Consider the following 56855-nt stretch of genomic DNA (forward strand, 5'->3'; position numbering starts at 1 on the left):
GCTGAACGAGCTGCACGAGGTCGTCACTGAAGAGCCCGAGGCGTATGGCATCGCGGTGGTCGACCTGAACCTGCCGGATGCGCCCGACGGCGAAGCGATCGACTTCACGGTCCAACGCGGCATCCCGACCATCGTCTTCACGGGGAGCTTCGACCTGCAGACGCGCAGCCGGATCATGGAGCGCGACGTCATCGACTATGTCCTGAAGAACAACGAGTTCGCGCTGGACACGCTGGTCACCGCGGTCAAGCGCGCCTTGTCCAACCGCGAGATGCGCATCCTCGTCGTCGACGACCTGACGACTGCGCGCAAGCACCTCGCCAGGATGCTGGCGGTGCAGCAGTATTCGGTCATCGAGGCAGGATCCGGCGCGGAGGCCTTGTCGCTGATCGAGGCCAATCCCGACATCCAGATCGTCGTTTCCGACTATAATATGCCGGATATCAACGGATACGAGCTGACGCGCAAAATCCGCCGCATGGTCGGACCGGACAAGCTGCGCGTGATCGGGGTTTCGTCCACGACCGACATCGCCGTCTCCGCCGGTTTCCTGAAAGCCGGAGCCAACGACTTCATTTCGCGGCCGTTCATGCCTGAAGAGCTGCAATGCCGGATCGCAAACAATGCGGACACGCTCCTGCAGCTGAAACAGCTGCAGGAGCTGGCGTCCCGCGACTATCTCACCGGGCTCTTCAACCGCCGGCATTTCTTCGAGAACGGCCCGAAGCTCATCAAGACCGTGCAGGCACGTCCCTCGAGCGCGGTCGCGGTTCTCGATATCGACCACTTCAAGCAGCTCAACGACACACAGGGCCATGACGTCGGTGATCGGATGCTCGAACTGGTCGCCCGTTACCTGAAGGATGCAGTCGAAGGCACCGGCAACCTGCTTGCCCGCCTCGGCGGCGAGGAGTTCGTCATCCTGTTTCCCGGAATGAGTGCAGCCGCCGCGATGCGCTTCAGCGATCATCTCCGGCTGGATATCTCGCACGCAACCTTGCAGATCGGGGCCGAGACGATCTCCGTCACGGCCTCGATCGGCGTTGCGGAGGCCGATCCGGCGGAGAGCTTCGATCATTGCCTGCGCAGCGCAGACCAGGCGCTCTACGCGGCAAAACAGCAAGGCCGGAACCGGGTCTGCCTTGCCGCCAGCTGACGCCTCCGCCCGGGGAAAACGCGACTCTAGAGCGGTTTCCGATCCAATTGGATCGTTCAACAGCTCCTGCTTTTTGTTTTAGCGCGTTTTCTTCACGCGAACCGGTGTCCACTTCGCTCGAAAACGCTTCATCCCTCGACCAACGCGGGCCGCGGTGCCGCCGCGGCGGGTTGTTCGCCCATCAACAGGGCGCGGCTCGCCTTCGCCTCGCGCACGACGAAATCGACGATGGCGCGCACGCGGGCGACATCCTTCAGATCGGCATGGACCAGCAGCCAGAAGGAGCGCGTGATCGAGACGGTTTCGGGCAGGACCGGCACGAGGCGCGGCTCGCCCTCGGCCATGAAATGGTGGATCACGCCGATGCCGGCTCCGGCGACGACCGCGTTCATCTGCGCCAGCACGCTCGAACTCTGGACCTGGGCGCGCAGGCCCTTGGCGACTTCGTCGAGATAATCGAGCTCGGGCGTGAAGATGAGGTCATCGATATAGCCGACGATGCGGTGATCGAAGAGGTCTTCCGGCTTCTCGACCTTCGGCATCGCGTCGAGATACTCCCGCGCGGCATAAAGCCCGAGCCGGTAGTCGGAGAGCTTGCGCGCAACGACCTTGCCCTCCTTGGGCGGGGCGAGCGTGATCGCGACGTCAGCCTCGCGCTTCGACAGCGAAAGCAGGCGCGGCATGGCGATGAGCTGGATCTCGAGGCCAGGATAGGCGCCCGCCAGCTTGGCCAGGCGTGGCGCCAGAAAGGTGGTGCCGAAGCCGTCGGGCGCGCCGATCCGGACCGTGCCGGCGAGCGCCATGTCGGCGCCGCCGATATCGCTCTGGATCGCCAGCGCCTCGGTCTCCATGCTCTCGGCCTTGGCCAGGAGCCGCTCGCCATGGGCCGTGAGCGTATAGCCCTGCGGCCGGCGCTCGAAGAGCTTGGCCTTGAGCGCTTCCTCCAGCGAGGTGATGCGGCGCGAGACCGTGGCGTGGTCGGCCCCGAGCCGGCGCGCCGCCGCCGTCAAACGGCCCGAGCGCGCGACCGCCAGGAAGAAGCGCAGGTCATCCCAGTCGAACCGCTCCAAAGGCGCTCTCCCCGATATTCGCTTTTCCGCACGACATCCTATCCATCGCCGCTATAGCCGTGCGCAAACGAGAATGGTAGGGGTGACGCCGGTCTCAGGACATCACCATTCGTAGGGAGGGCGCGATGCGTCAGGTTGGGCATTTCATCGGCGGCAAGCATGTCGCGGGCACCTCGGGCCGCACTGCCGACATCTATCAGCCCATGGACGGAAGCGTCATCGGCCAGGTCGCGCTGGCCTCGGCCGCCGAAATGCGCGCCGCGGTCGAGAACGCCGCCGCCGCCCAGCCGAAATGGGCCGCGGTCAACCCGCAGCGCCGCGCCCGCGTGCTGATGAAGTTCCTCGACCTGATCGCGCAGAATAATGACGAGCTCGCCGAACTGCTCGCCCGTGAGCACGGCAAGACCATTCCCGACGCCAAGGGCGACATCCAGCGCGGCGTCGAGGTGGTGGAATTCTCGCTCGGCGTGCCCAACCTGATGAAGGGCGAGTTCACCGACGGCGCCGGCCCCGGCATCGACATCTATTCGCTGCGCCAGGCGCTGGGCGTCTGCGCCGGCATCACGCCGTTCAACTTCCCGGCGATGATCCCGCTCTGGAAGCTCGGCCCCGCGATCGCCTGCGGCAATGCCTTCATCCTGAAGCCCTCCGAGCGCGACCCCGGCGTGCCGATGCGGCTGGCCGAGCTCTTCATCGAGGCGGGCGGGCCTCCCGGCATCCTCAATGTCGTCAACGGCGACAAGGTCGCGGTCGACGCGATCCTCGACGACCCCGACATCAAGGCGGTCGGCTTCGTCGGCTCGACCCCGATCGCGGAATACATCTACGCCCGCGGCTGTGCGGCCGGTAAGCGGGTGCAGTGCTTCGGCGGCGCCAAGAACCACATGGTCATCATGCCCGACGCCGACATGGACCAGGCCGTCGATGCGCTGATCGGCGCCGGCTACGGCTCGGCCGGCGAGCGCTGCATGGCGATCTCGGTTGCGGTTCCCGTCGGCAAGGCCACCGCCGACGAGCTGGTGAAGCGCCTCATTCCGCGCGTCGAGAGCCTCAAGATCGGCCCCTCGACCGACACCGCCGCCGATTACGGCCCGGTCGTCACCAAGGCGGCGATGGAGAAGATCAAGGCCTATGTCGATGTCGGCATCGAAGAGGGCGCCAGCCTCGTCGTCGACGGGCGCGACTTCAAGATGCAGGGCTATGAGAACGGCTTCTATGTCGGCGGCTGCCTGTTCGACAACGTCACCAAGGACATGCGCATCTACAAGGAGGAAATCTTCGGACCCGTCCTTTCCGTGCTGCGCGCCGAGACCTATGACGAGGCGCTGAAGCTGACCAACGACCACGAATACGGCAACGGCACCGCGATCTTCACCCGTGACGGTGATGCGGCGCGCGACTTCGCCTCCAAGGTCCAGGTCGGCATGGTCGGCATCAACGTGCCGATCCCGGTGCCGCTGGCCTATTACACCTTCGGCGGCTGGAAGCGCTCCTCCTTCGGCGATCTCAACCAGCACGGCCCGGACTCGATCCGCTTCTACACCAAGACCAAGACCGTGACGGCGCGCTGGCCCAGCGGTATCAAGGACGGGGCGAGCTTCGTCATTCCGACGATGAGCTGAGCGGGCGCGCGGAGGCGGCGATGACGCGATTGCCACGGGTTCAGACGATGATGGTCGTCTTCCTGTGCTGCGCGCCTGACGCCATGGCACAGCCGGACTTCGATGGTCCGGCAGTCGTCGCCTCCGATGCAAGCCGCTGCACTCCGGACAGGACCGCCCAGGCACCGCTGAGCGAGCCCGAGACCGGCGCCTGCCGCAGGCTCTGGCAGGACGCCGTCGCGATTTCGCGCCAGCGCGCGCTGCTCGCGCAAATGCGGGCGCAGCGCGAACGGGCTGAGATGCTCGAGGCCGCCCGCCTGCTCGCAACGCGCGGCGCCGTGGCGAAGCGGCCACCGGCCACGATCGAAACCTTCCTCGGTGACGGCCAGCTCGCCTATGGCGATGTCGTCGTCATCGAGGGCGGTCCGCGGGTCTTCGTCGGCCGCCCCGGCGAAAGCCCCGACATCAGGGATTTTGTCTCCCTGGCCTCACCGCGCTCTCCGCATAGGGCGCGCGCGGCGCAATATGAAGGCGCGCTTCCCGAACGCAGGAGCCTGCAGTCCGGAGAAGCGCTACGGAAACCGCCCAGCCGCCAGGAGCGCCAGCCTTGACGCCGTTCTCGCTCACCGAAGACCAGATCGCCATCCAGGAGATGGCGCTTGGCTTCGCCGCCGACACGCTGGCCCCCAACGCCATGCGCTGGGACGAGGAAAAGCATTTCCCGGTGGAGGAAATGCGCGCCGCCGCGGCGCTCGGCATGGGCGGCATCTACATCAATGAGGATGTCGGCGGCTCCGGCCTCTCACGGCTGGATGCCGCGCTGATCTTCGAGGCGCTCTCGACGGGCTGCCCGACGGTCGCGGCCTTCATCTCGATCCACAATATGTGCGCCTGGATGATCGACCGCTACGGCTCCGACGAACAGCGCAAGAGCTTCCTGCCGAAGCTGTGCACGATGGAGCATCTGGCGAGCTATTGCCTGACCGAGCCCGGCGCCGGTTCGGACGCAGCCGCGCTGAAGACCAAGGCGGTTCGAGACGGCGATCATTACGTCCTCGACGGGCAGAAGCAGTTCATCTCGGGCGCCGGCGTCTCCGACATCTATGTCGTGATGGTGCGCACCGGCGAGGCCGGCCCCTCGGGCATCTCGACCGTGATCGTCGAGAAGGGCACGCCCGGCCTCTCCTTCGGGGCCAATGAGAAGAAGATGGGCTGGAACGCGCAGCCGACGCGGGCCGTGATCTTCGAGAATTGCCGTATTCCCGTCGCCAACCGGATCGGGCCGGAAGGCATCGGCTTCAAGATCGCAATGGCCGGGCTCGATGGCGGCCGGCTCAATATCGGCGCCTGCTCGATCGGCGGGGCGCAAGGCGCGCTCGACAAGGCGCTGGCCTACGCGCAGGAGCGCAAGGCCTTCGGTTCCCGCATCGCCGATTTCCAGGCGCTGCAGTTCAAGCTCGCCGACATGGCGACCGAGCTGGAAGCAGCGCGGTCCTTCCTCTGGCGTGCGGCGGCCTCGCTCGACGCCAAGACACCGGATGCGACGAAACTCTGCGCCATGGCCAAGCGGGTCGCCACCGACACCGGCTTCGAGGTCGCCAACCAGGCGCTGCAGATCCATGGCGGCTATGGCTATCTCGCCGATTACGGCATCGAGAAGATCGTGCGCGACCTCAGAGTCCACCAGATCCTCGAAGGCACCAATGAGGTGATGCGGATGATCGTCGCGCGCGGACTGGTCGGGCGCGCGAAGGGGAATTGAGCCTATGCGGCTAGCGGCCTCACGCGCTTCTCGATCACGCGGCCGGACACCAGCCGCGCGACGCGCAAATCATAGTCGCTCTGCAGTGCCATCCACATCTCCGGCGACGTTCCAAAAAACTGCGCCAGGCGCAGGGCGGTGTCGGCGGTGATGGCGCGCTCGCCCTTGACGATGCCGGCGATGCGGCTGACCGGCACGTCGATATCGCGCGCGAGCCGATTCTGGCTGACGCCAAGCGGCCTCATGAACTCTTCGAGCAGAACCTCGCCGGGCGGGATCGGCGCGAGTATGGCCTCGTCCGCTCCCATCGCGTGTGGCGAGAGCGAGAGGGTGGCCAAGGGTTCAGTGATAGTCGACGATCTCGACGTCATGCGCCTCGCCCTCCTTCCAGATGAAGCAGATCCGCCATTGATCGTTGACGCGGATCGAGTGCTGCCCTGCCCGATCGCCACGCAACGCCTCCAGCCGGTTTCCCGGCGGCACGCGCAGGTCATCAAGTCTGGCAGCGACATGCAGCAGCAACAGTCTACGCCGGATCGCGCGCTCGATCGCGGCGAAACGCCGGACAGGCCTGTCGTGAAACAGGAGCTCGGCTTCCTTGTGAGCAAACGATCGGATCACGGCGTCGGAAAAATATTCCGCGTCGCGTATTCCGTCAAGCAGAATGAAAGGGCACAACCATGACCAGCATCGCCTTCATCGGCCTCGGCAATATGGGCGGACCCATGGCCGGCAATCTCGTCAAGGCGGGGCATACGGTCAGCGCCTTCGATCTGGCACAGAACTCCAAGGACGCCGCCGCCGAGCTCGGCGTCGGGATCGCCGGTTCGGCCAAGGAGGCGGTCGCGGAGGCCGACATCGTCGTCACCATGCTGCCGGCCGGCAAGCATGTGCTCTCCGTCTGGGCGGATATCCTGCCCTCGGTGAAGCCGGGCGCGCTGCTGATCGATTCCTCGACCATCGATGTCGAGAGTGCCCGCAAGGCGCATGCGCTGGCGGCCGAGCGCGGCTGCCTCTCGCTCGACGCGCCGGTCTCGGGCGGCGTCGGCGGGGCCAAGGGCGCGACGCTGACCTTCATGGTCGGCGGCGCGGACGAGGCTTTCGCGCTGGGTGAACCCATCCTCAAGGCGATGGGCCGGCGCATCGTGCATTGCGGCGACGCCGGCAACGGACAGGCCGCCAAGATCTGCAACAACATGATCCTGGGCATCTCGATGATCGGCGTCTCCGAGGCCTTCGTGCTGGCCGAGAAGCTCGGGCTTTCGCATCAGGCGCTGTTCGATGTCGCCTCGACCTCCTCGGGCCAGTGCTGGTCGTTGACGACCTATTGCCCGGTGCCGGGCCCGGTGCCGACCTCGCCCGCCAACAATGAGTACAAGCCCGGCTTCGCCTCGGCCCTGATGCTGAAGGATCTGAAACTCTCGCAGGAAGCCGCACAGGCAGCCGGCGCTTCGACGCCGCTCGGGGCAGCCGCCGCACAGCTCTACGGCATCCACAATGCCTGGGGCGAAGGCGGCGCGGATTTCTCGGCCATCATCCATCTGCTGCGGGGACGCAACCTTTCGTGAAGCGCACAACCTTTCGTGAAGCGCACATGCTTTCGTGAAGCATGCTTGCGCGGCCCCGTGACGAGCAGCTAGGACGGAAGCCATGAACGATGCTTCCAACCGCCGCGAACGCTCGGCCCAGACCGGCTTCGCCACCAGCAATCTCGATCGCCGGGCTGATCTGCGCGACAAGCCCGATGCGATCGCGGCCCTGCGCCATCGCTCCGATACACGGCTGACCGTGCTCGCGGGCGAGACGCCGGTGCTGAAGCGGCTCGAGGGCGAGGCCCTGTCCGTCTGGTTCAGCCATGGCGAGACCGAATTGCTCGGCGCCGGGCTGGAGGAGGCCTTTCTCGGGCTCGACCCCGACGGCGCACCGCGCTTCGCGCGGTTGATCGACAAGGCGCTGGCCGAGCCCTTGCGCGAACGGCCTGAAGTGCTGCTGACCGATCTGCGCTCGGTCGCGCTGAAGCGGCTCGTGGCCGCCCATGAGCTCGGCCCGCTCGGCGAGGGCAAGGCACTGCTCGACTGGCATGCGCGCCACCGCTTCTGCGCACAATGCGGCGGCCCGAGCGAGCTCGGCTCGGCCGGCTGGAAGCGGCACTGCACGGCTTGCGGCGCGCAGCATTTTCCGCGCACCGACCCGGTCGTGATCATGCTCGCCACGCGCGGCGACAAATGCCTGCTGGCGCGGCAGGCCCGCTTCGCGCCGGGCATGTATTCCTGCATCGCCGGTTTCATCGAGCCGGGCGAGACCTTCGAGGACGCGGTGCGCCGCGAGACCTGGGAGGAGGCGGGCCTGCGCACCGGCACGGTGCGCTACATCGCCTCGCAGCCCTGGCCATTTCCCGGCTCGCTGATGATCGGCTGCCTGGTCGAGGCGCTCAACGACGACATCGTGCTCGACGGCATGGAGCTGGAGGCCGGGCGCTGGTTCTCGCGGGCGGAGGCTCTGCAGATGCTGGAAGGCAATCATCCCGAAGGCTTCACCAGCCCCCAGCATCTGGCGATCGCCAACACGATCCTGAGGGCCTGGGCCGTGGAGGGCGAAGAGGTGAATGGCGAATAGCGAGTGGCGAATGCGTTGCGCGCCCTATTCGCCGCTCGCTATTCGCCGTTCGCCTTCTTACTCGCCCGCCTCGGCAAAACTCTCCCGGAAGGCATGCGCCGGGTAGACGCCCAGGATCTTCATCTCCTTCGAGAAATACTCCAGCTCCTGCAACGCCCGCTTCAGATGCGGATCGTCCGGATGGCCCTCGACATCGAGGTAGAACATCGTCGCGGAGAAATGCCCATCGACCATATAGCTCTCGAGCTTGGTCATGTTGATGCCGTTCGTCGCGAAACCGCCGAGCGCCTTGTAGAGCGCAGCCGGAATATTGCGGACGCGGAAGACCAGGGTCGTCACCGTCTTCCCCGGGCCCTGGCGGGCGAATTCCGGATATTTCGACAGGATCACGAAGCGCGTGGTGTTGTGCTTCTCGTCCTCGATGTCCTCCATCAGGATATCGAGCCCGTAAACCTCCGCGGCGATGCGCGGCGAGATCGCGGCACGGGTCAGGTCGCCGGCCTCGGCGACCTGCCGGGCGGACCCCGCCGTATCGGCCGCGACCTCGGCCTTAAGGCCGAGCTTGCGGATCATCTTGCGGCACTGGCCGAGCGCGTGAATATGGCTCTGCACCGTCTTCAGCGTGGCCAGCGTCGCGCCCTTCAGCGCCATCAGATGGAAGCGGATCGGCAGGAAGTGCTCGCCGATGATATGCAGCCCCGAACGCGGCAGCAGATGGTGGATGTCGGCGACGCGACCGGCGATCGAATTATCGATCGGGATCATGCCGTAGCGCGCCGTGCCGTCGCTGACCGCCGCCAACGCGTCCTCGAAGGTCGCGCAAGGCAGCAATTCGCAATCGGGGAAGGCCTGCAGGGCCGCCTGCGACGAGAAGGCGCCGGGTTCGCCCTGATAGGACACGATGACAGGCATGAAACTCTAGGCTCCGGCGCGGGCTGACAGGATCGCGCGGGCGCGGTCCAGATCATGGGGGGTATCGACGCCGAGCGGCACGTCGTCAACGACGATGATGTCGATGCGCATGCCGTCCTCGATGGCGCGCAATTGCTCCAACCGCTCGCGCCTCTCGAGCGGCGAGGGTGGCAGCGAGACGAAGCGGTCAAGCGCTTTGCGGCGATAGGTGTAGAGGCCGATGTGGTGATAGAGCGGCCCCTCCCCGCCAGGCGCGGTGACGCGGGTAAAGTAGAGCGCGCGCATGCGCCCGGGCGAGATTTCACTGCCGATCGCCTTGACGACGCTGGGCTCGGTCTTCTCGTCCTCGCGCGTGATGATCGCGGCGAGCGTCACGATATCCACAGCCGAATCCGAGAGCGGCCCGACCGAAGCCGCGATCACACGCGGATCGATGGTGGGCAGGTCGCCCTGAACGTTCACGATGACATCGTGCCGCCCCTGGGGATCGAGGATGTCGGCCGCCTCCTTGATCCGGTCCGAGCCCGAGGGATGATCGTCGCGGGTCAGCACAGCGCGGCCGCCGGCCTTCTCGATCACGTCGACGATGCGCGCCTCGTCGGTCGCAACCGCGACCGGGCCGATACCGGCCTCCATGGCCCGGCGCCAGACATGCACGATCATCGCCTCGCCATGGATATCGGCCAGCGGCTTGCCGGGCAGGCGCGTCGCGGTCATGCGAGCGGGAATCAGGATCAGGGGGTCGGACATCGCGGCAGGCTCGGCTGGGCCGTAGGGGGTACGGCGGGAAGCGTCAAAAGGTCTCAAAGCGGACGGTGCTTATACGAGTTGCATTGCAGCGCGCAAAGCGGTTAAGCAACGCTCGGGTGTCGGCGCTTTCAGGCCCCGGCCAAAGCGCTGTCTTGCCTCCCGCGCTAACCGCGTCGGTGGGCCGAGGGTTCGGATACGATGGATATCGAAACCAACAAGATCGCCGGAGCGGTTCTCTCCACTCTGCTCGTGGTGATGGGGCTCAGCATGATCTCCGGGATCGTCTTTACGCCTCACAAGCCGGCGGTGCCCGGTTTCGACCTACCGAGCGAGGAACCCGCCGCGGCGGGTGGGGCGGCTGCGCCCGCAGCCGACGAGCCGATCACGGTGCGTCTCGCCAAGGCCGACCCGGCCAAGGGCGAGAAGGCCGTTGGCGCCTGCAAGGCCTGCCACAGCTTCGAGAAGGGCGGCCCCAACAAGGTCGGCCCGCATCTCTACGACGTCTACGGCCGTAACGAAGGTTCGGTCGACGGCTTCGGCTATTCGGCCGCGATGAAGGGCCGTACCGACAAGGTTTGGGAAGCCGATGGGCTTGACCACTTCCTGAAGGGACCGAAGGCTTACGTTCCCGGCACCGCGATGGCCTTCGCCGGCATCAGCAAGGCCGATACCCGCGCCGACGTGATCGCCTATTTGAACACACTCTCCGACGCGCCCAAGCCGCTGCCGAAGCCCTGAGCTTTAGCTTGCGTCGATCCGACGCTTATCACGATTGTGCCAAGCCGGGCCCGTCAGCCCGGCTTTTGCATATCCGCGCCATGCTGCCGCCGTCAGGATGACGGCAAATCCCTGAATGACTGGCGTCGCCGGCCGCGTTCGACATAATCGGAACGCGAATCGGCCGGCGAACCAATCTGGAAGACAAAGGAGCATGGCGATGCGCATCACACGCCGCAGATTGCTGGAAACCGGCGGCGCTGCTCTGGCGAGCGCGAGCCTGCCATCGCTCAGCGGCCCGGCGCTGGCGCAGACTGGCGAGATTCACGGCCTCTCGACCTTCGGTGAGTTGGCGCTGCCCGCCGATTTTCCCTATTTCGCCTATGTGAACCCCAAAGCGCCCAAGGGCGGCACGCTGACGATGCAGATCAAGCGTGGCAGCGGCAACCAGAGCTTCGACACCTTCAACACGCTCAACACCTTCGTGCTGCAGGGCGACGGCGCGGCCGGCATGGATGCCTGCTTCGACAGCCTGATGGCGGGCTCGGGCGACGAGCCGGGCTCGCTCTACGGCCTCCTGGCCAAAAGCGTGGCGATCTCGCAGGACAAGCTGACCTACCGGTTCCGGCTCCGGCCCGAGGCGCGCTTCCATGACGGCTCGCGGGTGACGGCCTCCGACGTCGCCTTCAGCATGAATCTGCTCAAGGCCAAGGGGCATCCCTCCTTCCGCCTGATCCTGAACGAACTGGTCTCTTCGCAGGCCGAGGGCGACGACATCGTCGTCGTGCAGCTTTCGCCCAAGCGCAGCCGCGACCTGCATCTCATCGTCGCCGGCCTGCCGGTGTTCTCCGAAAAATACTGGTCGACGCGCAATTTCGAGGCTTCGACGCTGGAACCGCCGCTCGGCTCAGGGGCCTACAAGGTCGGCCGCTTCGAGCAGGGGCGCTTCATCGAATTCGAGCGCGTGCCGGACTACTGGGGCAAGGATCTGCCGGTCAATATCGGCACCAATAATTTCGACCGGGTGCGCTGGGAGTATTTCCGCGATCGGCAGGTCGCCTTCGAGGCCTTCAAGAGCGGCGTCATCACCTTCCAGGAGGAGTTCACCTCACGGATCTGGGCGACGGGCTATGATTTTCCGTCGATCAACGAAGGCAAGGTCAAGAAGGAATCCCTGCCCAAGACGGAGCCGATCGGTTCGCAGGGCTGGATCTTCAATCTGCGCCGCGACAAGTTCGCGGATCCGCGCATCCGCGAGGCGCTGGGGCTGTGCTTCGATTTCGACTGGACCAACAAGAACATCATGTTCTCGTCCTTCAGCCGGATGACCTCCTATTTCGAGAACTCTGATTCCAAGGCGATCGGCAAACCCTCGCCCGAGGAGCTCAAGCTGCTCGAGCCGTTCCGTGGCCAGGTGCCCGACGAGGTCTTCGACGAGCCCTTCCTGCCGCCGGTTTCGGACGGCTCGGGCAGCGACCGCAACCTGCTGCGCCGGGCCGACGAGATGTTCCGCACTGCGGGCTGCAAGCGCGAGGGCAATGTCCTGAAGCTGCCCAATGGCCAGCCGTTCGAGATCGAGTTTTTGGATTCGCAAGCAGCGCTGCAGCCGCATACGCAACCCTTCCAGGCCAATCTGAAGCGGCTCGGCATCAATGCGACCTCGCGCATCGTCGACGCCGCGCAGTACCAGCGGCGTACCCAGGAATTCGATTTCGACATCGTCAGCATGGCTCTTTCGGGCAGTTCGATTCCCAGCGACACGCTGCGCATCGTCTACGGCTCGTCTGCGGCGAAGACGCCTGGCTCACGCAATCTCGGCGGCGTCGCCAGCCCAGCGATCGACGCGATGATCGAGACAATCGGGCAGGCCCACAGCTATGCCGAGGTCGTCGTCGCCGCCAAATGCCTGGACCGGCTGCTGCGAGCCGGGCGCTACTGGATCCCGATGTGGTGGAACGCCCATGAGTGGCTGGCCTATTGGGACATGTTCGACAGGCCCCAGACCAAGCCGAAATACTCCTCCGGGGCGCCGGGGATCTGGTGGTACGACGCCGAAAAAGCCAAGCGCATCGGGAAGGCCTGAGCATGGCAGCGCTCATGCAGGGCCATGTCACGGGAGTTCCGAACCTGCTCCTGCGCCTCGAAGGCGCCTTGCTCGGCGGGCTCGGCGTTTGGTTCTTTGCGCGCACGGGCGTTTCATGGTGGGTATTCGCCGGCCTTATCCTGGCGCCGGATCTCGCCATGCTCGGCTATCTCTCCGGCCCCCGGCTGGGTTGCGCAATCTACAACGCCGTCCATTCCCTGATCGGCCCGGCCCTGCTGGGCGCCGCCGCCGCGGCTTCGGGCTCGGCCATGATACTGGCCATAGCCTTGATCTGGGCCGCGCATGTCGAGTTCGACCGGGCGCTCGGCTATGGACTGAAATATGCTACGCGCTTCGCTGACACTCATCTCGGCGTTATCGGCTCAGCCAGAAGGACCGAGTGAACCGGCATGCTGAGCTATATCGCGAGACGTATCGCCCTGATGGTGCCGACGCTGTTCGGCATCCTGCTGATCTCCTTCATCATCGTGCAATTCGCGCCCGGCGGGCCAGTCGAGCGCGTGATCGCGCAATTGCAGAATCCTGCCGCCGGAAGCGCGTCGGATCGCGTCGGCGGGGGCCAGGGTGGCGATGCCGGCGCACAATTGGGCGGCGATTCGAATTCCGCCTATCGCGGCGCGCAGGGGCTCGACCCCGCGTTCATCAAGGAGCTCGAAAAGCAGTTCGGCTTCGACAAGCCGGCGCATGAGCGCTTCCTCAAGATGCTGGGCGACTACATCCGCTTCGATTTCGGGCGCAGCTATTTCCGCGATGCGCCCGTGCTGCAATTGATCAAGGAGAAGCTGCCGGTCTCGATTTCGCTCGGCCTGTGGATGACGCTTCTGTCCTATGCGATCTCGATCCCGCTCGGCATCCGCAAGGCGGTGAAGGATGGTTCGCGCTTCGACACCTGGACCAGCGCGGTCGTGATCGTGGGTTATGCCATCCCGGGCTTCCTCTTCGCGATCCTGCTGATCGTGCTGTTCGCCGGCGGCTCGTTCTGGCAGATCTTTCCGTTGCGCGGGCTGCATTCGGAGAACTGGGCGCAGCTCAGCCTGCTCGGCAAGACCGTCGATTATCTCTGGCACATCGCCCTGCCCGTGACGGCGATGGCGCTGGGCGCCTTCGCCACCTCGACCCTTCTGACCAAGAACTCCTTCCTCGACGAGATCAGGAAGCAATATGTCCTGACAGCCCGGATGAAGGGGCTCTCCGAGCGCGGCGTGCTCTACGGCCATGTCTTCCGCAACGCCATGCTGATCGTCATCGCCGGTTTTCCCGGCGCCTTCGTGCACGCACTCTTCGCCGGCTCATTGCTGATCGAGACGATCTTCTCGCTCGACGGCTTGGGGCTCCTGTCCTTCGAGGCGATCGTCAACCGCGATTACCCGGTCGTCTTCGCCAATCTCTACATCTTCTCGCTGATCGGCCTTGTCGTGCACCTCATCACCGACCTGACCTATACCTGGGTCGACCCCCGCATTGATTTCGAGACGCGGGAGGCCTGAGGCGATGAGCGACACGTTGATCGACGCGCCGCCGATTTTGCGCAGCCATGCGCCGCTGGCCCCGCCGGAGGCGAACCAGGGTTGGCTCAAGCTCTCGCCGATCAACCGGCGCCGGCTGAACAACTTCAAGGCCAATAAGCGCGGCTGGTGGTCGCTCTGGATCTTCCTTGCGCTGTTTACGCTCTCGCTCTTCGCCGAGTTCATCGCCAACGACCGGCCCCTGATCGTGCGCTACAAGGGTGAATGGCTGTTCCCGGTCGCGGTGAACTACCCGGAAGAGAAGTTCGGCGGCTTCCTGGCCACGACCGACTATCGCGACCCGGTGATCGCCAAGGAGATCACAGCCAACGGTTACGCGGTCTGGCCCCTGATCCGCTACAGCTATCGCACGCATAATCTCGATCTGCCGGTGCCCGCGCCCGCGCCGCCGACCTGGCTGCTCAAGGACGAGCAGTGTCGCGTCATTGCAGAGCGGACCGGCGGGACGGGCTGCCGCGACCTCGAATGGAACTGGCTCGGCACCGACGACCAGGGCCGCGACGTCATCGCGCGATTGATCTACGGCTTCCGCATCTCGATCCTGTTCGGACTGATCCTGTCCTCGATTTCCTCGGTGATCGGCATCGCGGCCGGTGCCATCCAGGGTTATTTCGGTGGCTGGACCGACCTGATCTTCCAGCGCGTCATCGAGATCTGGACCTCGATCCCGGCGCTCTATTTGCTGATCATCGTGGCGGCGATCATCACGCCGAGCTTCTTCGTTTTGCTCGGCATTCTCCTGCTGTTCTCATGGGTCGCGCTCGTCGGCGTGGTGCGGGCCGAGTTCCTGCGGGCGCGCAATTTCGAATATGTCCGCGCGGCGCGCGCGCTCGGCCTCTCCAACCGCGCCATCATGGTCAAGCATCTCTTGCCCAATGCGATGGTCGCGACGCTGACCTTCCTGCCCTTCATCCTGAACGGCTCGATCACCACCTTGACCTCGCTCGACTTCCTCGGCTTTGGCCTGCCGCCTGGCTCGCCTTCGCTCGGTGAATTGCTGGCGCAGGGGAAATCGAACCTGCAGGCGCCATGGCTCGGCCTCTCCGGCTTCGTCGTGATCGCGCTGATGCTGTCGCTGCTGATCTTCATCGGCGAAGCGGTCAGGGATGCGTTCGACCCGAGGAAGACCTTCGCGTGAACACCTCCCCGCTCCTCTCCGTCCAGGATCTCTCCGTCGCCTTCCGCCAGGGCGGCCGCGAGACGCTGGCCGTCGACCGCGTCTCCTTCCAGATCGCCAAGGGCGAGACGCTCGCCATCGTCGGCGAGTCGGGCTCGGGCAAATCGGTCTCGGCGCTCTCGATCCTGAAGCTGTTGAACTACCCCTCGGCGCATCACCCCTCCGGCAAGGTGATGTTCAACGGCCAGGATCTGATCGCGGCCGATGAGGACGCGATGCGCAAGGTGCGCGGCAACGACATCACCATGGTGTTCCAGGAGCCGATGACCTCGCTCAACCCGCTGCATACGATCCAGCGGCAGATCGGCGAGATCCTCGAGCTGCACAAAGGCCTGCGCGGCGACAAGGCGCGTGCCCGCACGCTCGAGCTCCTGGCGCTGGTCGGCATCCGCGATGCGGAAAGTCGATTGGAGGCCTATCCGCACCAGCTTTCCGGCGGACAGCGCCAGCGCGTGATGATCGCGATGGCGCTCGCCAACGAACCCGAACTGCTGATCGCCGACGAGCCCACGACCGCGCTCGACGTCACGGTGCAGGCCCAGATCCTCAAGCTGCTGAAGGAGCTTCAGGGCCGGCTCGGCATGGCGATGCTGTTCATCACCCATGATCTCGGCATCGTCCGGCGCATCGCCGACAGGGTCTGCGTCATGCTCAAGGGTCAGATCGTCGAGCAGGGACCAGTCGGCGAGATCTTCGGCAATCCCCGGCACGACTACACCAAGCGGCTGCTCGCAGCCGAGCCGAAGGGCCGCCCGGCGCCGGTCGCGGAAGGCGCCGCCACGCTGCTCGAAGCCGGGCCGATGAAGATCTGGTTCCCGATCAAATCCGGCTTCCTGCGCCGCACCACCGGCCATGTGAAGGCGGTCGACGGCATCACGATCAAGGTGCGCGAGGGCGAGACGCTCGGCGTCGTCGGCGAATCCGGCTCCGGCAAGACGACGCTCGGCCTCGCCATCCTGCGCTTGATCTCCTCGGAGGGGCCGATCGTCTTCCTCGGCGACCGCATCGACGGACTCGCCAGCGCCGCCGTCCGGCCGAAACGCCGGGATCTCCAGGTCGTCTTCCAGGATCCTTATGGCTCGCTCTCGCCGCGCATGTCGGTGGCCGAGATCGTGGCCGAGGGCCTGACAGTACAACAAAGCGAGCTGAGCTATGCCCAGCGGCGCGAGATCGTCGCCCGCGCCCTCCACGATGTCGGGCTCGATCCGAGCGCGATGGACCGCTACCCGCATGAATTCTCCGGCGGCCAGCGCCAGCGCATCGCGATCGCGCGCGCCATGGCGCTCGACCCGAAATTCGTCGTGCTGGACGAGCCCACCTCGGCGCTCGACATGTCGGTTCAGGCGCAGATCGTCGAATTGCTGCGCGACCTCCAGGCCAGGCGCAAGCTTGGCTATCTCTTCATCAGCCACGACCTCAAGGTCGTGCGGGCGCTCTCGCACCGGGTCGTGGTGATGCAGAACGGCCGGGTTGTCGAGGAGGGGCCGGCCGAGGAGATCTTCGCCCGACCACGCGAGGCCTATACCCAGGCCCTGCTCGCAGCAGCGCTCAACCTCGAACCTGCCGGCGTCGCCGCCGTGAGGGAATGAGCATGGCCCGCGCCATCCTGATCGTGCTCGATTCCGTCGGCTGTGGCGCGGCGCGGGACGCGCATCTCTACGGCGATACCGGCGCCGATACGCTGGGGCATATCGCGCAAGCCTGTAGCGATGGCAGGGGCGACCGTGCGGGCCTGCGCACGGGGCCGCTCAAATTGCCCAATCTGGTGCGGCTCGGACTTGCCCATGCCTGCGAGGCCTCCACCGGCAGCTCCCTTGCCGGCATCGCCAGACCTGTCGCTCCCGAAGGCCAATACGGCTATGGCGTCGAGATCAGCCAAGGCAAGGACACGCCGTCCGGCCATTGGGAGATCGCCGGCTGCCCCGTGCCGTTCCAATGGGGCTATTTCACCGCGCTGGAGAATTCCTTCCCACCCGATCTGGTCGCAGCGATGGTCGAGCAAGGCGCCCTGCCCGGCATCCTCGGCAACAAGCATGCGTCCGGCACCGCGATCATCGACGAGCTCGGCGAGGAGCATGTCCGGACCGGCAGGCCGATCTGCTACACCTCGGTCGACTCCGTGCTCCAGATCGCAGCTCACGAGGAGCTGTTCGGGCTGGAGCGGCTTTACGAGCTCTGCCGCAAGACGCGCCTTCTCGTCGACCCGCTGAAGATCGGCCGCGTGATCGCAAGGCCCTTCCTGGGGACGGTAGAGGACGGCTTCAGGCGCACTGGGAACCGCAAGGATTTCGCCATTCCGCCCCCTGACGAGACCTTGCTCGACCGGCTGGCGGCTCAGGGGCGCACGATCATCACCGTCGGCAAGATCGGCGACATCTTCGCGCATCGCGCGACCGGCGAAGAGATCAAGCCTTTTGGCAATGCCGCGATGTTCGAGGCCGCGCTGGAGGCGTTGGAGCGCCTGCCCGATGGCGGCTTCTGCTTCGTCAACCTCGTCGATTTCGACAGCGAATACGGCCATCGCCGCGACGTGCCGGGCTATGCCGCCGCGCTGGAAGCCTTCGACGCGGCGCTGCCGCGCCTGGAGGCCGGGCTGAGACCGGGCGATATCGCGATGATCACCGCCGATCATGGCAACGATCCGACCTGGCCGGGCACGGACCATACGCGCGAGCACACACCGATTCTTGCTTTCGGGCCCGCGCTGGCGCCGGGCCCGATCGGCCGGCGCGAAAGTTTCGCCGATATCGCGGCGACGCTGGGAACCTGGCTCGGCATCGGCGCTGTGGGGCCTGGCCGCCCCTGGTAGCGTTCAGGCCACCGCGACCTGGGTGCAGAACGCCGCAACCTCATGACGGATGCTGTGCGCCTGCGCGGCAAGCGCATCGGCCGCTTCCTGCAATTGCTCCGCCGCATCATGCGTGCGCACCGTCATCAGCTCGAAATTGCCGACGACGCCGACCCCACGCCTGGCACCCTCGAACGAAAGCTGGACCTGGCGCGCGATCTCCGCGGTCGCCCGATCCTGCTCATGGACCGCGACCGCGATCGCCTCGGCCACTTTCTCGACCTCGCCCATGGCCCCGACGATGTCGCGGATGGCCTTGAGCGAGCGCTGCGAGGCGATCTGCATCGCGTGGATCTGGCCTGAGACTTCGTCGGTGGCGCGAGCGGTCTGCGCCGACAATGTCTTCACCTCGCTGGCGACGACCGCGAAGCCGCGCCCCATCTCGCCGGCACGCGCGGCCTCGATCGTGGCGTTCAGCGCCAACATGCTGGTCTGCGCCGCGATGCCGCGAATGATCTCGACGACGGCGCCGACATTCTCGCTGTTGCGGGCAAGCTCCTCGATTTCATCGCTGGCGCGGCGCGCGAGATCGGCTGCGTTCTTGGAACCATCGAAGGAATGCGAGACGTTTCGGCCGATCTCACCGATCGATTCCGCGAGCTGACCGCTCGCATTGGCGAGCTGATCGATGCCGCGCGTCGTTGCGTCCGCGGCCTCCGAGACCAACGCCATCTGCTGGCGCGCCTGATCCGACGTGCCGGTCAGTTCGCGCGACCCGCCCTGCATGGTCTCGGCCGAGCGATCGAGCACCGCCATGGCCCGCTCCATCTGGGAGCGGAAGTTCTGGACGATCTCGCGCAACGCCTCCGCGCGCCGCCCGAGCTCTTCCGCCTGACGCTTTTCGCGTTCGCCCGCCATCCGCTCGCGCTCGGCAATCTCGTTGGCGCGCTGCAGACTGTTTTCGTTGGTCGCGAACATGCGTCCCAGGATCACGGCAAGAGCCGCCAGGAACACGGTTTCGATGATGACGATCACGGCGTGCAACAGCACGCGCAGGAGGCTGCCACCCTGATAGAACACCGCCGACGGCAGGATGTATTGCAGGGCGAGGTGGTGCAGCGCGGTCAAGGCGGCGCCCATCATGATGGGGCGCCAGTCGCAGAAACCGGCGAGCAAGGCCAGGATCGCGAAATAGTACATATGCGTGTCGGGCTGCCAGGGATGGCCGGCGAAGCTATAGACCAGCATCGAGACCTGGCCGATCAGCACGATCGCGATGACGAGTTGCGTGACGATGGCGACACCGCAGCGCATGTAGAGCAGTAAGGCGCCCGCAGCCAGCAGGAAGGCACAGGACGCCGGCAGCGGGATGTCTCCACCGCGGAACCAGATGCTCAGCGCCAGGATCGGCACGTGCAGGAATGCGAGCCCCAGCAGCACGCGCGCGACGGCGACGCGAATGCCCGTCAAGGTCCAGATCATAGGGATGGTTCCACAGACGCGCGGGAATCGAGACAGCCGGCGAGTCCATCGAGCGCCAGCATGAGCAAGGCACCTCGCGGCCTGGCAGTCTCGGCACCGGCTTCAGCAGCAGCCGCGATCACGATGAAAGACGAAATGCCACCGCGCAGGACGCGATGCCCGGCCGCAAGGCTTCGCGCCACCGCGTCCTGCTGCGGCATCCATGGTGGGAAGATGATCGCCTGCGGCACGGCCCGGTCGGTCGGGGCCTGAGGCAAGCTGAGCACGGCAGCGAGGCTGACAGCCATGAGAGTCAGCGCCACGACGCAGCCATCCCGCAGGGCCGCGACCCGCCCGCTATTGGCGGAGGCTCCGATCAGGCTTCCCGATGTCATGGGACGTAGGTTTCTCCGGGACGCCAAGGTTTCTGCGCGTTTCCGGATGAAGTGGGGCCACTCCCGTAAAGTTTTACTTAAAGATGAAGGCAAAGCCCAACCGCGATGACTTTTAACGCCGCCGTTTACTATTTTTAAGAGGTTGAAGATTACAACTGTAGATAGTATTTAAATACCGGAAGGTGCATCCCATGTGGACCTCAGCAAACCGGTTCCGTCGGAACGAAGCCGGCACGAGCGCAGTCGAATTCGCGATGATCGCGCCTGTGCTTCTTCTGATGATCTTCGGCATCATCGGCTACGGCTACGTTCTGGGCATTTACCACGGCATCCAGCAAGTCGCCTCCGAAGCCGCGCGCGCCTCTGTTTCCGGGGTAAATGACACCGAGCGCGACCAGATCGCACGTGCTTTCGTCACGGCGAACGCATCCTCCTACGCTTTCATCGATCCGGCCAAGGTCAGCGTGACGACGGCCCAGGGTGGCGCGCCGCAGCAGACCTTCACGGTCGCGGTCGCCTATGACATGTCCGGCACGCTCTTCCAGAGCCTCGCTTCGCTTGTTTCGCTACCGCCACCTACGGTTGTACGTCGAGCCGTTATCCAACGCGGCGGCTATTGACCCAGATCTTTGCTCTCGCCCCCGCAGGAGGCCGTGATGAATCGCAGCTTCAAAGCCTTCGCCAAGAACGAGCGCGGTGGCGCAGCCTTGCTCTTCGCTGCCGGGATATTTGCCCTTTTCGGCTTTGGTGCGATGGCGGTCGATGTCGGCAGCTTCTTCTATGAGAAGCGGCGGCAGCAGACCGCCAACGATCTCGCGGCGCTTGCAGCCGCGGCGGATCTGCCGCGCGCCAAGGCTGCCGCGCAGGCCACCGCCGGCAGCAACGGTTACCCGGCCAACACCGTCCTGGCCGTGCAGACCGGCATCTACAACGCCGATGCGACCATACCAGTCAATAACCGCTTCACGCCCAGCACGGGAACGACAGCCAACGCCGTCAAGGTCGAGATGCGCGGCGTCACGCAGATGCTGCTCGGCCGCGTTCTCGCGGCTAGCCCATCAAGCACGACGGCCCAGGCCAATACGACGCTGGCGAGCTTCTCGAGTGGCGATGTGCCGATCGGCAGCAGCGCCATCGCGGTACAGGATGCACAGGCCGCCTTCGCGGTCGGCTCGCGGCTGGCGCAGCTGGACGGCGGTCTCCTGAACAGCCTGCTCAGCTCTCTCCTGGGCAGCAGTGTCTCCCTCTCCGTGATGGACTACAACGGGCTGGCGCAAGCGCGGATCGACCTGTTCACATTCTCCAAATACCTGGCCGTGCGCGCGAATCTGTCGGCCGTTACCTATGACGACGTGCTGAAGGCCAATGTGAAACTCGGCGACGTGCTTTACGCCGCTCAGCAGGCCGCGCGCGACAACAGCACCAGCAGCGTGACGGCGAACGACGCGCTCTCGCGGCTGGCCACGACGACGGCCAGCTCGACCCAGCGCGTCGACCTGACCAAGCTCATCTCGTTTGGCCCCTACGGCCAGACAGCACTATCGCTGCCTGGGCCGATCGTGGCTTCGCTTACGGCGCTGGACCTCGTCTCGGCCGTCGCCCAGATCTCCAATGGCACACGGCAGATCGACACAGGGCTTTCCATCAACATCCCGGGCCTCGCGGCGGTCTCGCTCAAGCTCGCCATCGGCGAGCGGCCAGTGGGCACAAGCCTCGTCAGTGTCGGGCGGGTGGGCGCGACCGTCCACACCGCCCAGACCCGCCTGCTGCTGACGATCAACCTCGTCGGCAGCGGACAAGCCTCGCTGGTGAGCCTGCCGCTCTATATCGAGCTCGCGGCCGCAACAGCGCGTCTCTCCAGCGTGCAATGCAACGCCGGCGACGTCACCACCTCCCGCGTCACGCTCGGCGTGACACCAGCTGTGGTCGACGCCTGGATCGGGCAGGTCTCGCTGGCCGATTTCAACAATTTCAGCACGGCTCCGAACCCACCCGCCGCCGCGGTCCTGAATGTCCTTGGACTCTTCAAGGTGACGCTGCGGGCGCATGCGACCATGACAAACCTGGCCGAGACGCCGGTGAGCTTCACCTATCCCGAGATCCTGCGCGGCGACAAGCGCACGACCTCGACGCAGGATTTCATCGCGACCCTGCTGTCACGCCTCTTCGGTGATCTCGTGATCCGGCTCGACCCGCTGGGACTGGACCTCGGCGGCGTCGGCAACCTCGTCGGCAGCATCGTCACGGCGGCGGCGACCCCGATCGACCAGTTGCTCACCGGGGTGCTCGGAACGCTCGGCATCGGCCTCGGCCAGGCCGATAGCTGGGTCACCGGCGTGCGCTGCGGCGGCTCCCTGCTGGTGCGCTGAGAGCGTTTTCGAGCGAAGTGGCCGCCGGTTCGCGTAAAGAAAACGCGTTAAAGTAAAAAGCTTGAAGCCAATTCCGATCCAATCAGGTCGTAAAAGGCTTCAAAGGCACTCTCAGGCCCTCAACCTGTCCTTGATGCGCCGCATCAGCCCGTCGCGCACCTCGCGATAGGCCTCCAGCACCTGCTCGCGCGAGCCCTGCACGACGGTGGGGTCGATCGTCGGCCAGTATTCGACATCGGCGGCGACCGTACGCGTCAGATCGAGCGCTTTGTGGTGGGCTTCCGGCGAGAGCGAAACGATCAGGTCGAAATTCAATCCCTCCCACTCTTCGAGCTCCTCGACCGATTTCGGCTTGTGCTTGTGTGCGTCGATGCCGATCTCGTCGAGAACCGTGAGCATGAAGCCATCGACCTCGCCCCGCCTGGCTCCGGCCGACTGGACATAGATCGATTTGCCGAAGAAGTGCTTGGCCATCGCCTCGGCCATGGGTGAGCGCACCGCGTTCTGCGCGCACATGAACAGCACACTTTGAACCTTGCGCGGGGCGGCGGGCTCCACCCTCCTCAGCCCTTCCAGTGCAACGCGTAGATCAGGGTGAACAGCCGCCGCGCCGTATCGAAATCGATCTCGACCTTGCTCGCGAGACGGTCCACCAGGATGTGCGCCGCCTCGTCGTGCAGGCCGCGCCGGCCCATATCGATCGACTCGATCTGCGAGGGCGTGGCGGTGCGGATGGCGGCGTAATAGCTCTCGCAGACCAGTGCGTAGTCCTTGATGATGCGGCGCAGCGGCGTCAGCGAGAGATGATGCGCGACGACGGGAACGCCGTCGGCCTGCCGGATGTCGAAGACCAGCCGGCGCTCGACCAGCGCCAGATGCGCCAAATAGGGCCCGCCGTCATGGCTGGGAAGCGCAAAGCGATTGCGCTCGATCAGATCGTAGATCGCGACTGCACGCTCATGCTCCTGATCCGGCGAGCCACGCCCAAGCGAGGCTTCGTCGAGGGTGACGCCGATCAGGCATTTCGTCTCCGACATGCTGTCTCCGATCGAAACGAACGGCGCTAGAGCCGGATGATGTCAGATGGAATCACGCGGTGATCCCATCTGACATCTGAATCCGTCTCTCATCCAAAAGAGAGAGCTGGATCAATGCGAAAAACCAGTGCCCACTTCGCTCGAAAACGCCCTGGGACATATTTCACAGATTCAGTCTGATCGTCACGGAACGACCATGCGCCTGCAAGCCCTCCGCTTCGGCAAGCCGGACGGCGGCCGGCGCAAGCGCGCGCAGCGCCTCAGGCCCGCATTGCAGCAGCGAGGTTCGCTTCATGAAATCGAGAACGCCGAGCCCGGAGGAAAACCGGGCCGAGCGCGCCGTCGGCAGGACATGGTTGGGCCCGCCGACATAGTCGCCAATGGCCTCGGGCGTGTGGCCGCCGATGAAGATCGCGCCTGCATTGCGGATCCTGGCCGCAAGGCGTTCGGGCTCGGACGTCATGATCTCGAGATGCTCGGGCGCGAGGCGATCGACCAGCGGGATCGCCGCCTCGAGATCCGCGACCAGCAGGATCGCGCCGTAATCAGCCCAGCTCTTGCCGGCGATCTCGGCACGCGGCAGCGTCGCGAGCTGTGCCACGACCGCCTTCTCGACCTCGTCGGCCAAACCGGCATCGTCCGTCATCAGGATCGACTGGGCCGAGACGTCGTGCTCGGCCTGGGCCAGCAGGTCGGCGGCGATCCAGTCGGGATTCGCCGAACCGTCAGCGATGACCAGCACCTCGGAAGGACCGGCGATCATGTCGATGCCGACCTGGCCGAAGACGCGCCGCTTGGCGGCGGCGACATAGGCGTTGCCGGGGCCGACGATCTTGGAGACCGGGGCGATCATCGCCGTGCCATAGGCTAGAGCGGCTACGGCCTGCGCGCCACCGATGCGATAGACCTCGTCGACGCCGGCGAGCCGCGCCGCGGCCAGCACCAGCGGGTTGGTTTCGCCGCGCGGGGTCGGCGCAACCATCACCACCCGGTCGACACCGGCGACCTTGGCCGGAACAGCGTTCATCAGCACCGAGGACGGGTAGCTCGCCGTACCGCCCGGCACATAGAGGCCGACCGCCTCGATCGCACTCCAGCGCCAGCCGCTCGCGACCCCGGCCTCGTCCGTGAACCAGGCATCCTGCGGCTTCTGGCGCAGGTGATAAGCCTCGATGCGCGCGCGCGCCGTTTCCAGCGCCGCGACCTGCTCGGGCGGGCAGGCTTTGACGGCGGCATCGATCTCCGCCTCAGAAACGCGCAGGGCCTGCGGCGTCAGGTCGAGCCCGTCGAAGCGGCTGGTATAGGCGATGAGCGCTGCGTCGCCCCGGGCGCGGACCTCGGCGATGATGTCGGCGACGACGCGGTCGACCTCCTCGGAGACCTCGCGCTTGGCGCCCAGCAGGTTCTGGAAATCCTGCTCGAAGCGTGCATCCCTGTCGTCGAGCCTGATCGGCATCGCAAAACCTTAAGAGCTATGGCGTGGAAGAGGTCAGGCGCCGTTGGGATGGTCGGGCGTCGCGACCGCTTCCCAGACCGGGCCGAGATCCTTCATCTGAGCTTCGATGCATTCGACGTCGAGCCGGATCGCGGCGCCGTCCGAGAAGTGCAAGGTGACGTCGCCAGTCGGGCCGTCGCGCTCATCGAAGGTGATTGCCAGCAGGTTCAGGACCGTGCCCGGGGCGGCTGTGTCGATCCCGGTGCTGCGGGCCGCGGTGACCCGCTCGAAATGCAGCGCGGCGAGACGCCGCCGGCGCTGCCCGGCCTGCGCGCCCGCCCAGTCGAACCGGCGCGCCGCGAGCGCGAAACGCTTTTCGCCCGGAAGATAAGTGATATCCACCACCTTCAGGACAGCATCCTGGAGATGAGCGGACAGGATCGCGAGATCGTCAGCGTCGAGTGCGATCAGCTTCAGCGGGTCTGCGGCGTCAATCGGCATCGCGATGTTCTGGCGAGGCCGCGCGGCAACGTCAACTGCTGATGCGTTCGACCTCGGCGCCGCAACGCGTCAGCTTCGCCTCGAGCGCCTCGAAACCGCGGTCGAGATGGTAGACCCGGTTGATCGTGGTGTCGCCTTCGGCGGCGAGACCGCCGATGACGAGCGAGACCGAGGCGCGCAGATCCGTCGCCATCACGGGTGCGCCGGTGAGCTTGGCGACGCCCTCGACATAGGCGGCATCACCGTCGAGCCTGATCTTGGCGCCCAGCCGCGCCAGCTCCTGCACATGCATGAAGCGGTTCTCGAAGATGGTCTCGCGAATGCGCGAGGTGCCCTTGGCCCGCGTCATCAGCGCCATGAACTGCGCCTGGAGATCGGTCGGGAAGCCCGGAAAAGGGTCCGTGTCGACATCGACGGCGTTCAGCGCCTGGCCGTTGCGGCGCACACGGATACCCTCATTGGTCGAGCTGATATCGACGCCCGCCTGGGTCAGGACGTCGAGCGCCGATTGCAGCAGGTCGGGCCGTGCGCCTTCGAGCAGCACGTCGCCACCCGTCATCGCGACGGCCATGGCATAGGTCCCGGTCTCGATCCGGTCGGGCAGGACTGCGTGATGGGCACCGCCGAGGCGGGCGACACCGGTGACGACGATGCGCGAGGTGCCTGCCCCCTCGATCTTGGCGCCCATCTTGACGAGGCAGGCGGCAAGGTCCGTCACCTCCGGCTCGCGCGCGGCATTCTCGATGACCGTCGTGCCATCGGCCAGTACCGCAGCCATCAGCGCGGTATGGGTGCCGCCGACCGTGACCTTCGGGAAGTTGATCTCGGCGCCCTTCAGGCCCTTGGGCGCCCGCGCCAGGGCGTAGCCGTTCTCGATGGTGATCTGTGCGCCGAGCTTCTCCAGCGCCATCAGCAGCAGGTCGACGGGACGCGTACCGATGGCGCAGCCGCCGGGCAGCGAGACCTTGGCCTCACCCATGCGCGCCAGGATCGGCGCGATGACCCAGAAGCTCGCCCGCATGGTCGAGACCAATTCATAGGGCGCACAGGTATCGGTGATCTGGCGAGCCGTCAGCGAGATGGTCTGGCCGCTTTCGGCCGACTGGCCAATGCGCTTGCCCGCGACCGTGCGATCGACGCCCTGATTGGACAGGATGCGCGACAGCGCCGTGACGTCGGAGAGGCGCGGCACATTGACCAGCGTCAAAGTCTCGTCCGTCAGCAGGCTTGCGATCATCAGCGGGAGAGCGGCGTTTTTCGCACCCGAGATCTGGATATTGCCATTGAGGCGCTGGCCGCCGGTAATGCGGATCTTGTCCATCGTGATGACCTGCTGGCCTGCCGCCGCGAAAAGGCCGGGCGGCGCATGAATATGAAAATCAGGACCGGGAGGTTTCGGCCTGGGCTTGCGATACCGGTTCCTGCGCTTTCGCCTCATCCGTGCGGCGAGCGCGGGCCTGAGCCTTGCGGCGCTTCAGGTTCTCGCGGAGAGCGGCGGCAAGGCGCGCTCTCTTCTCGTCTTCTGCGGATGGTGGGCGGTTCACGGCATCAACTCGGCATCAACGTTTCAACGCTCGGATCACGGCGAATTCGCGGCGCATCGTTAGCCCTGGTTGTGGTTTTGAACAAGCGGGTGAGCGCGCGGCAAGACGTAAGCCCGCAAGACGCGCCCGTTGCCGGCCTTGTCCCATTCCGAGACAGGTCTTGCGTGCCACAGCGGCTCATCCCGGCATTCCCCTCGCTTCGCATCGGCTTCGCGCGGGACGATCCGCCCCCCGACAAAGAAACGATCCGCCGCGTTCGGCAAGCTGCGAGACCGATTGTTCCGCCCTGGAGGGAACCCGCGCCCGAATCTTTCCTTCGCAGAGCGGCGCAGCGCGAGCCCCTCCGGGGAGCACATGATTTGCTCAAGGCGAGGGTGCGATCGGGATCTGTTCCACATCGTTCAAGAGCTTGGTCACGACACCGGGTTCGAGTTGACGATAGGGAATAAAGCTTAACGAAATTAACCATTTCCGCGGGATCCCGTTTACAGTTTCTTAACTTCAACTACCTTGACCGGGCGTTCTTGACGCGCGGCAACCGGGAGGTCAGCGGCATGTTCCAGTCTCTTTCGTCAGTTCCGAAGGCTGGTTTTGCGACGACTCTCGACAGCTGCGACGTCATCGACGCCATCCGGCATCAGGCGGGCTTCCTGCCCGAGGTGCAGATCGACTACGAACCCGATATCCTGACCCTGTGGGTGACGATCCGGCCTGAGCTGAAGCCGGTTTTCACGCTTCAGCTGCTCGACAGCCTGGGCAAGATTCAGCGGGCGATCTTCGCGCTATGGGGCGCGCCGGACCAATATCACCGCGCTCCGATCCGCTTTCTCGCCTTCCGCGGAACGGGCCCGTTCTTCACGCTCGGCGGCGATCTCGACTTCTATCTCGACTGCCTGGCCAAGAATGATCGCGCGGCGCTGGCCGAATATGCGCGGCTCTCGATCGAGGGCGCTGTCTGGAACGCCAGCGGCCTGAACGGCCTCGTGGTCACGCTCTCGACCATTCACGCCAAGGCGATCGGCGGCGGCATCGATGCGCCACGCTCCTGCAACATCATGATCGCCGAGGAGCAGGCCTCGTTCGTCTACCCAGAAATCAAGTTCAACCATTTCCCGATCACGGCGGTCGCGATCCTGTCGCGCCGCATGGGACCGCGCGCCGCCGAGCAGATGCTGCTCTCCGGCGAGGAGCTCAGCGCCCACGATTTCATGGCGGCGGGCGGCCTCGAAGCCGTCGTCCCGACGGGAACGGGCGAGAACTGGATCCGCAAATACGCCGCCGATTCCTTGCCCATGCATGCCGCCAAGACCGCCCTGTTCTCGGCCTTCAACCGCCGCGCCGGCGATCTGAAGGAGGAGCTGGAGCACCTCGGAGAGATCTGGACCAATTGCATGCTGCGGCTGAACCCCAGCGCGATCTCGAAGCTGCAACGCATCGCGCAGACGCAGGACCGTATGCTCGCCCGCGTCTACCAGCGCCCACCTGCGGTTGCAGCAAGCGCTTCGAGCGGCCGCTAAGGCCGCATTAAGGCCGTATGCGGCCCCTCCGAATTCGGAGAACACCCACACCAAACATTTACTTCTGCCGCCATAAAGCATTTAAACGGAGCGACTTGTGGCGAGAGATGCGCGATCTCCGCTTGTCGCCGTAAAGGGCGGGAGCGATGGCGGAAGCCCTCAGGCGATCAGCGGATGGCGGCTTGAGCGATCCGGGCAAGGATTTCGACCTTCCCGGCTACCGCCTGCTGGTCAGCTCGCTCTTCTCGTCGCCGGCCTCGATCGTCCCCGGCGGGATCGCCGGCATCCTGACGCCCTATCTGTGCTGGCTCTCGAGCGACAAGCACCTGTTCTTGAATCTGACCGTTCTGGTCGCGCTGATCGTCTCGCTGCGGTTGATGACGGTGATCTCCTATCGCCGGAAGGACCATTCCGAGGACGGCCTGCACCAAACGCGGCGCTGGGATCGCGAGTATTTCTTCGGCGCCACCGCCTTCAGCGCCGTCCTCGGCTATAGCTGCTATGCCGCGCTGGCTCTGACCGACGACGCCGCAGCGCATATCACCTCGGTCGCTTCGACGATCGCGCTCGCCTCGGGCTATGTCTCGCGCAATGCCGGACGGCCGAAATTCGTCGCGGTGCAGATCCTGACCTTCTGCATTCCGATGGCCGTGGGCCTGATCCAGGCCCATAATGTCTACTATCAGTATATCGGCTATTTCGCCTTCCTGTATGTCGCGGCCAATATCGCGATCACCAACTCGCTGCATCGCAACCTGCTCGCGCTGAGCGACGCGACCAAGCAGTCGAAGGCCCTGGCCTCGGCGCTGCATTCGCAGAACCTGACCCTGGATGCCGCCCTCAACACCATGATCCACGGGCTCGCGATGTTCGACCGCGATCTGAAGCTCGCGGTCAGCAACGCGCCCTATCGCGCGCTCTACGGCATTCCCGAAACGCTCGCGCTGCCGGGCACGCCATTGACCGCAATCGCCCGCTTCCTGATCGAACGGCAGATCATCGACGCCGAGCAGGTGCGCGACGTCAGGGGCGCGCTCGTGGCGGTGCAGGACATGCAGCAGACGATGAGCCGCGAGCTCCAGACCCGGGGCGGTCGCGTGCTCGTCATCACCATCGCGCCGGCAGCCGAAGGCGGCGTGCTGATGCTGACCGAGGACGCCACCGATCGGAAGGCGACCGAGGCGCGCATCGAGCAGATGGCGCGCTTCGACGAATTGACCGGGCTCGCCAACCGCTTCGAGTTCAACAACCACATCACCGAAGCCTTCGCCCGGCTGGAGCGGACCGGCGAGGCCTTCGCGCTGCTCTATGTCGATCTGGACGGCTTCAAACAGGTCAACGACAATCTCGGCCACGATATCGGCGATCGCGTGCTGAGCGAAACGGCGAACCGGCTCAAGAGCACCATTCGCGGCGGAGACCTGCTCGCCCGCTTCGGCGGCGACGAATTCCTGCTGATCCTGCCTTCGGCCAGCCACGCCGTCGTCACCAATATCGCGCAGCGCATGATCGACGCGATGTCCAAGGTCTTCCACCTCGACACCAAGAGCGTCTACGTCACGGCCAGCGTCGGCATCGCCATGGCGCCCCATGACGGTGCGACGCCGGTGGATCTGCTGCGGCACGCCGACACCGCGCTCTACAAGGCCAAGGCAGCCGGCCGCAACACGCTGACCTTCTTCAACCCGGCCATGGCAGAGGAGATGCTCGACCGGCACGAGATCGAGGTCGATCTGCGCAAGGCCTGCGACGATGGCGCGCTCGAACTCTATTACCAGCCGATCATCGACCTGAAGACGCATGAGATCGTGACGCGCGAGGCGCTGATGCGCTGGCACCACCCGACGCGCGGCATGATCCCGCCCGGCGTGTTCATTCCGATCGCCGAGCAATCCGGCCTGATCGCGGCGATGGGGAATTGGGCGATCCGGCAGGCCTGCAAGGATGCGGCGCAGTGGGGCAACGAGATCGGCGTCTCCGTCAACATCTCGCCGCTGCAATTCCGCGAACCGCGCCGCATCGTCGAAACGGTGAAGGACGCGCTGATCAGCTCCCATCTCGGCTCGCACCGGCTGACGCTGGAGGTGACGGAATCGCTGCTGATCGAGGACAATAAGAGCACGCTTGCCGTGATCGACGAACTCAGGGCGCTCGGCGTGCGCTTCGCGCTCGACGATTTCGGCACCGGCTATTCCTCGCTCGCCTATCTCTCGACCTACCCCTTCGCGCAGGTGAAGATCGACCAGAGCTTCACCCGCAACGTCCACACCAACGAGGCCTCGAAGGCGATCATCGAGGCGGTCTGCCAGCTCGCGCGCCGGCTCTCGATGAATGTCGTGGTCGAGGGCATCGAGACCGAGCAGCAGCGCATCGCCGTGCAATTGCTCGGCGCGCAGCGGGCCCAGGGCTATCTCTTCGGCCGGCCCGAGCCGCTCTCGACCTTCTCCCCCGACAAGGGCCGCAAGATCGCCTGAATGTCCTTCTGACGCTCTTCCGGCTTGTGCGGCCTTGATTCCGGCGGCCTCGCGACGCATCAGCAGTTGCAAGAGCGATTGCAAGACAGGCGGATCGGGAGGAGCGGCGTGAGCACGACCACAGCACCAGCGCCGAGACCTGCGCCGCTGACGCCAGACATCTGCGTGATCGGGGCAGGTGCGGCCGGGCTGTCGCTCGCCACCGCCGCGGCTGCATTCGGCGTGCCTGTCGTCCTCGTCGAGCACGGCAGCATGGGCGCGGGCCATCCGAATGCCGGCAGCGTATCGGCCAGGGCGCTCAGTGCCGCAGGCGCGCGGGCGCAGGCCCTCCGGGAGGCCGGGCGCTTCGGTATCTCGGCCGGCGAGCCGCAAGTGAACGTGCAAGTGAACTATGCGCAGGTCCACGACCATGTTCAGCGCGTCGTTGCCGCGATCGCCCCCAATGATTCGGCGGAGCGCCTCGGTGCGCTCGGCGTCCATGTGATCAGGAGCGAGGCACGCTTCATCAGCCGCAGCACGGTCATGGCCGGCGACCAGGCGATCAAAGCGCGACGCTTCGTGATCGCGACCGGCTCGCGGCCGTCCGCGCCGCCGCTTCCCGGGCTCGACGCGGTCCCGTTCCTGACCAGCGAGAGCCTGTTTTCACTGACACGCCGGCCCGAGCGCCTGCTGGTTCTCGGCGCCGGATCGACCGGTGTCGAACTCGCGCAGGCCATGGCTCGGCTCGGCAGCACGGTCAGCATCGTCGAGGCCGGGAGCCTTTTGCTTGATGCCGATCCGGAGGCCGCACTGATCCTGCGCCGCGCGCTGCTGCGCGACGGCATAACGCTGCACGAGCAGGCCAGGGTGCTGCGCGCAGAGACGATCAAGGGCGGCGTCAGACTGATGCTGGCGGGCCCCGACGGCGAGGCCGACCATAAGATCGACGGGACGCATCTTCTGGTCGCGACGGGGCGCACGCCCAATATCGAGGCGCTCGACCTCGAACTTGGCGGCATCAACAGCAACACTGGGGGCGTGATCGTCGACAAGGGGCTGCGCACCGGCAACCGTCGCGTCTTCGCGATCGGCGACTGTGCAGGTGGGGCAGCCGGCGGGCCGCACTCCAGCCATGCCGGCCATGAGCAGGCTGGGCTCGTCTTGCGCAACGCCTTGTTCCGCCTCCCGGTCAGGACCAATGCAACGACGATCCCGCGCGTGACCTATTGCCATCCAGAGCTCGCCAGCGTCGGCCTGACCGAGGCCGAGGCGCGCAAACGCAGCGCTGCGATCACCATCCTGCGCTGGCCTTATGCCGAGAACGACCGCGCCCAGGCCGAGCACGAGACCGATGGTTTCGTGAAGCTCGTCGCAGACCGGCGGGGCCGCGTCCTCGGCGCCACCATCGTCGGCGCCGGCGCCGGCGAACTGATCGCACCCTGGTGCATGGCCGTGCGGAAGGGCCTGACGGTCCAGGACATGGCGGGGCTCGCCTTGCCCTATCCGACCTTCTCGGAGGCCTCGAAGCGGGCGGCGATGTCGTTCTACGCGCCGATGGCGGCAAAGCCGGGAATCCGACGGCTCATCGGCTTTCTCAGCCGTTTCGGCTAAGCTCCCATTCAATGCAGCAACCTGATCTCGACGCGACGCAACTCTCGGTCAGCCTGCCGCGCGGCCTGACGCGGCTCGGCCTCTCGGCCAAGCTGCTGCTTTTGACCGTACTGTTCGTGATGCTGGCGGAAATTCTGATCTATTTGCCGTCGGTCGCGAATTTCCGGCGCAATTGGCTGAACGACCGGCTTGCCGCGGCCCAGGTCGCGGTGCTGGTGCTGGAAGGCGCACCCGACGAACGCCTGCCCGAAGAGAGCGAAGCCCGGTTGCTGATGGGCGTCGGCGCGCGCGCCATTGCCGCCCGCGTCGGCGGGGCACGCCGCCTGCTCAGCCTCGACTCGATGCCGCCGACGGTCGCCCGCAAGGTCGATCTGCGGGATGCGAGCTGGATGACCGCGCTGAAGGAGGCGGTCGAGATTCTGGTAGCCCCGCCGCACGACATGCCGATCCGCGTCATCGGCCAGGCCATGGGCGGGGCGGACTTCGTCGAGATCGTCATCGACGAGGCGCCGCTGCGGCGCGCGATGCTGGTCTTTTCCGGCAACATCCTGCTGATCTCGCTGCTGATCTCCATCCTGACGGCGGGGCTGGTCTATCTCGCGCTGAACTGGATGATCGTCGGGCCGATCCGCCAGCTCGCTGCCAATGTGATGGAATTCGAGGCCGATCCGGAGAATCCGCACCGGATCATCGAGCCTTCCCAGCGCGCCGACGAGATCGGCGAGGCCGAACGGGCGCTGGCGCGCATGCAGATGACGCTGGCCGGCGAATTGCGCACCAAGAAGCACCTCGCCGAGCTCGGGCTGGCCGTCAGCAAGGTCAATCACGACCTGCGCAACATGCTGGCCTCGGCGCAGCTGATGTCCGACCGGCTGGTCGACACCCGCGACGCCAAAATCCGGCGCTTCGCGCCGCGCCTGATCGCGACGCTCGGCCGGGCGATCGATTTCTGCCAGGCGACATTGGCCTATGGCCGCGCGGCCGAGGCGACGCCGCTGCTGCGCGAGATCGCGCTGCGCCAGCTCGTCGCCGAGCAGGCCGAGATGCTCGGCCTGCCCGAGAACAAGCAGCTCAGTTTCGTCAACGAGGTTCCAGCCGAGCTGATCGCGCGCTGCGACCCCGACCAGATGGCGCGCGTCCTGCTCAACCTGATGCGGAACTCCGTGCAGGCTCTGGCGCAAGAGCGGGGCGAGAACGATGGCCAGCCCGTGCTGGCGGTCAAGGCGCAGCAGCTCGACGGCTCCCTGCATTTGCGCGTCACCGATAACGGGCCCGGTGTGCCACAGCGGGCAAAGGCTAACCTGTTCCAGGCCTTTCGCGGCTCGGTGACGCCAGGCGGGACCGGGCTTGGCCTCGCCATCGCCGCCGAACTCGTCAGGCTGCATGGCGGCATGATCGAGCTCGAGCCCTCGGAGACGGGGGCGGTGTTCAAGGTGACGCTGCCGGCGCGTCGGCAGAACGGGAATTGAGCGCGGCGGCCGTCGCCATCATTGCAAGCGCCACGACGAGGGCTACTGGCTCGCCCAGATCACCCGCGCCATGAAAGCGATCTCATTTAGGCCCAGCATCCGGTCGGGATGCTCGGGGTTGAGCGAGGCGAGCTCGACGGTCTTGGCGGTCTGACGCCTGAGCTGCTTGGCCAGGACCTCGCCCTCGACCGTCTTGACCACGACGCGGTCGCCACGCCGCACCGTCGCGGTCGGCGAGACGATGATGGTGTCGCCATCGCGATAGAGCGGCAACATCGAATCACCGGCGATCTCCAGCGCATAGGCCTTCTCGTCGGCCACGCCGGGAAAGGCGACCTCCTCCCAGCCGGCGCCGACGGGAAGGCCGTCATCGTCGAAGACACCATCCGAGCCCGCCTGGGCGAAGCCGATCAGGGGAATGGTGCGCGAAGGCGCCGGCCCGCGCCGCATCACCACGCTCATGAATTCATCGAGCGAGGCGCCGGTCGCGGCCAGGATCTTGGCGATCGATTCGGTCGAGGGCCAGCGTTCGCGGCCATCGGGCCCGAGACGCTTGGAGCGGTTGAAGGTGGTCGCGTCGAGCCCGGCCTTGCGGGCCAGCCCCGAAGCCGTGAAGCCGTAGCGCTGGGCGAGCGCATCGATGGCGCTCCAGATCTGCTCATGGGACAGCATCGCGGAGGCCTCGTTCCTGATGTTTCCCGCTAAGTTGGCGGCCAGAATAGGAAGTACGCCCTATCAGAAAGATTTCAATCCGCTTCTCGCGGAAATGCGGATGAGATTTGCCCAATCCTGCTGCCAGCCGCGAGAGCCGGATGCGAAAAACCGGCTCCCACATTTTCGTATCGTGCTCTATGTCGAGGCCCCTGCGAATCCGGCGAGGCTGTGCGTGCCGCTCATCTACAAGATCTGCCCCGAAGCCTTATGGCGCGAAGCCGAGCTTTCCGGCCGCTTCAATGGCGCGCCGATCGACCTCGCCGATGGCTACATCCATTTCTCGACCGGAGCTCAGGCGCGGGAAACCGCGGCGAAGCACTTCGTCGGCCAGCGCGACCTGCTGCTGATCGCGATCGACACCTCACGCCTCGGCGAAGCCTTGCGCCATGAGCCCTCGCGCGGCGGGGCGCTGTTTCCCCATCTCTACGCCGCGCTCGACCCCAAATCAGTCCGCTGGATCGCGCCGCTTCCGCTCGCAGCCGACGGCACCCATCTCTTTCCGGAGGATGTCGCGTGATCGGCGCCCTGTTCAATCTCGCCCGCCCGCTGATCCACCGGCTCGACGCCGAAACGGCCCATCGCATGACGGTCGCGGCGCTCGCCGTCGCGCCGGCGCTGAGGCCGGCCGCCGACGACCCGGTCCTGGCGACGCAGGCCTTCGGCCTCTCCTTCACCAACCCGGTCGGCCTCGCGGCCGGCTTCGACAAGCATGCCGAAGCGGTGGACGGCGCGCTGGGCCTGGGCTTCGGCTTCGTCGAGGTCGGCGGCGTCACGCCCCTGCCCCAACCGGGCAATCCGCGCCCGCGCGTCTTCCGGTTGACCGAGGACGAGGCGGTGATCAACCGCTACGGCCTTAACAGCGAAGGCATGGAGGCGGTCGCCGCTCGGCTCCAGGCGCGGCGTGGCCGTCGCGGCATCGTCGGCGTCAATCTCGGGGCCAACAAGGACTCAGCCGACCGCTCCGCCGATTATGCCGTGCTCGCGCGGCGGCTGGCACCTGTCGCCGACTTCCTGACGATCAACATCTCCTCGCCCAACACGCCGGGCCTGCGCGACCTGCAGGCCGAATCGGCGCTCGACGACCTGATCGCACGGGCGCTGGCCGCGCGCGACGAGGCGGCGAACAGCGCCGGCCGGGTTACGCCGATGCTGCTCAAGATCGCGCCGGATCTGAGCCTGCCCGAGCTCGACGGCATCGTCGCGGTGGCGCGCAAGCGCGGCATCGACGGCATGATCGTCTCGAACACCACCGTGGCGCGCCCAGCGACCCTGCGCAACCTAGCGAAGGCCGAGACCGGCGGACTCTCGGGCAAGCCGCTCTTCCTGCCTTCGACCAGACTGCTCGCCGAGACCTTCCTGCGTGTCGAGCGCCAGTTCCCGCTGATCGGCGTCGGCGGCATCGATTCGACCGCGACCGCCTTCGCTAAGATCCGGGCCGGCGCCGATCTCGTGCAGTTCTACTCGGCCCTGGTCTTCCACGGGCCGGCACTGGCCGCGACCATCAAGGCAGGCCTCACGGCCGAGGCCCGCAAGACGGGCGTCGGCAGGCTCAGCGCCCTCGTCGGACGCGATGCCGCCGCGATCGCGCGCGGCGAGACGCTCGGAGGTTAGATTCCAAAGGCTTAGTGCCCGCTTGGAAATTCCAGCCCTCATCCTGAGGAGCTGCGAAGCGGCGTCTCGAAGGATGCTCCAGATGGTTCGGGAGCCTCCTGGAGCATCCTTCGAGACGCCATTCCCTCGGGAATGGCTCCTCAGGATGAGGGCTCGCGGAGTTTCCAAACGGTCTCTTAGAGCCTTGCTCCAGCGAAAAACCGGTTCCCGGTTTTTCGCATGCGGTGCTAGCGCCGGGAGGCGAACAGGCGCGAGAGCAGCCAGAGCGGCACCACGATCAGCGCACCGGCGATGACCCATTGCCCAATCTCGCGGACGGCCCCGAAGCCGAGATCCCCAAGCGAGCGGACAAAGCGCGCCACGACCTCGTAAAGCCCGCGTGGCGACAAGCCGAGAAACGCCATCGCCGCACCCACGAGCAGCGAGATGAAGATCAATCGGACCAGGACGCTGAGCACGGAGCCGCCGAGAAAGCCTTCGATACTGCCATTCGCCATTGCGAAAATCCCCCAAACACGAACCGATCAGACCATTGCCCGGTTGAACCGGGGCTGAATGGCGACGCGCCCCGCTGTCACCCCACCTTCATATCGTCGCGGATGCGCCTGCCGTCGCCCAGGCCGTACCGGCGATCTTGGCGGCGGCGATGACGGCCTGCGTGCGGCTGTCGACATTGAGCTTGGTCAGGATCGCGGAGACATGCGCCTTCACGGTCGCTTCGGAGACGCCGAGCTCATAGGCGATCTGCTTGTTGAGCAACCCCTCCGACAGCATCATCAGCACGCGCACCTGCTGCGGCGTCAGCGTCGAGAGCCGGCGCACCATGTCGGCGACCTCGATATCGACCGGCGAAGACAGATCGACGCCCGGCGGCGTCCAGACACTGCCGGCGAGCACGGCGCGGATCGCCTCGCCCATCTGCTCGACATCGGCCGTCTTCGGCAGGAAACCGAGCGCTCCGAACTCGATGCAGCGGCGGATCACGGTCGGCTCGTCATTGGCCGAGACCACGATGACCGGCACCTCGGGATGGTCGGCGCGCAGGAAGAGCAGGCCCGAGAAGCCCTGCACACCCGGCATCGTCAGGTCGAGCAGGACGAGATCGGCGTCAGCGCCTTGCGACAAGGCCTCGGTCAATGATTCCAGCGAGCCGACCTCGCTGACATCCGCGCCCTCGAGCGCGTGCGAGACAGCCTGCCGCAACGCGCCCCGGAACAGGGGATGGTCGTCCGCGATCACGATCCGCGTCGAAGGCTGCTTCGTCATCGCGCATATCCCTGTTCGTCTGCCGGTCGCGCCATACTGCCCCAGTCGCGACCGCGATCTCAAGCACACCGGCCTGCCGCTATCGCAAGGCCGGCGCGCGATCATGAAGGCTCTGAACCAGATCGGCGCATGTTGCAATGCAATCAGGAGACGGCCTTTCGGCGTAGTTCCTGCCGGGCTCGGCTCATCCCTCCGCCGGCAGGAGCCGTTCCAGCGCCTCGATCCGGTCAGCCTCTCCAGGCGGTTTGTCCCAGCGGATGCGGTTGATGCGGGGAAAACGCATGGCGAGCCCGGATTTATGCCGGGTCGAGCGCTGCAAGCCCTCAAAGGCGACCTCGAAGACGAGGCCGCTTGCGGCGTCATGCCTAACCTCCCGCACAGGGCCGAAGCGGTTCAGCGTGTTCTTGCGCACATAGCGGTCGATCTCGACCAACTCCTCATCGGTGAAGCCGAAATAGGCCTTGCCGACCGGCACCAGCTCCTGCCCCTCCGGGCTCTCGCGCCAGACGCCGAAGGTGTAGTCGGAATAAAACGAGGAGCGCTTGCCATGGCCGCGCTGGGCATACATCAGCACGCAATCGACCAGCCGCGCCTCACGCTTCCATTTCCACCAATAGCCCTTGGGCCGGCCGGGCAGATAGGGCGAATCGCTGCGCTTGATCATGCAGCCTTCGACGGCTTCCGCATCAGCCCCCGCCCCGGCAGCAGTAGGGTCGGCGCGCGCGGCGGCAAGGTCGTCCCAGCTCTCGAAAGGAATGACCCGCGAGAGATCGAAGCGCTCGCTGCCGAGCTTGCCGAGGAAAGCCTCCAGCCGGGCGCGACGCTCGATCAGCGGCAGCTCGCGAATATCCTCATCGCCATCGACCAGCAGGTCGTAGACGCGGATATGAGCGGGGAATTCCGCCAGCATCTTCACTGTTACCGTCTTGCGGTTCAGGCGCTGCTGCAAGGTGTTGAAGCTCTGCACGGCGTTGTCGCGCATCACCAGCAACTCGCCATCGAGCGCCCCGTCGCGCGTCAGCGCCTCGACAAGGTCGGGAAAGGCGCCGGCAATGTCCTCGCCTGTGCGCGAATAGAGCCGCGTCAGGCGCGAGCCGTCCGGCCTTGTGCCGCTGACGGCCTGGACGCGGATGCCGTCCCATTTCCATTCGGCGCTGAAATCGGCCGGGTCGAGCTTGTCGAAATCGCCGTCCTCGACCGGGTGCGAGAGCATGACCGGGCGAAACGGCGCGGGATCACTCGCCTCTGGTCGCGGCGCCCTGCCCTCCAGCCAAGCGAAAAGCGCGGTATAGGGCGGCTCCAGCCCATGCCAGACCTGCTCGACCTCGTCGGGCGCCACGCCACCGAGGCTGGCGGCGGCCGTCTTGGCCAGGCGCGAGGAGACGCCGATGCGCAGCGCGCCGGTGATGAGCTTGAGCAAGGCCCAGCGCCCGGTCTCGTCGAGCGCGTCGAGCCAGCCCGCTACAAGACGAGGAAGATCGGTCTTGCCGGCATTGCGCAGGCCGGCGACGACATCAGGCAGATGCGGCACATCATTGGCGCCGTGCCTGGCCGGCCACATCAATGCGACCGTCTCCGAGAGATCGCCGACATAGTCATAGGACAGCGCAAACAAAACCGGATCGGCCCGCTCGGCAATCAGCGCGCGAATCAGGCCCGCCTTGGCGTTGCGGAAGACCAGCCCGCCCGTCATCGCCGCGAGCGCCAGGCCGCGATCGGGATCGGGCGTCGTGCGCAGGTAATCGGCGATCAGGGCGAGCTTGGCATTGCGGCGCGGCTCATAGGCCAGGCGGTCGAGCAGCCAGGCGAAGCGGTTCATCGCGTCGCACTCCTGCCACAGTCGGCATGTGTCCACATGTTGCGTTGCATCGTTCAGCCACCATTCATGAAGGAGACCTTACCGACGAAGGCATGTTTGGGGGGATGTTGCCGATGCGCGCCGCGATGCGGTTCCTTGCCTTGAATCTCTTCGCAGCGACGATGTTGGCCGGGGCCACCGCACAGGCGGGCACCTTCTCCTGCCGCGAAACGCCGATCGTGCAGCCTGTCGCCTCTCTCTCGGCTCTCTCCGCGCGGGTCGCGCAGGGTCCTTCGCTGACGATCCTGGCGATCGGCTCCTCCTCGACCGAGGGCATCGGCGCCTCCGCCAAGGACAAGACCTATCCGGCCCGGCTCAGGGCGCTGCTCGGCAAGGCCTGGCCCAACCTCCCGATCGAGATCGTCAATGCCGGCATCGGCGGCGAGACCGCTCCGCAGACGCTCACCCGCCTGAAGACCGCGCTCGGTGCACGCCGTTACGACCTGGTGATCTGGCAGGTCGGCACCAACGACGCCGTCAATGGCGGCGATCTCGGCGCCTTCAAGACCATGGTCGGCGACGGCATCGCCATGGTGAAGCAGGCGGGGGTGAGCCTTGCCATCCTTGATCCGCAATTCTTCCCCGGCGTCCGCGAGCCTGAACGCTATCGCGATTTCGTCACGGCCATCGCCAACACGGCGCGCGGCCAGAACGTGCCGGTGTTCACCCGCTACGACGCCATGCGGGAATGGTATCGCAACGACGCCCAGGCCTTCACGAGCGCGCTGTCCTCCGACGGCTTCCATATGAGCGATGCCGGCTATGACTGCCTCGCCCGCGACATGGCGACCGCGCTCGTCGGCATGACCGCGCCCTCGCGCGCCGTGATGGCGCAGACCCGATAACATCGTTTCAGCCGGCGACGGCATTGTCCGCCTCCCCGGCCGGCTCGGCCTCGCCTTCGTCGCCATAGCCGACCAGGTGCAGCGGCTTGGCCTTGAGGCCAACCGTGCCGCACCAATGCACTAGCGCCTCGGCCTCGCCATGCGTGACCCAGATTTCGCCGGCCTGGACCTCGCGGATCGTCGCCTGGAGAGCGTCCCAATCGGCATGGTCGGAGATGATCAGCGGCAGTTCGACGCCCCTTTGCCGAGCGCGCGCCCGGATCCGCATCCAGCCCGAGGCGAAGGCGGTGACGGGATCGGGGAATTTGCGGGCCCAGAGATCCTGGATCGCGCTCGGCGGGCAGATCACGATCTCGCCGCCCAGGCTTTTGCGCTCGGCTGCGATCACCTTGCGGATATCGCCCAGCTGCGCGCCCTCAGAGATGTAGAAATCGGTGAGCTTGTCCATCGCGCCATGGACGTAGATCGGGCGATCAAACCCGGCCTCGCGGATCAGCGCCATGACGCGCTGCGCCTTCCCCAGCGAGTAAGCTCCGACGATATGCGTGCGCTCCGGAAAGAGCCGGACGGATTCCAGCAGTTTCGCGACCTCCAGATGCGCCGGCGGATGCCGGAACACCGGCAGGCCGAAGGTCGCCTCGGTGATGAAGATATCGCATGGCACCGGCTCGAAACCGGCGCAGGTCGGGTCACGCTCGCGCTTGTAGTCGCCGGAGACGACGATGCGCAGGCCCTTGGCCTCGACCACGATCTGGGCCGAGCCCAGCACGTGCCCGGCCGGCACGAAGCGGAAATCGACCGCGCCGATCCGCGTCACCACACCGGGAACGGCCTCCTGCCGCTCGCCCGCAAACCCCTCGCCATAGCGCAGCGCCATGATGGCGAGCGTCTCGCGCGTCGCCAGCACCGCGCCATGGCCGGCGCGCGCATGGTCGGAATGGCCATGCGTGATCAGCGCCCGCGCCACGGGGCGCACGGGATCGATATGAATGTCGGCCAGCGGGCAATAGAGCCCGGCCGGCGTCGGGATCAGCAACTCCGAAGGGCGCAGGTTCTGGGAGCGCTGTCTGGCCAGTGTCATTCTCCTCAGATAGACCGACGCGCATGATCGAAAAGGGTTCCGCCACGCATTCCGCCGGTTCGGGCGATTTGAACCTCGACCGCCGCTATGCCTGGGCGGAGGCCGCGCTCAAGGAGGGCGATGCTGCGGCCTGCGTCGAGATCCTCGACCAAACCCTGGCGCAAGCCTACCATTTCACCGCCGCCTGGCATCTCTACGGGCTGGCGCAGGAGGCGCTCGGCCGCAATGAGGAGGCCGCCACCGCCTGGCGGCAATGCCTGACGCTCGACCCCAACGACCATTTCGGCGCGCGGCTCGACCTCGCCCGCATCGGCGCCCTGTCGGCCGAGGAGGCGACCTCGGAGAATTTCTCCGGCGTGCTGTTCGACGGCTATGCCGAGCGCTTCGACAGCCATCTGGTCGAGACCCTCCGCTACAACGCTCCTGCCCTTCTGCAGCAGGCGCTCGCCCGCGTCTGTCAGGAGACCGGCAAACCCTTCCGCTTCGAGACCGTCTACGATCTCGGCTGCGGCACCGGGCTGATGGGCGAGGCGATCCGGGCGGAGACCGGTTTCCTCGCCGGCTGCGATCTCTCGCCGCGCATGATCGAGCGGGCGCGGGTAAAGCTGCAGGGCGACGGCACGCCGCTCTACGACAAGCTCGCGGTCGCCGGCCTGACCAGCTTCCTCACCAGCCGGCCCGACGCCTCGGCCGACCTCGTCGTCGCGGCTGATGTCTTCGTCTATCTCGGCGAACTCGCGGCCGTCTTCGCGCAAAGCGCACGCGTGCTGAACCCCGGCGGCTTATTGGCCTTCACCGTGCAGAGCCATGGTGGCGAAGGCGTGATCGTCGGAGCCGACCGGCGCTTCGCCCATGCGGAAGGCTGGCTGCGCGACAGACTGGCTGAGGCGAGACTGACGCCGCTTCTGGTCGAAGCCGCGAGCACAAGGCAGGATCGCGGCGTGGCCGTGCCCGGGTTGATCGTGGTGGCGCAGCGGGGCTAGCAGCGCGTCATGCTCGGGCGAGGCCCCACTGCTGTCCGGTTCGCCGCGGGTGCCCGATCGAAAAGCACCGTTCATTGAAGGGTTTCCAGCGGGCGGTCGCGAATGAGACAGGCGTGGGGAACCCCTCTCCCGAGTGGGAGAGGGGCAGGGGTGAGGGCAGGCCAGACCACCAGATCGCGCAAGCGGCTCCGCATCGTCTCCTGCGCTTTCAGGATGAAGCCGGCGCTGCGGCGCGGTCGCGCCTCAATAATTAGCGGCAGGCCCTCATCCCTGCCCTTCTCACTGAACTCGGGCTTGCCCGAGTTCAGCACTCAGAGTGTCGAAGTCGGGTAGACCCGACTTCGATGCGGGAGAAGGGTCCCCCGCACCCTTCATCCGGCGCTTCGCGTCACCTTCGCCCGCAAGGGGAGAGCCGTGCCTGATCCGCCCAGGGGCCCAACCCACAACCGAACAGTCGTAGGCGAAGACCCCAGCATCCCCACGCTTCGCGCGGCCCGAGAATGACGGCGGCTACGCCATTCCCCTTTCGTTCTCCTCCGCCGCGCCTTATCTCTGGCAGGCATGCCCGCCGCCCCCTCCCCGCTCCCGCCCGCCTTCTCCGCCTGGTTCGCCAGCCGCGGCTGGCATGCGCGGCCGCATCAGCTTGCCCTGCTGGAGGAGGCCCGCGCCGGGCGCTCGACCCTGCTCGTCGCGCCGACCGGCGCCGGCAAGACACTCGCCGGCTTCCTGCCCTCGCTGGTCGAGCTCACCGAGCGGGGCGGCGAGCGCGAGGGCTTGCATACGCTCTACATCTCGCCGCTGAAGGCGCTCGCCGTCGATATCGCCCGCAATCTCGAGATGCCGATCGCGGAGATGGGCCTGCCCATCAAGGTCGAGACCCGCACCGGCGACACCTCGGCTGCCAAGCGCACGCGCCAGATGGAGCGGCCGCCCGACATCCTGCTGACGACGCCCGAGCAATTGGCGCTGCTGGTCTCGCATCGCGACGCAAAACCCTTCTTCGCAAGCTTGCGCCGCATCGTGCTCGACGAACTGCACGCGCTCGTCACCTCGAAGCGCGGCGACCTGCTTTCGCTCGACCTTGCCCGGCTGCGGACGCTCGCACCGCAGGTCAGCGCTGTGGGCCTCTCCGCCACGGTGCGCGAGCCCGCCGACCTGCAGCGTTTCCTCGGGGGGACGCAGACCCCGGCAGGCCTCGTCACCGTCACCGGCGGAGCGAAGGCGCGCATCGGCATCCTGCAGACCGCAAGCCGCTTGCCGCTGGCGGGCCACACCACCGGCCACGCCATGGGCGAGATCTACAAGGCGATCGGCCGGCACAAGTTGACCCTGGTCTTCGTCAACACGCGCATGCAGGCGGAATTCGCCTTCCAGGCGCTGTGGAACATCAATGACGACAACCTGCCGATCGCGCTGCATCACGGCTCGCTCGATGTCGCGCAGCGCCGCAAGGTCGAGGCGGCGATGGCGGCGGGCCGGCTCAAGGCCGTGGTCTGCACCGCGACGCTCGATCTCGGCATCGACTGGGGCGATGTCGATCTCGTCGTCAATATCGGCGCGCCCAAGGGGGCGAGCCGGTTGATGCAGCGCATCGGCCGTTCCAACCACCGCATGGACGAGCCCTCGCAGGCCCTGCTGGTGCCCTCCAACCGCTTCGAGCTGCTGGAATGCAAGGCCGCGCTCGACGCCGTGGCGGAGGCTGCGCAGGACACGGCCGAGCCGCGCATCGGGGCGCTCGATGTGCTGGCCCAGCATGTGCTCGGCGTCGCCTGCTCCGACGGCTTCGAGGCCGGGGCGCTCTATGAGGAGGTCCGCACCGCCTCGCCCTATGCCGGGCTGACGCGGGCGGACTTCGACGCGGTGGTGAACTTCGTCGCGACCGGCGGCTATGCGCTGCGCTCCTATGAGCGCTTCGCCAAGCTGCGGCAGGACAAGGCCGGGCTTTGGCGCGCGACCGATGCCCGCGTGATCCAGCAATACCGCATGAATGTCGGCACCATCGTCGAATCGACCATGCTCAAGGTCCGGCTCGGGCGGGCGCGGGCGGGCAAGCCAGGCCAGCCCTCCCGGATCACCAGCGGCGGCCGGATGCTGGGCGAAATCGAGGAGTATTTCGCGGAGACGATGACGCCTGGCGACACCTTCGTCTTCGCCGGCGAGGTGCTGCGCTTCGAGGGCATCAGCGGCAATGAGGCGATCTGCTCGCGCGCCCCGCCCGGCACCGACCCGAAGATCCCCTCCTATAATGGCGGCAAATTCCCGCTCTCGACCTTTCTGGCCGCCCGGGTCCGCGCCATGCTGGCGAACCCCAAGGAATGGGCCTCCCTGCCCGAGGAGGTCTCGTCCTGGCTGCATGCGCAGCGCTTGAAATCGCGCCTGCCCAAGCCCGGCGAACTCCTGGTCGAGACCTTTCCGCGCGGCGGCAAGTTCTACCTCGTCGCCTACCCCTTCGAGGGCCGCCTCGCCCATCAGACGCTCGGCATGCTGTTGACGCGGCGGCTGGAGCGGGCGCGGATGCGGCCGCTCGGCTTCGTCTGCAATGATTATGGCATCGCGGTCTGGGGGCTCGGCGACATGACGGCCGCGATCGCGCGCGGCGCCTTGAGCCTCGACGAGCTCTTCGCGCAGGACATGCTCGGCGACGATCTGGAGGCGTGGCTGGCCGAATCGGCCTTGATGAAACGCACCTTCCGCAGCTGCGCCGTCATTGCGGGCCTGATCGAGCGGCGCTTTCCCGGCCAGGAAAAGAGCGGCCGCCAAGTCACGATGTCGACCGACCTGGTCTATGATGTGCTGCGCCGGCACGAGCCCGAGCATGTGCTGCTCAAGGCCGCACGCGCCGACGCCGCCACGGGCTTGCTCGACATCCAGCGGCTTGGTCAGATGCTGACACGAATCAGCGGCCATATCGTGCATCAGCCGCTGGACCATGTTTCGCCGCTCTCAGTCTCCGTGATGCTCGAGATCGGGCGCGAGGCGGTCTATGGCGAGGCGGCCGACGAGATATTGGCGGAAGCCGAAGCGATGCTGATCGAGGAGGCGATGGCGTGACCTTGGTGGCAGGATCTTGGCTGGCACGATCCGGGACAATGCCGACGCAAGGATCGACCGCGGCCTTCATGCTGGGGCGATTGGCGCTCGTGCCCGATCTGTCGGGCGCGCTCTGGCTCCCCGACGAGCGCACCCTCGTCGTCGCCGATCTGCATCTGGAGAAGGGCTCGGCCTATGCGGCGCGCGGCGTCTTCCTGCCGCCCTATGATTCGGCTGCGACGCTGGCTGCGCTCGCGGCCGCGATCCTGCAGCACGCGCCTGCCCGCGTGATCGCGCTCGGCGACAGCTTTCACGATATCCACGCCGAAAGCCGCATCGCGCCCGCCAACCTCGCGACATTGCGCCAGCTCCAGCAGGGCCGCGACTGGCTCTGGATCACCGGCAACCATGATCGCGAGATCGGCCCCGCCATGGGCGGCGAGACGGCGGCCGGCATCGAGATCGCCGGCGTCGCCCTGCGCCACGAGCCCGAAGCCGGCGAGGCCGGTTTCGAGATCGCCGGCCATCTCCACCCCGCGGCGAAAGTCAGGATGCGCGGGCGCGCCTTGCGGCGGCGCTGCTTCGCCTTGTCACCGCGCCGCTGCATCATGCCGGCGATGGGCGCCTATGCCGGCGGCCTGAACCTGCGCGACGCCGCCTTCCGCCCGCTTTTCCAGGAGGGCCTGAGCGCCCATCTGCTCGGCGACGGCCGGCTCTTCCGCATTGATGAGCGGTTGCTGTTAGCTGATTGAGCTTCCCGGGTTGCATAGGCCGGGAGCTTGTGGCATCAGGACGCCGCTTCGGAACGACGCCCGCTCTGGCAATCGCTTCTCGCGACATGCCAGACGCTTCAAGGCCCATCGATCCTGCTGCGGTAGCTCAGTGGTAGAGCACTCCATTGGTAATGGAGAGGTCGAGAGTTCAATCCTCTCTCGCAGCACCAGCAAATCCCCTTGAAATCGCGGCCTCCTTGACGCCACGGGCTTTCTGTCCATTGGCCTGCTCCCATTTGAGCGGCCCGGCTTCGACCTCCTGCATCGTCGGCTAGATCTGCTCCGCATTTCGGGGCCGCCGGAGGTTGGAATTTTCCGGCCTTTGTCACTGTGGCCGGCTGGGAGCGCCACTGGGGGTCTGCAATGAGATCGGTAGCTTATGGCCGATACCGCCATGCGTCGCGATGCGCGCTTGCGGTTGAGGAAGTCTTCAGCATGCCGTCATCCTGCCGCAGCGACACGGCAGAAATTTACAAGCTGCGCGCTATGGCCGACAAGAATACATCTCCAGCCAGGCTGCAGGCATGTCGATCATCCCATCTTCGGTCTTACGTCTGCTCGACCGTCTGCGCGCCTCCTATACGGCCGAGCAGGCGCGCAGCCGGATGAGCCATAGGGCCGAGCTGACACCCCAGCGCTCCCTGCGCTCCTCGCGCGAGACGGATGCTGCCAGCATCGCCTCGCTCTGGCGGCAACTGCAGGCGGCCGGTGTCGCGACCGAAGCCACTGAGCCCGTTCTGGCGGACACGCAGACGCTCTCTGACGCCGCGGCTTACAGCGCGAATATCGAGGCGATGATCGGGACGTTGAAGCTGCCCGTCGGTGTCATCGGTCCGCTCGTGATCAACGGCCTCAACGCCAATGGCGCCTACTATTTGCCGCTGGCCACCACGGAAGCGGCGCTGGTTGCGTCCTATGCGCGCGGCGCGGCGGTCGCGACAAAGTCAGGCGGCGTGACGACGGCTCTGCTGAACGAGGGCGTCCTGCGCAGCCCCGGCTTCAAATTCGCCGGTCTCGTCGATGCCGGCCTGTTCGTGGACTGGGTGACGCGCAATGTCGACGATCTCCAGGCGGCGGCAGAGGCGACGACGCGTCACGGCAAGCTCATCTCGCTCGAGCCGATGATCGACAACGACATCGTCTTCCTGCTCTGCCGCTACACCACCGGCGATGCCGCAGGCCAGAACATGGTGACGATCGCGACCGACGCGCTCTGCCGCCGGATCGAGGAAACCTGCCCTATCAAGCCCTTGCACTGGTTCATCGAGGCTAATTTCTCCGGTGACAAGAAGGCCTCCTATCTCGGCCTGCTCACCGGCCGCGGCCGGAAGGTCAGCGCCAGCGTCATCATTCCAGGCCCGCTCGTCGAGAAGCACCTGCATGTCAGCGTCGACCGGATGATGGCTTATGGCGAGATGGCCAATCTCGGCGCCCTGCTCAGCGGGCAGCTCGGCGCGCAGGGGCACTATGCCAACGGGCTGGCAGCCTTCTACATCGCGACGGGGCAGGACGCCGCATGCGTCTCCGAATCGGCGGTCGGCTTCACCCGGATGGAGCGGCGCGGCGCAGATCTCTTCATCTCCGTGACGCTGCCCAACATCCTGGTCGGTTCGGTCGGCGGCGGTACAGGCTTGCCGAGCCAGTCGGCGGCGCTCTCGCTATTGGGGTTGAAGGGCACCGGCCATGGCGCCGCGCTGGCGGAGGTCGCAGCGGCTTTATGCCTGTGCGGGGAGATCTCGATCATGGGCGCGATCACTGCCGGGCATTTCGCGTCCGCCCATGACAAGCTTGCGAGGCGCAGATGAGCGCCGGCCTATCGAGCGAGCAGGCACTGCCCTTGCTGCACCGGCTCTGGATCTACCAGGCCGAACGCTTCCCGCTGGCGAAGACGTCGATCCTGCTCGTGGTCTTCACCGCGGCGAGCATCAGCGTCTCCGCCCATCTCGGCGGTCGCACGTTGCCCGCGTGGCCTGCCTTCGCGACGGCCTTTCTGGTGACGCTGATCGTCTTCTTCCAGCTGCGCGCCTGCGACGAGGTCAAGGATGCCGAGGATGACCAACGCTTCAGGCCGGAACGCCCGGTGCCGCGCGGCCTCCTCAGCTTGCGCCTGATCGTCAATCTCGGCATCGCCGGTGTCCCCGTCGCGGCGTTGGTGACGGTGCTGTTCGCGCCAGCGCTGATCTGGCCGCTGGCTCTGGTCTGGGCCTGGCTTGCCCTGATGAGTTTCGAGTTCTTCGCGCCAGCCTGGCTGAAGGCACGGCCCTTCCTCTATCTCGTCTCGCATATGGCGATCATGCCGCTGATCGACCTGTTCGTGACCGCCTGCGAATGGCTGCCACGTGCAGGTGCGCCGCCGCCGGGGCTCTGGCTTTTCCTGGCGCTCAGCTTCGTCAATGGCTGCGTCCTGGAGATCGGCCGCAAGCTCTATGGTCGTGAGAATGAGCGACCGGGCGTCGAGACCTATTCCGCTCTGCTGGGGCCCGGCCGCGCCGCTCTGGCCTGGAGCGCCTGCGCTCTCCTGGCCTATGGGCTCCTGCTCGGCGTCGGCCATGCGGTCCAGGCCTTCTTGCCGGTCGCCATCATCGGGACGGTCGCACTAGCGGCGACGCTGGCCTGCGCCCTTCGCTATGCCCGCAACCCCGTTGGCGGCACACAGAAGACGGTGGATGCGATGGCGGGCCTTTGGGTCTTGGTCTGCTATGGCGCGGCGGGCTTCGCGCCGCTGCTGGCCGGAGGCACGCTGTGAGCGGTTTCATCCTTCAAGCGCATGAAGCAGGCGATCCGGCTGTGGCCGGCGGCAAGGCCGCGGCGCTTTCGGCGCTGACGCAGGCGGGTTTCGATGTTCCGCCCTTCCTGGTCATCCTGCCCGAGGGCGTGTCCGCGCGCGGCCTCAAGGCGGAGACACGCAGGAGCCTCCAGGCCGCATTGCCGGGTCTTGGGCCCGGCCCGTTCGCCGTTCGCTCGTCGGGACGCGAGGAGGATGGTGCGAGCCATTCCCATGCCGGGCAGTTCCTCTCCCTGCTCGACATGGCCGAGCCCGAAGTGGCAACTGCGGCGCTGAAGGTCTGGCGCTCGGGCAGCACTGACAGCCTGAAAGCCTATCGCGCCTCGCGCGGCCTCGATCCGGAGGGCGGAGCGCCCGCCACCATAGTGCAGCGCCTGGTCAAGGCACGCGCGGCCGGCGTCGCCTTCTCGGCCGACCCGGTCGGCGGTCGGCGCGATCGCTTCGTCATCTCCGCCATTGCCGGCCTCGGCGACAAGCTCGTCGGCGGCGAGGTGGATGGCGACGACTATGTGATCGATGCCGCGACGGGCACGATGCTGGAGGGGCCTCCGGACGGCGTGCTCGGCACCACGGACATCGCCGCCCTCGCCGGGCTGATCGCACGGGTCGCCGCCGCGAGAGGCTCGGCCCAGGACATCGAATGGGCGTTTGAGGGCGACCGGCTCTTCCTGCTGCAGGCGCGCCCGATCACGACCCAGCTGCGTGACCCGGCCTGGCCGGACCCAACTGTGACGATCTTCGACAATTCGAACATCGTCGAGAGCTATCCCGGCCTCGTCTCGCCCTTGACCTACAGCTTCGCGCAATACGCCTATGCCCGCGTCTACCGCCGCTTCGTCGCGCTGCTCGGCGTCGCGCCTGTCCGCATAGCCGAGAGCGCGCCGATCTTCGACAACATGCTCGGACGCGTCGACGGGCGGGTCTATTACAACCTCGTCAACTGGTATCGCGCGTTGGCCTTGCTGCCGGGCTTCAGCCTCAACCGCGCCCATATGGAAACGATGATGGGCGTCAGCGAGCCGTTGCCGGCCGCGATCAGCGCCAGCATCGGACCGGGACCAGTGCGCGGCTTCGCCAGGGCGCTCGAATACGCCCGGATGGGCCGCGCCGGCTTGGGCCTCGTCGTCGAGGCGCTGCGGCTGAAACGGACGATCCGGGGCTTCTATACCAGGCTCAACGGCGCGCTGCGGGTCAAACCCGACGCCATCGCCGCCATGCCGCTCTCGGCGCTGGCGACAGAATATCGCACGATCGAGGCCCGGCTGCTCGACCGCTGGGACGCGCCGCTGGTCAACGACTTCCTCTGCATGATCGCCTTCGGCGCCTCGCGAAAACTGCTCGAGCGCTGGTGCGGGGCCGATGGCGTCGAGATCCACAACGCGGTCATGATCGGACAGGGCGACATCGTCTCGGCTGAACCGGCCCGGCGCATCGCGACGATGGGTGCGCTGGCCGCAGGCAAGCCACAGCTGATCGCGGCCCTGCAGCGTGGAGATCTGGCGGCCGCCAAGGCCGACGCTGCGCTAGGGCGCGAGATCGACGCCTATCTCGCCAAATTCTCCGATCGTTGCACGGAGGAGCTGAAGCTGGAGAGCATCACTCTCGACCAGGACCCCGCGCCGCTGCTCGCCGCAATCGCCGCCGCCGCCCTGACGCCGCGCGCAGCCCATGTCCAGAGCAGCGATGGGATGGCGGCGCTGGACCGCATCCTGAAGGATCATCCGATCCGGCGCCGGATCGCGCGCCTGATGCTGGGCTGGGCCCGCGACCGGGTCCGCGACCGCGAAAACCTGCGCTTCGAGCGCACCCGCATCTTCGGCCACGCCAGGCGCGTGCTGGTTGCCATGGGGCAACAGCTCGCCGCTCTCGATGCGATCGATGCTCCGCGCGACGTCTTCCTGCTGACCGTGCCCGAACTGCTCGGCGCAATCGAAGGCTTCGGCACGACAGCCGACCTCAAGGGTCTCGTCACCATCCGCAAGGCCGAGATGGCGCGGGCGACTGAGCGACGCGATCCGCCGGAGCGTGTCACCGTGACGGGCGCCGCCGGCCTCAGATCGGATAGCGTGGCCGTTTTGGAGGCGATACTCACCGATGCATCGGAGACCGTTCGCAAGGGCACGGGCTGTTCGGCCGGCACGGTGCGCGCCAGGGCAAGGCTGATCCGCGACCCGCGCCGGGAGGCGCTGGTCCAGGGCGAGATTCTGGTGGCGCGGCACACCGACCCCGGCTGGATCGCGGTGTTCAGCAATGCCTCGGCCATCGTCGTCGAGCGCGGCAGCCTGCTGTCGCATTCGGCGATCGTGGCGCGCGAGATGGGCATCCCCTGCGTGGTCGGGCTCAAGGGCGCGCTCGACTGGATCGTCGATGGCGAGATGATCAGCGTCGATGGCGCTTCGGGCGAAGTGGGGAAGGTCGATGGCTGAGAGCGAAATCGCCGGCAAAGCCTCCTTCGAGGCGATCCGCTATGCCCAGCTCTGGGAGGATGCCGATGTGCTGACCGCCGCGCTCGGCACAGCCCCCGGCGCCACGCTGGTCTCGATCTGCTCGGCGGGCGACAATGCGCTCGCCATGCTGACGCTCGACCCCAAGCGCGTCGTGGTCGTCGACCTGTCGCCGGCACAGATTGCCTGCCTGCGCATCCGCATCGCGGCCTATCGCTGGCTGGATCATGCCGCGTTTCTGGAACTGATGGGCTCCCGCCCGAGCGAGCGGCGCGGCACCCTGCTGGACCGCATCACGCAAGACCTGCCGGAAGCCGAGCGCGCCTTCTGGGCTGCAAGGCGGGATGACATCATCGCCCATGGGCTCGGCGGCATCGGCAAGTTCGAGCGCTATTTCCGGGTGATGCAGCGTTACCTGTTGCCGCTCGTCCATTCCCGCGAGACGATCGCGGCGATCTTCCAGCCGGGCAAGAGCCGGCGGGAGCGCGAGCTTTTCCTCGATACGCGCTGGAACAGCTGGCGCTGGAACCTGCTGCTGCGCTTCTTCTTCTCGCGCTTCACCATGGGGCGTCTCGGCCGCGACCCCGCCTTCTTCGACCATGTCGAGGGCAGCGTCGCCGACCATGTCGCCCGCCGCATCCGCCACGCCGCCGTCGATCTCGACCCGGCCCTGAACCCCTATCTGCGCTGGATCCTGACCGGCAGCCATGGCGAGGCGCTGCCGATGGCCTGGCGCGCGGAGCATTACGAGACGATCCGCGGCCGGCTCGACCGGCTCGACATCCGCCAGGGCTCGCTCGAGGCCTTCGTCTCGACCGGCGAAAAGGCCGACGGCTTCAACCTCTCGGATATTTTCGAATACATGAACCCGCAGGTTTTTGAGGCCGTCTACGGCAGCGTCGTCACTGCTGCCCATCCAGGCGCAAGGCTGGTCTACTGGAACATGATGGCGCCGCGCCGCCTGCCGCCGGCCCATGCCGGCCGCATGCTGCCTCGGCCGGATCTCGAGGCGCCGGGCAAGGCGGCCGACAAGGCGTTCTTCTACTCCGACTTCGTCGTCGAGGAGGTCCGGGCGTGAGCGTGGCGGTGAACCTGCTGCTGGTCGTGGGCTCGATCTCCGCCATGCTTGGCCTCCTGGCAGGGACGAAATGGCTCGGCCGCCGCCATGGCCTTTCGGTCGAGCTGCAGCGCAAATGCGTGCATATCGGCACCGGGCTCTATGCGCTGACCCTGCCGCTCACCTTCTCCGAACGTTGGCCGGCCGTCCTGCTGATCAGCCTGTCGCTCATCGTCCTGCTCGGCTTGCGCCTGCGCCGCTTCGCCGGCGACGGCATCAGCTCGGCCGTCCATGGCGTCGCCCGGAAATCCTATGGCGAGCTGTTCCTGGCGCTCAGCGTCGGCTTCCTGTTCTTCGCCTCGCAGGGACAGCCGGTGCTCTACGCGCTGCCAATCCTCGTGCTGACGCTTTCGGATGCGGCCGCCGCGCTCACCGGCACGCGCTATGGCCGCAAGCATTTCCAGGTCGAGGCCGGCACCAAGACCTGGGAGGGCGTCACCATGTTCTTCCTGGTCACCTGGATCCTGGCGCTGATCCTGCTCCTGCTGATGACGGAGATGGACCGATCCAAGGTCGTGCTGTTCTCGGTCATGATCGCGGCTTTTGGGGCGCTGGTGGAGGCCGATTCCTGGCGCGGTTTCGACAATCTCTTCGTGCCGATCGGCATCCATCTCCTGCTCGCCAATAATCTTAGCACCGAGCCGCTGGCGCTGGGCCTGCTCGTCGTCGCCTTCCTCGCCACGCTTGTCTTCATGCTGGCCTTCGCGCCGCTGCTCGGCCTGACCAACCACGCCGCGCGGGCCTATGCGGTGCTGGTCTTCCTGATCTGCTCCGTGACGGCGCCGCACAACGCGATCCTGCCCGTCGCAACCGTCTTCACGCATATCCTCGCCCGCAATGCGCGGCCATGCCGATCGCCCTATCCCGACCTCGACCTCATCGCCGCGATGAGCGGCACGGCGCTGTTCTGGCTGTTCCTGGGCGATTATACCGGCCAGAACGCGCTCAACGCCTATAATCTCGGCTTCGCGGGCGCGGCGATCGGGTTCTTGGCGCTGCTGCCGCGCCGGCTGATGCTGCTGACCGCGATCGGCGTCCCGGTGATCGGCGCGATCCTGTTCCTCGTCGCCGCGGCCAACCCCGCCCACAGCCAATGGCACGGCCCGCTCTGGCCCTGGGCACTGGGGTCGATGGCGCTGTGCTTCATCACAATCGCGACCATACCGGCCTGGTTCGACCGCTACCGCGCCGCACGCGTGATGGCGCTCTCGCTCGCCGTGCCGCTGACCCTGTTCCTGGCCAAGCTTGCGATGAGGACGCCGACGCTATGACGGAAATCCCCGTGGAATGCGCGATCGAGGGCGCCTCCTGCCTGATCTTCCGGGACGCGCCATCCTGGGAGGGGCGCCGCACCGCCAGCATCGGACGTTTCCGCTGTGACAGCGCCACGGCGGGCCGCGATCTGCTCGCCCGTGCCGCGGCCGATCTGGCGACTGAGGGCTTTGAGGCGCTGATCGGTCCCATGGATGGCGACACCTGGCACAGCTACCGGCTGGTGACGGAGAGCGACGGCTCGCCGCCCTTCCTGATGGAGCCGGTGAGCGGCGCCTTCGACGCCGAGGCCTTCACGACTGCCGGCTTCGCCCAGCTGTCGAGCTATGTCTCGACGCGCACGACGCTCGATGCAGCGATCTGCCCCGAGGTGGTTTCGATCGCAGGTGTTTCCGTCAAGGCTTGGGACGGCAGCGACGCTGCCGGGCTCGTCCGCCAGCTTTACGCCATGTCGGCCGCGGCCTTCCGCAACAACGCGTTCTTCAAGCCGCTCGACGAGCAGGGGTTCCTCAAGCTCTATGAACCTGTCATGCCGCTGGTCGATCCGCGCTTCGTGCTGTTCGCACGCAACGAAGCGGGCGCATTGATCGGCTTCCTGTTCGGCATGCCCGACCGGCTCGAGGGCGCAACGCCTCGGGCCGTCATCCTGAAGACCTATGCCAGCGCCCAGCGCGGCGTCGGCCATCACCTGGCCGACCATTTCCACCGCACGGCGCGCGCGGCTGGCTTCACGCACGCCATCCATGCGCTGATGCATGTCGACAATATCTCGCTGGAGCGCAGCGCTCGGCACTCAGGAACGGTCTTCCGCCGCTACGCCCTGCTCGGCCGCCTGTTGGACGCCTGAGCGCATGAACCTGCTCGACCCTTTCCTGCGGAATGCCGAGCGGCACGGCGACCGCACCGCGATCGTGGCGGGAAGCGGCGACCGGGTCAGTTTCGCCGACCTCATCACGGCATCGTCGGCCCTGGCCTCGGCCTGGCGCCGCGCCGGCATCGGCAGGGGTGACCGCGTCCTGATCGCCATGCCGCTCGGGCCTTCGCTTTATGCCGGCCTGGCCGCGCTCTGGCGGATCGGCGCGGTCGCAGTGCTGCCGGAGCCCGCGCTTGGCCTTGCGGGCCTGCGTCACGCCGCGCGCGCAGCCGCCCCAAAAGCCTATCTGAGCGCCGGCTGGTTTCGCGCGCTGCGCTATCTCGTGCCGGAACTCTGGCCGATCAGGCTCATGCTGACGCCCGACGATGCAAGCGTTCCGGGCGAACCGCTCGAGATGCTCACGCCCGAACATCCCGCGCTGATCTCGTTCACCAGCGGTTCGACCGGGCGCCCCAAGGCGATCCAGCGCAGCCATGGCTTCCTTGCGGCGCAGAGCGCCGTGCTCGCCGATCTGCTGGCGCCAAAGCGTGAGGACGAGACCGACCTCGTCGCCTTCCCGGTCTTCGTCGTCGCCAATCTCGGCCTGGGCGTGACCTCGGTGCTGCCGAGCTGGGACCTGCGCCGCCAGGACCGCACTGAGGCCGGCTCTATCGCGAGGCAGATCTCGGCCCAGCGGGTGACGCGCGCCCTGCTGCCGCCGTCGATCTGCGAGACGCTGGCGCGCACCGAGGCGCCGCTGAGGCTGGACGCGATCTTCACAGGGGGTGGACCGGTGTTTCCAGACCTCCTGGAGCGCCTCTCGGCAAAAATTCCCGGGGCCGGGATCGTGGCGGTCTACGGCTCGACCGAGGCCGAACCGATCGCCCATCTGCACCACCGTGATATCGGTCCCAACGATTGGAGCGCGATGAAATCAGGCGCCGGCCTGCTCGCGGGACACACCGTCGACGCCATCCAGATCGCGATCCTGGACGATGAGATCGTCGTCACCGGCGATCACGTCAACAAGGGGTATCTCGACCCTGCCGACGACGCCTCGACCAAGCTGAAGCGCGCCGGCCAGATCTGGCATCGGACCGGCGATTCCGGCCATCTGGACGCAGAGGGCCGCCTTTGGCTCGGTGGCCGACTCGACGGCCGGGCCGGGCAGCTTCTTCCCTTCGGCATCGAGGCGGCGTCCCGCTTCTGGCCGGGCGTGCGCCGCAGTGCGCTGGTGGAGATCGGCGGGCAGGCGCAGCTCGCAGTCGAGGGCGATCAGGACAAGATGCCGAGCTGGACGCGAGCCGCTGCCCAGATCGGGGACGTCCATGTGGTCGGGATGGAGGAGATCCCTCTCGACAGGCGTCACAGGTCGAAGGTCGACTACGTCGCCCTTCGTGCCACATTGCAGGGTCGGGCAAAATAGCCACATCGATCCCTCCGCAGCACCGGCCCTTTGAAATCGCCGAAGACCCTGAGCCCGCAGCGGCGCGGTCAGGGCAATCTGCATCATTTCAACGCCAAATGAACCGAGAATAGTCCACCTAACGTGGCCGTCATGCCGACCAAGGCAAAAATGAAGCGGAAGCACTGTCCGAAGGTCCAGGTCGCCGAGGAGTCGTTCTGGAGGTTAGTCGCGCGGCTTCCAGCCTCGGTGGCTACCACCTGCGCGTACGGCGGCATGCTCAGCCGCTCGCCATCGATCAACGCCTTCTCCGAAATCTTCACCAGCTCCGAAGCACGCGCATCGAGCTTGTAGAAGACGAATGACAAAGCCGCCAGGATGAGAGCGATCACGGCGGCAGCGGACGGCATAGTCTTAATCGTGGCGCCGACGCCTGCCGCCATGATGCCTGAGAACGCGATGAAATAGTTGAAAACTGAGATGCGCTGCTGCGCGTGCAGAGCGAAATACCGCCATGCGTGATCGAGCGCCTTATCCGGTGGCTGGATCGATCCCTCGGACGCACGATGCGCTTCGTCCCCACCCGAGCCACTCTTCACGACATCCATTCTCGATCCTCAGCGACGAAAGGGGTCGCGCTTACCTAACATGGTTACGCGAGCCCTTCGTACAAAGACGCCACGGGCGGTCTGGATAGACAGCATGAATTGGACTCCAACCGGGCTTTGCACGCAGTTGAACAGGCTATTGGTTTCCGCAGGAAGCATGCAACGTCTTGTTCTCGACGATCGCGCACGGTCATCGCGCTCGGCCGGTTCACGGGGGCGGGCGAAGCATCAGTAGGTCG

The 56855-nt window shown here is 66.3% G+C and carries 51 protein-coding genes and 1 tRNA gene (2 of these 52 running past the window's edge); 33 read left to right on the top strand and 19 right to left on the bottom strand.

Annotated features, from left to right (window positions below; genetic code table 11):
- On the top strand, window positions 1-1156 hold the 3' portion of the coding sequence (locus J2Y55_RS23575) for a diguanylate cyclase (protein ID WP_310158454.1). Its footprint begins 149 nt before the window's first position; 1156 of the gene's 1305 nt are visible here — the last part of the coding sequence; its start codon lies off the left edge, out of view; the stop codon is at window positions 1154-1156.
- Between the two features lie 128 nt (window positions 1157-1284).
- On the opposite strand, the gene J2Y55_RS23580 is transcribed toward J2Y55_RS23575, so the two are convergent.
- Complete coding sequence (locus J2Y55_RS23580; RefSeq protein ID WP_310158456.1) at window positions 1285-2226, bottom strand: LysR family transcriptional regulator; 942 nt, start codon at window positions 2224-2226, stop codon at window positions 1285-1287.
- 125 nt (window positions 2227-2351) lie between these two features.
- Here J2Y55_RS23580 and J2Y55_RS23585 point away from each other — a divergent pair, with 125 nt between their 5' ends.
- From J2Y55_RS23585 to J2Y55_RS23595, 3 genes are read left to right on the top strand one after another with little or no spacing between them, the layout of a single operon-like run.
- The gene (locus tag J2Y55_RS23585) at window positions 2352-3848 is read left to right on the top strand and encodes a CoA-acylating methylmalonate-semialdehyde dehydrogenase (RefSeq protein ID WP_310158457.1); all 1497 of its coding nucleotides are present in this window, start codon (window positions 2352-2354) and stop codon (window positions 3846-3848) included.
- Window positions 3849-3868: 20 nt separating this feature from the next.
- Window positions 3869-4438 (top strand): hypothetical protein, encoded by a 570-nt coding sequence (locus J2Y55_RS23590; protein WP_310158458.1) that lies wholly within the window; start codon window positions 3869-3871, stop codon window positions 4436-4438.
- Entirely contained in the window at window positions 4435-5589 is a 1155-nt protein-coding gene (locus tag J2Y55_RS23595) for an isobutyryl-CoA dehydrogenase (RefSeq protein ID WP_310158460.1), read from the top strand. Before J2Y55_RS23590 ends, J2Y55_RS23595 begins: the two co-directional genes overlap by 4 nt.
- Window positions 5590-5591: 2 nt before the next feature.
- On the opposite strand, the gene J2Y55_RS23600 is transcribed toward J2Y55_RS23595, so the two are convergent.
- Both J2Y55_RS23600 and J2Y55_RS23605 read right to left on the bottom strand, forming a co-directional pair.
- The gene (locus J2Y55_RS23600; RefSeq protein WP_404979019.1) at window positions 5592-5960 is read right to left on the bottom strand and encodes a HigA family addiction module antitoxin; all 369 of its coding nucleotides are present in this window, start codon (window positions 5958-5960) and stop codon (window positions 5592-5594) included.
- Window positions 5932-6210, bottom strand: a complete 279-nt coding sequence (locus J2Y55_RS23605) for a type II toxin-antitoxin system RelE/ParE family toxin (RefSeq protein WP_310158462.1) — start codon at window positions 6208-6210, stop codon at window positions 5932-5934. Before J2Y55_RS23605 ends, J2Y55_RS23600 begins: the two co-directional genes overlap by 29 nt.
- Window positions 6211-6269: 59 nt before the next feature.
- Here J2Y55_RS23605 and mmsB point away from each other — a divergent pair, with 59 nt between their 5' ends.
- Together mmsB and nudC are read left to right on the top strand one after the other, a co-directional pair.
- A complete protein-coding gene (gene mmsB, locus J2Y55_RS23610; protein WP_310158464.1) occupies window positions 6270-7157 on the top strand; it encodes a 3-hydroxyisobutyrate dehydrogenase in 888 nt (295 codons plus the stop codon).
- Between the two features lie 82 nt (window positions 7158-7239).
- Window positions 7240-8205 (top strand): NAD(+) diphosphatase, encoded by a 966-nt coding sequence (gene nudC, locus J2Y55_RS23615; RefSeq protein WP_310158465.1) that lies wholly within the window; start codon window positions 7240-7242, stop codon window positions 8203-8205.
- 57 nt (window positions 8206-8262) lie between these two features.
- Here the strand turns inward: nudC and J2Y55_RS23620 are convergent, their stop codons facing one another.
- Together J2Y55_RS23620 and J2Y55_RS23625 are read right to left on the bottom strand one after the other, a co-directional pair.
- Window positions 8263-9117 carry a prephenate dehydratase gene (locus tag J2Y55_RS23620; RefSeq protein ID WP_310158466.1) on the bottom strand — a complete coding sequence of 285 codons (855 nt, stop codon included), beginning with the start codon at window positions 9115-9117 and terminating at the stop codon, window positions 8263-8265.
- 6 nt (window positions 9118-9123) lie between these two features.
- Window positions 9124-9867, bottom strand: coding sequence for a 3-deoxy-manno-octulosonate cytidylyltransferase (locus J2Y55_RS23625; protein WP_310158468.1), 744 nt, complete (start codon window positions 9865-9867; stop codon window positions 9124-9126).
- A gap of 198 nt (window positions 9868-10065) precedes the next feature.
- Between J2Y55_RS23625 and J2Y55_RS23630 the strand changes: the two genes are divergently transcribed.
- From J2Y55_RS23630 to J2Y55_RS23660, 7 genes are all read left to right on the top strand, one after another.
- Window positions 10066-10605, top strand: a complete 540-nt coding sequence (locus tag J2Y55_RS23630) for a c-type cytochrome (protein ID WP_310158469.1) — start codon at window positions 10066-10068, stop codon at window positions 10603-10605.
- 199 nt (window positions 10606-10804) lie between these two features.
- Complete coding sequence (locus J2Y55_RS23635; RefSeq protein ID WP_310158472.1) at window positions 10805-12667, top strand: extracellular solute-binding protein; 1863 nt, start codon at window positions 10805-10807, stop codon at window positions 12665-12667.
- Between the two features lie 2 nt (window positions 12668-12669).
- Complete coding sequence (locus J2Y55_RS23640) at window positions 12670-13071, top strand: DUF4260 domain-containing protein (RefSeq protein ID WP_310158474.1); 402 nt, start codon at window positions 12670-12672, stop codon at window positions 13069-13071.
- Between the two features lie 6 nt (window positions 13072-13077).
- Entirely contained in the window at window positions 13078-14175 is a 1098-nt protein-coding gene (locus J2Y55_RS23645; protein ID WP_069689969.1) for a microcin C ABC transporter permease YejB, read from the top strand.
- Between the two features lie 4 nt (window positions 14176-14179).
- On the top strand, window positions 14180-15352 hold the full coding sequence (locus J2Y55_RS23650) for an ABC transporter permease (RefSeq protein ID WP_310158478.1): 1173 nt from the start codon (window positions 14180-14182) through the stop codon (window positions 15350-15352).
- Window positions 15349-16980 (top strand): ABC transporter ATP-binding protein, encoded by a 1632-nt coding sequence (locus J2Y55_RS23655; protein ID WP_310158479.1) that lies wholly within the window; start codon window positions 15349-15351, stop codon window positions 16978-16980. The genes J2Y55_RS23650 and J2Y55_RS23655 overlap by 4 nt, the downstream gene beginning before the upstream one ends.
- A 2-nt stretch (window positions 16981-16982) precedes the next feature.
- On the top strand, window positions 16983-18200 hold the full coding sequence (locus J2Y55_RS23660) for a phosphopentomutase (protein WP_310158480.1): 1218 nt from the start codon (window positions 16983-16985) through the stop codon (window positions 18198-18200).
- 3 nt (window positions 18201-18203) lie between these two features.
- Here J2Y55_RS23660 and J2Y55_RS23665 read toward each other — a convergent pair whose 3' ends face one another.
- The gene (locus J2Y55_RS23665; protein ID WP_310158481.1) at window positions 18204-19661 is read right to left on the bottom strand and encodes a methyl-accepting chemotaxis protein; all 1458 of its coding nucleotides are present in this window, start codon (window positions 19659-19661) and stop codon (window positions 18204-18206) included.
- Window positions 19658-20035, bottom strand: coding sequence for a hypothetical protein (locus J2Y55_RS23670; protein WP_310158482.1), 378 nt, complete (start codon window positions 20033-20035; stop codon window positions 19658-19660). The genes J2Y55_RS23665 and J2Y55_RS23670 overlap by 4 nt, the downstream gene beginning before the upstream one ends.
- Before the next feature lie 191 nt (window positions 20036-20226).
- Between J2Y55_RS23670 and J2Y55_RS23675 the strand changes: the two genes are divergently transcribed.
- Together J2Y55_RS23675 and J2Y55_RS23680 are read left to right on the top strand one after the other, a co-directional pair.
- Window positions 20227-20655 (top strand): TadE/TadG family type IV pilus assembly protein, encoded by a 429-nt coding sequence (locus J2Y55_RS23675; RefSeq protein ID WP_310158483.1) that lies wholly within the window; start codon window positions 20227-20229, stop codon window positions 20653-20655.
- A 36-nt stretch (window positions 20656-20691) separates the two neighbouring features.
- Window positions 20692-22404: a pilus assembly protein TadG-related protein gene (locus J2Y55_RS23680; RefSeq protein WP_310158484.1), complete on the top strand. Its 1713-nt coding sequence runs from the start codon at window positions 20692-20694 to the stop codon at window positions 22402-22404.
- Window positions 22405-22515: 111 nt separating this feature from the next.
- Here J2Y55_RS23680 and J2Y55_RS23685 read toward each other — a convergent pair whose 3' ends face one another.
- The 5 genes from J2Y55_RS23685 to murA all read right to left on the bottom strand — a co-directional run bounded on the left by J2Y55_RS23685 (window position 22516) and on the right by murA (window position 26698).
- Complete coding sequence (locus tag J2Y55_RS23685; RefSeq protein ID WP_069693962.1) at window positions 22516-22920, bottom strand: arsenate-mycothiol transferase ArsC; 405 nt, start codon at window positions 22918-22920, stop codon at window positions 22516-22518.
- Window positions 22921-22967: 47 nt separating this feature from the next.
- Window positions 22968-23441: a UPF0262 family protein gene (locus tag J2Y55_RS23690; protein WP_310158485.1), complete on the bottom strand. Its 474-nt coding sequence runs from the start codon at window positions 23439-23441 to the stop codon at window positions 22968-22970.
- 163 nt (window positions 23442-23604) lie between these two features.
- Window positions 23605-24897 carry a histidinol dehydrogenase gene (hisD, locus tag J2Y55_RS23695; protein ID WP_310158486.1) on the bottom strand — a complete coding sequence of 431 codons (1293 nt, stop codon included), beginning with the start codon at window positions 24895-24897 and terminating at the stop codon, window positions 23605-23607.
- A gap of 33 nt (window positions 24898-24930) precedes the next feature.
- Complete coding sequence (locus J2Y55_RS23700) at window positions 24931-25377, bottom strand: DUF2948 family protein (RefSeq protein ID WP_310158487.1); 447 nt, start codon at window positions 25375-25377, stop codon at window positions 24931-24933.
- A gap of 31 nt (window positions 25378-25408) precedes the next feature.
- Window positions 25409-26698 (bottom strand): UDP-N-acetylglucosamine 1-carboxyvinyltransferase, encoded by a 1290-nt coding sequence (gene murA / locus J2Y55_RS23705; RefSeq protein ID WP_310158488.1) that lies wholly within the window; start codon window positions 26696-26698, stop codon window positions 25409-25411.
- Window positions 26699-27475: 777 nt separating this feature from the next.
- Here murA and J2Y55_RS23710 point away from each other — a divergent pair.
- From J2Y55_RS23710 to J2Y55_RS23725, 4 genes are all read left to right on the top strand, one after another.
- Window positions 27476-28438 carry an enoyl-CoA hydratase-related protein gene (locus J2Y55_RS23710; protein ID WP_310158489.1) on the top strand — a complete coding sequence of 321 codons (963 nt, stop codon included), beginning with the start codon at window positions 27476-27478 and terminating at the stop codon, window positions 28436-28438.
- Between the two features lie 182 nt (window positions 28439-28620).
- Window positions 28621-30912: a putative bifunctional diguanylate cyclase/phosphodiesterase gene (locus J2Y55_RS23715; protein WP_310158490.1), complete on the top strand. Its 2292-nt coding sequence runs from the start codon at window positions 28621-28623 to the stop codon at window positions 30910-30912.
- Between the two features lie 108 nt (window positions 30913-31020).
- Window positions 31021-32502, top strand: a complete 1482-nt coding sequence (locus tag J2Y55_RS23720; RefSeq protein WP_310158492.1) for a dihydrolipoyl dehydrogenase family protein — start codon at window positions 31021-31023, stop codon at window positions 32500-32502.
- Window positions 32503-32513: 11 nt separating this feature from the next.
- A complete protein-coding gene (locus J2Y55_RS23725; RefSeq protein WP_310158493.1) occupies window positions 32514-33971 on the top strand; it encodes a sensor histidine kinase in 1458 nt (485 codons plus the stop codon).
- 42 nt (window positions 33972-34013) lie between these two features.
- Here J2Y55_RS23725 and J2Y55_RS23730 read toward each other — a convergent pair whose 3' ends face one another.
- Window positions 34014-34643 (bottom strand): S24 family peptidase, encoded by a 630-nt coding sequence (locus tag J2Y55_RS23730; RefSeq protein WP_310158494.1) that lies wholly within the window; start codon window positions 34641-34643, stop codon window positions 34014-34016.
- A gap of 214 nt (window positions 34644-34857) precedes the next feature.
- Between J2Y55_RS23730 and J2Y55_RS23735 the strand changes: the two genes are divergently transcribed.
- Window positions 34858-35202, top strand: a complete 345-nt coding sequence (locus J2Y55_RS23735; RefSeq protein WP_310158495.1) for a DUF952 domain-containing protein — start codon at window positions 34858-34860, stop codon at window positions 35200-35202.
- Window positions 35199-36296, top strand: coding sequence for a quinone-dependent dihydroorotate dehydrogenase (locus tag J2Y55_RS23740; protein WP_310158497.1), 1098 nt, complete (start codon window positions 35199-35201; stop codon window positions 36294-36296). The genes J2Y55_RS23735 and J2Y55_RS23740 overlap by 4 nt, the downstream gene beginning before the upstream one ends.
- Before the next feature lie 227 nt (window positions 36297-36523).
- Here the strand turns inward: J2Y55_RS23740 and J2Y55_RS23745 are convergent, their stop codons facing one another.
- From J2Y55_RS23745 to J2Y55_RS23755, 3 genes are all read right to left on the bottom strand, one after another.
- Window positions 36524-36793: a DUF6460 domain-containing protein gene (locus J2Y55_RS23745; protein ID WP_310158498.1), complete on the bottom strand. Its 270-nt coding sequence runs from the start codon at window positions 36791-36793 to the stop codon at window positions 36524-36526.
- A gap of 88 nt (window positions 36794-36881) precedes the next feature.
- Window positions 36882-37562, bottom strand: coding sequence for a response regulator (locus tag J2Y55_RS23750; RefSeq protein WP_069692587.1), 681 nt, complete (start codon window positions 37560-37562; stop codon window positions 36882-36884).
- 184 nt (window positions 37563-37746) lie between these two features.
- The gene (locus J2Y55_RS23755; RefSeq protein ID WP_310158499.1) at window positions 37747-39381 is read right to left on the bottom strand and encodes a cisplatin damage response ATP-dependent DNA ligase; all 1635 of its coding nucleotides are present in this window, start codon (window positions 39379-39381) and stop codon (window positions 37747-37749) included.
- 113 nt (window positions 39382-39494) lie between these two features.
- On the opposite strand from J2Y55_RS23755, the gene J2Y55_RS23760 reads away from it, so the two are divergent.
- Window positions 39495-40265, top strand: a complete 771-nt coding sequence (locus J2Y55_RS23760; RefSeq protein ID WP_310158500.1) for an SGNH/GDSL hydrolase family protein — start codon at window positions 39495-39497, stop codon at window positions 40263-40265.
- A gap of 7 nt (window positions 40266-40272) precedes the next feature.
- Here the strand turns inward: J2Y55_RS23760 and J2Y55_RS23765 are convergent, their stop codons facing one another.
- Window positions 40273-41346, bottom strand: a complete 1074-nt coding sequence (locus J2Y55_RS23765; protein ID WP_310158503.1) for a ligase-associated DNA damage response exonuclease — start codon at window positions 41344-41346, stop codon at window positions 40273-40275.
- A gap of 23 nt (window positions 41347-41369) precedes the next feature.
- Here J2Y55_RS23765 and J2Y55_RS23770 point away from each other — a divergent pair, with 23 nt between their 5' ends.
- The 11 genes from J2Y55_RS23770 (at window position 41370) to J2Y55_RS23820 (ending at window position 56029) form a co-directional block, all read left to right on the top strand.
- Window positions 41370-42329 carry a class I SAM-dependent DNA methyltransferase gene (locus tag J2Y55_RS23770; RefSeq protein WP_310158504.1) on the top strand — a complete coding sequence of 320 codons (960 nt, stop codon included), beginning with the start codon at window positions 41370-41372 and terminating at the stop codon, window positions 42327-42329.
- 561 nt (window positions 42330-42890) lie between these two features.
- Window positions 42891-45380 carry a ligase-associated DNA damage response DEXH box helicase gene (locus J2Y55_RS23775; RefSeq protein WP_310158506.1) on the top strand — a complete coding sequence of 830 codons (2490 nt, stop codon included), beginning with the start codon at window positions 42891-42893 and terminating at the stop codon, window positions 45378-45380.
- A gap of 38 nt (window positions 45381-45418) precedes the next feature.
- Window positions 45419-46111, top strand: coding sequence for a ligase-associated DNA damage response endonuclease PdeM (gene pdeM / locus J2Y55_RS23780; RefSeq protein ID WP_310158508.1), 693 nt, complete (start codon window positions 45419-45421; stop codon window positions 46109-46111).
- 116 nt (window positions 46112-46227) lie between these two features.
- Window positions 46228-46302, top strand: a tRNA-Thr gene (locus J2Y55_RS23785).
- Window positions 46303-46656: 354 nt separating this feature from the next.
- Window positions 46657-47937, top strand: a complete 1281-nt coding sequence (locus J2Y55_RS23790) for a hydroxymethylglutaryl-CoA reductase (RefSeq protein WP_310158510.1) — start codon at window positions 46657-46659, stop codon at window positions 47935-47937.
- On the top strand, window positions 47934-48878 hold the full coding sequence (locus tag J2Y55_RS23795) for a UbiA family prenyltransferase (RefSeq protein ID WP_310158511.1): 945 nt from the start codon (window positions 47934-47936) through the stop codon (window positions 48876-48878). The genes J2Y55_RS23790 and J2Y55_RS23795 overlap by 4 nt, the downstream gene beginning before the upstream one ends.
- Window positions 48875-51343 carry a PEP/pyruvate-binding domain-containing protein gene (locus J2Y55_RS23800; RefSeq protein ID WP_310158512.1) on the top strand — a complete coding sequence of 823 codons (2469 nt, stop codon included), beginning with the start codon at window positions 48875-48877 and terminating at the stop codon, window positions 51341-51343. The genes J2Y55_RS23795 and J2Y55_RS23800 overlap by 4 nt, the downstream gene beginning before the upstream one ends.
- Window positions 51336-52439 carry a BtaA family protein gene (locus J2Y55_RS23805; protein ID WP_310158513.1) on the top strand — a complete coding sequence of 368 codons (1104 nt, stop codon included), beginning with the start codon at window positions 51336-51338 and terminating at the stop codon, window positions 52437-52439. The genes J2Y55_RS23800 and J2Y55_RS23805 overlap by 8 nt, the downstream gene beginning before the upstream one ends.
- On the top strand, window positions 52436-53749 hold the full coding sequence (locus J2Y55_RS23810) for a diacylglycerol/polyprenol kinase family protein (protein WP_310158515.1): 1314 nt from the start codon (window positions 52436-52438) through the stop codon (window positions 53747-53749). The genes J2Y55_RS23805 and J2Y55_RS23810 overlap by 4 nt, the downstream gene beginning before the upstream one ends.
- A complete protein-coding gene (locus tag J2Y55_RS23815; RefSeq protein ID WP_310158516.1) occupies window positions 53746-54597 on the top strand; it encodes a hypothetical protein in 852 nt (283 codons plus the stop codon). The genes J2Y55_RS23810 and J2Y55_RS23815 overlap by 4 nt, the downstream gene beginning before the upstream one ends.
- 4 nt (window positions 54598-54601) lie before the next feature.
- Window positions 54602-56029 (top strand): AMP-binding protein, encoded by a 1428-nt coding sequence (locus J2Y55_RS23820; protein WP_310158518.1) that lies wholly within the window; start codon window positions 54602-54604, stop codon window positions 56027-56029.
- Between the two features lie 83 nt (window positions 56030-56112).
- Here J2Y55_RS23820 and J2Y55_RS23825 read toward each other — a convergent pair whose 3' ends face one another.
- Complete coding sequence (locus J2Y55_RS23825) at window positions 56113-56616, bottom strand: hypothetical protein (protein WP_310158519.1); 504 nt, start codon at window positions 56614-56616, stop codon at window positions 56113-56115.
- 208 nt (window positions 56617-56824) lie between these two features.
- A protein-coding gene (locus tag J2Y55_RS23830; protein WP_310158521.1) for a hypothetical protein crosses the window boundary here: on the bottom strand, window positions 56825-56855 show its 3' portion. The gene runs 1397 nt beyond the window's last position; 31 of the gene's 1428 nt are visible here — the last part of the coding sequence; its start codon lies beyond the right edge, outside the window — the gene reads right to left on this strand; it ends in the stop codon at window positions 56825-56827.

Source organism: Allobosea sp. BE125 (assembly GCF_031456075.1).
Taxonomy (GTDB): Bacteria; Pseudomonadota; Alphaproteobacteria; order Rhizobiales; family Beijerinckiaceae; genus Allobosea.

Bases quoted from the DNA above. Each gene is read 5' to 3' on its own strand.
- murA (WP_310158488.1), bottom strand. From the start codon at position 26,698: ATGGACAAGATCCGCATTACCGGCGGCCAGCGCCTCAATGGCAATATC.
- J2Y55_RS23750 (WP_069692587.1), bottom strand. From the start codon at position 37,562: ATGACGAAGCAGCCTTCGACGCGGATCGTGATCGCGGACGACCATCCC.
- J2Y55_RS23635 (WP_310158472.1), top strand. From the start codon at position 10,805: ATGCGCATCACACGCCGCAGATTGCTGGAAACCGGCGGCGCTGCTCTG.
- J2Y55_RS23725 (WP_310158493.1), top strand. From the start codon at position 32,514: ATGCAGCAACCTGATCTCGACGCGACGCAACTCTCGGTCAGCCTGCCG.
- J2Y55_RS23755 (WP_310158499.1), bottom strand. From the start codon at position 39,381: ATGAACCGCTTCGCCTGGCTGCTCGACCGCCTGGCCTATGAGCCGCGC.
- J2Y55_RS23600 (WP_404979019.1), bottom strand. From the start codon at position 5,960: ATGACGTCGAGATCGTCGACTATCACTGAACCCTTGGCCACCCTCTCG.
- J2Y55_RS23820 (WP_310158518.1), top strand. From the start codon at position 54,602: ATGAACCTGCTCGACCCTTTCCTGCGGAATGCCGAGCGGCACGGCGAC.
- J2Y55_RS23675 (WP_310158483.1), top strand. From the start codon at position 20,227: ATGTGGACCTCAGCAAACCGGTTCCGTCGGAACGAAGCCGGCACGAGC.
- J2Y55_RS23765 (WP_310158503.1), bottom strand. From the start codon at position 41,346: ATGACACTGGCCAGACAGCGCTCCCAGAACCTGCGCCCTTCGGAGTTG.
- J2Y55_RS23585 (WP_310158457.1), top strand. From the start codon at position 2,352: ATGCGTCAGGTTGGGCATTTCATCGGCGGCAAGCATGTCGCGGGCACC.
- J2Y55_RS23710 (WP_310158489.1), top strand. From the start codon at position 27,476: ATGTTCCAGTCTCTTTCGTCAGTTCCGAAGGCTGGTTTTGCGACGACT.
- J2Y55_RS23760 (WP_310158500.1), top strand. From the start codon at position 39,495: ATGCGCGCCGCGATGCGGTTCCTTGCCTTGAATCTCTTCGCAGCGACG.
- hisD (WP_310158486.1), bottom strand. From the start codon at position 24,897: ATGCCGATCAGGCTCGACGACAGGGATGCACGCTTCGAGCAGGATTTC.
- J2Y55_RS23790 (WP_310158510.1), top strand. From the start codon at position 46,657: ATGTCGATCATCCCATCTTCGGTCTTACGTCTGCTCGACCGTCTGCGC.
- J2Y55_RS23660 (WP_310158480.1), top strand. From the start codon at position 16,983: ATGGCCCGCGCCATCCTGATCGTGCTCGATTCCGTCGGCTGTGGCGCG.
- J2Y55_RS23700 (WP_310158487.1), bottom strand. From the start codon at position 25,377: ATGCCGATTGACGCCGCAGACCCGCTGAAGCTGATCGCACTCGACGCT.
- J2Y55_RS23620 (WP_310158466.1), bottom strand. From the start codon at position 9,117: ATGCCTGTCATCGTGTCCTATCAGGGCGAACCCGGCGCCTTCTCGTCG.
- J2Y55_RS23770 (WP_310158504.1), top strand. From the start codon at position 41,370: ATGATCGAAAAGGGTTCCGCCACGCATTCCGCCGGTTCGGGCGATTTG.
- J2Y55_RS23625 (WP_310158468.1), bottom strand. From the start codon at position 9,867: ATGTCCGACCCCCTGATCCTGATTCCCGCTCGCATGACCGCGACGCGC.
- J2Y55_RS23690 (WP_310158485.1), bottom strand. From the start codon at position 23,441: ATGTCGGAGACGAAATGCCTGATCGGCGTCACCCTCGACGAAGCCTCG.
- J2Y55_RS23680 (WP_310158484.1), top strand. From the start codon at position 20,692: ATGAATCGCAGCTTCAAAGCCTTCGCCAAGAACGAGCGCGGTGGCGCA.
- J2Y55_RS23805 (WP_310158513.1), top strand. From the start codon at position 51,336: ATGGCTGAGAGCGAAATCGCCGGCAAAGCCTCCTTCGAGGCGATCCGC.
- J2Y55_RS23775 (WP_310158506.1), top strand. From the start codon at position 42,891: ATGCCCGCCGCCCCCTCCCCGCTCCCGCCCGCCTTCTCCGCCTGGTTC.
- J2Y55_RS23825 (WP_310158519.1), bottom strand. From the start codon at position 56,616: ATGGATGTCGTGAAGAGTGGCTCGGGTGGGGACGAAGCGCATCGTGCG.
- nudC (WP_310158465.1), top strand. From the start codon at position 7,240: ATGAACGATGCTTCCAACCGCCGCGAACGCTCGGCCCAGACCGGCTTC.
- J2Y55_RS23815 (WP_310158516.1), top strand. From the start codon at position 53,746: ATGACGGAAATCCCCGTGGAATGCGCGATCGAGGGCGCCTCCTGCCTG.
- J2Y55_RS23745 (WP_310158498.1), bottom strand. From the start codon at position 36,793: ATGGCGAATGGCAGTATCGAAGGCTTTCTCGGCGGCTCCGTGCTCAGC.
- J2Y55_RS23630 (WP_310158469.1), top strand. From the start codon at position 10,066: ATGGATATCGAAACCAACAAGATCGCCGGAGCGGTTCTCTCCACTCTG.
- J2Y55_RS23730 (WP_310158494.1), bottom strand. From the start codon at position 34,643: ATGCTGTCCCATGAGCAGATCTGGAGCGCCATCGATGCGCTCGCCCAG.
- J2Y55_RS23670 (WP_310158482.1), bottom strand. From the start codon at position 20,035: ATGACATCGGGAAGCCTGATCGGAGCCTCCGCCAATAGCGGGCGGGTC.
- J2Y55_RS23665 (WP_310158481.1), bottom strand. From the start codon at position 19,661: ATGATCTGGACCTTGACGGGCATTCGCGTCGCCGTCGCGCGCGTGCTG.
- J2Y55_RS23685 (WP_069693962.1), bottom strand. From the start codon at position 22,920: ATGTGCGCGCAGAACGCGGTGCGCTCACCCATGGCCGAGGCGATGGCC.
- J2Y55_RS23650 (WP_310158478.1), top strand. From the start codon at position 14,180: ATGAGCGACACGTTGATCGACGCGCCGCCGATTTTGCGCAGCCATGCG.
- mmsB (WP_310158464.1), top strand. From the start codon at position 6,270: ATGACCAGCATCGCCTTCATCGGCCTCGGCAATATGGGCGGACCCATG.
- pdeM (WP_310158508.1), top strand. From the start codon at position 45,419: ATGCCGACGCAAGGATCGACCGCGGCCTTCATGCTGGGGCGATTGGCG.
- J2Y55_RS23795 (WP_310158511.1), top strand. From the start codon at position 47,934: ATGAGCGCCGGCCTATCGAGCGAGCAGGCACTGCCCTTGCTGCACCGG.
- J2Y55_RS23645 (WP_069689969.1), top strand. From the start codon at position 13,078: ATGCTGAGCTATATCGCGAGACGTATCGCCCTGATGGTGCCGACGCTG.
- J2Y55_RS23590 (WP_310158458.1), top strand. From the start codon at position 3,869: ATGACGCGATTGCCACGGGTTCAGACGATGATGGTCGTCTTCCTGTGC.
- J2Y55_RS23640 (WP_310158474.1), top strand. From the start codon at position 12,670: ATGGCAGCGCTCATGCAGGGCCATGTCACGGGAGTTCCGAACCTGCTC.